This is a genomic window from Aestuariivivens insulae (assembly GCF_022662195.1).
Classification (GTDB): Bacteria; Bacteroidota; Bacteroidia; order Flavobacteriales; family Flavobacteriaceae; genus Aestuariivivens; species Aestuariivivens insulae.
In genome coordinates this window covers 288,358-346,028 of record NZ_JAKMCS010000001.1, presented here as the reverse complement: position 1 = coordinate 346,028, position 57,671 = coordinate 288,358, and the positions used below count along the sequence as shown (strand labels likewise).

Annotated in this window: 56 protein-coding genes and 1 tRNA gene (2 of these 57 only partly in view); 25 read left to right on the top strand and 32 right to left on the bottom strand. The window is 36.4% G+C overall.

The genetic code is table 11. From position 1 onward, the window contains the following. On the top strand, window positions 1-828 hold the end of the coding sequence (locus MR062_RS01320) for a ComEC/Rec2 family competence protein (protein WP_242202249.1). 1,176 nt of this gene lie to the left of the window's left edge; the window shows 828 of its 2,004 coding nt (coding positions 1,177-2,004); its start codon lies beyond the left edge, outside the window; the stop codon is at window positions 826-828. 6 nt (window positions 829-834) lie between these two features. Here MR062_RS01320 and MR062_RS01315 read toward each other — a convergent pair whose 3' ends face one another. From MR062_RS01315 to MR062_RS01295, 5 genes are all read right to left on the bottom strand, one after another. Then, window positions 835-1,386, bottom strand: coding sequence for a thioredoxin family protein (locus MR062_RS01315; RefSeq protein WP_242202248.1), 552 nt, complete (start codon window positions 1,384-1,386; stop codon window positions 835-837). Between the two features lie 5 nt (window positions 1,387-1,391). Next, entirely contained in the window at window positions 1,392-1,853 is a 462-nt protein-coding gene (locus tag MR062_RS01310) for a thioredoxin family protein (RefSeq protein WP_242202247.1), read from the bottom strand. Between the two features lie 112 nt (window positions 1,854-1,965). Further along, window positions 1,966-3,741 (bottom strand): peptide MFS transporter, encoded by a 1,776-nt coding sequence (locus MR062_RS01305; RefSeq protein WP_242202246.1) that lies wholly within the window; start codon window positions 3,739-3,741, stop codon window positions 1,966-1,968. Window positions 3,742-3,815: 74 nt separating this feature from the next. Continuing rightward, window positions 3,816-5,384: a peptide MFS transporter gene (locus MR062_RS01300; protein ID WP_242202245.1), complete on the bottom strand. Its 1,569-nt coding sequence runs from the start codon at window positions 5,382-5,384 to the stop codon at window positions 3,816-3,818. Window positions 5,385-5,499: 115 nt separating this feature from the next. Further along, a complete protein-coding gene (locus MR062_RS01295; RefSeq protein WP_242202244.1) occupies window positions 5,500-7,740 on the bottom strand; it encodes a S9 family peptidase in 2,241 nt (746 codons plus the stop codon). A 350-nt stretch (window positions 7,741-8,090) separates the two neighbouring features. On the opposite strand from MR062_RS01295, the gene MR062_RS01290 reads away from it, so the two are divergent. Next, entirely contained in the window at window positions 8,091-9,416 is a 1,326-nt protein-coding gene (locus MR062_RS01290) for a hydroxymethylglutaryl-CoA reductase, degradative (protein ID WP_242202243.1), read from the top strand. 108 nt (window positions 9,417-9,524) lie between these two features. Beyond that, window positions 9,525-10,793 (top strand): GYDIA family GHMP kinase, encoded by a 1,269-nt coding sequence (locus MR062_RS01280; RefSeq protein WP_317235742.1) that lies wholly within the window; start codon window positions 9,525-9,527, stop codon window positions 10,791-10,793. A 448-nt stretch (window positions 10,794-11,241) separates the two neighbouring features. Here MR062_RS01280 and MR062_RS01275 read toward each other — a convergent pair whose 3' ends face one another. From MR062_RS01275 to MR062_RS01245, 7 genes are all read right to left on the bottom strand, one after another. Next, the gene (locus MR062_RS01275) at window positions 11,242-13,401 is read right to left on the bottom strand and encodes a peptidylprolyl isomerase (protein WP_242202242.1); all 2,160 of its coding nucleotides are present in this window, start codon (window positions 13,399-13,401) and stop codon (window positions 11,242-11,244) included. 155 nt (window positions 13,402-13,556) lie between these two features. Further along, entirely contained in the window at window positions 13,557-14,846 is a 1,290-nt protein-coding gene (locus tag MR062_RS01270) for a hemolysin family protein (protein ID WP_242202241.1), read from the bottom strand. A gap of 4 nt (window positions 14,847-14,850) precedes the next feature. Beyond that, window positions 14,851-15,039: a hypothetical protein gene (locus MR062_RS01265; protein ID WP_242202240.1), complete on the bottom strand. Its 189-nt coding sequence runs from the start codon at window positions 15,037-15,039 to the stop codon at window positions 14,851-14,853. Window positions 15,040-15,126: 87 nt separating this feature from the next. Beyond that, window positions 15,127-15,636, bottom strand: coding sequence for an LPS export ABC transporter periplasmic protein LptC (gene lptC / locus MR062_RS01260; RefSeq protein WP_394800522.1), 510 nt, complete (start codon window positions 15,634-15,636; stop codon window positions 15,127-15,129). A gap of 158 nt (window positions 15,637-15,794) precedes the next feature. Further along, window positions 15,795-17,174, bottom strand: a complete 1,380-nt coding sequence (locus tag MR062_RS01255; protein ID WP_242202238.1) for a tetratricopeptide repeat protein — start codon at window positions 17,172-17,174, stop codon at window positions 15,795-15,797. 12 nt (window positions 17,175-17,186) lie between these two features. Further along, window positions 17,187-18,494 carry a hypothetical protein gene (locus tag MR062_RS01250; RefSeq protein WP_242202237.1) on the bottom strand — a complete coding sequence of 436 codons (1,308 nt, stop codon included), beginning with the start codon at window positions 18,492-18,494 and terminating at the stop codon, window positions 17,187-17,189. After that, on the bottom strand, window positions 18,494-19,222 hold the full coding sequence (locus tag MR062_RS01245; RefSeq protein WP_242202236.1) for a type III pantothenate kinase: 729 nt from the start codon (window positions 19,220-19,222) through the stop codon (window positions 18,494-18,496). The genes MR062_RS01250 and MR062_RS01245 overlap by 1 nt, the downstream gene beginning before the upstream one ends. Before the next feature lie 160 nt (window positions 19,223-19,382). Here MR062_RS01245 and MR062_RS01240 point away from each other — a divergent pair. Continuing rightward, window positions 19,383-19,455: transfer RNA gene (locus tag MR062_RS01240), tRNA-Phe, on the top strand. A 94-nt stretch (window positions 19,456-19,549) separates the two neighbouring features. Here MR062_RS01240 and MR062_RS01235 read toward each other — a convergent pair. The 3 genes from MR062_RS01235 to MR062_RS01225 form a co-directional block, all read right to left on the bottom strand. Beyond that, entirely contained in the window at window positions 19,550-19,909 is a 360-nt protein-coding gene (locus MR062_RS01235; RefSeq protein WP_242202235.1) for a cupin domain-containing protein, read from the bottom strand. A 371-nt stretch (window positions 19,910-20,280) separates the two neighbouring features. Continuing rightward, window positions 20,281-21,069: a helix-turn-helix domain-containing protein gene (locus MR062_RS01230; RefSeq protein ID WP_242202234.1), complete on the bottom strand. Its 789-nt coding sequence runs from the start codon at window positions 21,067-21,069 to the stop codon at window positions 20,281-20,283. Between the two features lie 74 nt (window positions 21,070-21,143). Further along, complete coding sequence (locus MR062_RS01225; protein ID WP_242202233.1) at window positions 21,144-21,650, bottom strand: OsmC family protein; 507 nt, start codon at window positions 21,648-21,650, stop codon at window positions 21,144-21,146. Window positions 21,651-21,860: 210 nt separating this feature from the next. Between MR062_RS01225 and acs the strand changes: the two genes are divergently transcribed. The 6 genes from acs (at window position 21,861) to MR062_RS01195 (ending at window position 27,382) form a co-directional block, all read left to right on the top strand. Further along, window positions 21,861-23,774 carry an acetate--CoA ligase gene (gene acs / locus MR062_RS01220; RefSeq protein WP_242202232.1) on the top strand — a complete coding sequence of 638 codons (1,914 nt, stop codon included), beginning with the start codon at window positions 21,861-21,863 and terminating at the stop codon, window positions 23,772-23,774. A gap of 175 nt (window positions 23,775-23,949) precedes the next feature. Continuing rightward, window positions 23,950-24,285 (top strand): arsenosugar biosynthesis-associated peroxidase-like protein, encoded by a 336-nt coding sequence (locus MR062_RS01215; RefSeq protein WP_242202231.1) that lies wholly within the window; start codon window positions 23,950-23,952, stop codon window positions 24,283-24,285. A gap of 60 nt (window positions 24,286-24,345) precedes the next feature. After that, the gene (gene arsS / locus MR062_RS01210) at window positions 24,346-25,401 is read left to right on the top strand and encodes an arsenosugar biosynthesis radical SAM (seleno)protein ArsS (protein ID WP_242202230.1); all 1,056 of its coding nucleotides are present in this window, start codon (window positions 24,346-24,348) and stop codon (window positions 25,399-25,401) included. A gap of 11 nt (window positions 25,402-25,412) precedes the next feature. Then, window positions 25,413-25,955 carry a rhodanese-like domain-containing protein gene (locus MR062_RS01205; protein ID WP_242202229.1) on the top strand — a complete coding sequence of 181 codons (543 nt, stop codon included), beginning with the start codon at window positions 25,413-25,415 and terminating at the stop codon, window positions 25,953-25,955. Further along, the gene (locus tag MR062_RS01200; protein WP_242202228.1) at window positions 25,948-26,577 is read left to right on the top strand and encodes a TIGR04282 family arsenosugar biosynthesis glycosyltransferase; all 630 of its coding nucleotides are present in this window, start codon (window positions 25,948-25,950) and stop codon (window positions 26,575-26,577) included. Before MR062_RS01205 ends, MR062_RS01200 begins: the two co-directional genes overlap by 8 nt. Continuing rightward, complete coding sequence (locus MR062_RS01195) at window positions 26,570-27,382, top strand: purine-nucleoside phosphorylase (protein ID WP_242202227.1); 813 nt, start codon at window positions 26,570-26,572, stop codon at window positions 27,380-27,382. The genes MR062_RS01200 and MR062_RS01195 overlap by 8 nt, the downstream gene beginning before the upstream one ends. Before the next feature lie 46 nt (window positions 27,383-27,428). On the opposite strand, the gene MR062_RS01190 is transcribed toward MR062_RS01195, so the two are convergent. Next, the gene (locus tag MR062_RS01190; RefSeq protein ID WP_242202226.1) at window positions 27,429-28,070 is read right to left on the bottom strand and encodes a hypothetical protein; all 642 of its coding nucleotides are present in this window, start codon (window positions 28,068-28,070) and stop codon (window positions 27,429-27,431) included. A gap of 274 nt (window positions 28,071-28,344) precedes the next feature. Between MR062_RS01190 and arsM the strand changes: the two genes are divergently transcribed. Genes arsM through MR062_RS01175 form a run of 3 tightly spaced genes read left to right on the top strand, consistent with a single transcriptional unit; the run spans window position 28,345 to window position 30,801 of the window. Continuing rightward, on the top strand, window positions 28,345-29,313 hold the full coding sequence (gene arsM / locus MR062_RS01185; RefSeq protein WP_242202225.1) for an arsenosugar biosynthesis arsenite methyltransferase ArsM: 969 nt from the start codon (window positions 28,345-28,347) through the stop codon (window positions 29,311-29,313). Window positions 29,314-29,335: 22 nt separating this feature from the next. After that, entirely contained in the window at window positions 29,336-30,100 is a 765-nt protein-coding gene (locus MR062_RS01180; RefSeq protein WP_242202224.1) for a DUF547 domain-containing protein, read from the top strand. A 5-nt stretch (window positions 30,101-30,105) separates the two neighbouring features. Then, the gene (locus MR062_RS01175) at window positions 30,106-30,801 is read left to right on the top strand and encodes a TIGR04283 family arsenosugar biosynthesis glycosyltransferase (RefSeq protein ID WP_242202223.1); all 696 of its coding nucleotides are present in this window, start codon (window positions 30,106-30,108) and stop codon (window positions 30,799-30,801) included. 164 nt (window positions 30,802-30,965) lie between these two features. Here the strand turns inward: MR062_RS01175 and MR062_RS01170 are convergent, their stop codons facing one another. The 4 genes from MR062_RS01170 to MR062_RS01155 form a co-directional block, all read right to left on the bottom strand. Continuing rightward, entirely contained in the window at window positions 30,966-31,697 is a 732-nt protein-coding gene (locus MR062_RS01170) for a metallophosphoesterase family protein (RefSeq protein WP_242202222.1), read from the bottom strand. A gap of 228 nt (window positions 31,698-31,925) precedes the next feature. After that, a complete protein-coding gene (locus MR062_RS01165) occupies window positions 31,926-33,182 on the bottom strand; it encodes a POTRA domain-containing protein (RefSeq protein WP_242202221.1) in 1,257 nt (418 codons plus the stop codon). Further along, the gene (locus tag MR062_RS01160; protein WP_242202220.1) at window positions 33,179-34,183 is read right to left on the bottom strand and encodes a glycoside hydrolase family 113; all 1,005 of its coding nucleotides are present in this window, start codon (window positions 34,181-34,183) and stop codon (window positions 33,179-33,181) included. The genes MR062_RS01165 and MR062_RS01160 overlap by 4 nt, the downstream gene beginning before the upstream one ends. A gap of 37 nt (window positions 34,184-34,220) precedes the next feature. Next, window positions 34,221-35,084, bottom strand: a complete 864-nt coding sequence (locus tag MR062_RS01155) for a hypothetical protein (RefSeq protein WP_242202219.1) — start codon at window positions 35,082-35,084, stop codon at window positions 34,221-34,223. 313 nt (window positions 35,085-35,397) lie between these two features. On the opposite strand from MR062_RS01155, the gene MR062_RS01150 reads away from it, so the two are divergent. The 5 genes from MR062_RS01150 to MR062_RS01130 all read left to right on the top strand — a co-directional run bounded on the left by MR062_RS01150 (window position 35,398) and on the right by MR062_RS01130 (window position 41,016). After that, the gene (locus MR062_RS01150) at window positions 35,398-36,726 is read left to right on the top strand and encodes an NAD(P)/FAD-dependent oxidoreductase (RefSeq protein ID WP_242202218.1); all 1,329 of its coding nucleotides are present in this window, start codon (window positions 35,398-35,400) and stop codon (window positions 36,724-36,726) included. 42 nt (window positions 36,727-36,768) lie between these two features. Beyond that, window positions 36,769-38,364, top strand: a complete 1,596-nt coding sequence (locus MR062_RS01145) for a 4Fe-4S binding protein (RefSeq protein ID WP_242202217.1) — start codon at window positions 36,769-36,771, stop codon at window positions 38,362-38,364. 92 nt (window positions 38,365-38,456) lie between these two features. Beyond that, window positions 38,457-38,840 carry a toxin-antitoxin system YwqK family antitoxin gene (locus tag MR062_RS01140; RefSeq protein ID WP_242202216.1) on the top strand — a complete coding sequence of 128 codons (384 nt, stop codon included), beginning with the start codon at window positions 38,457-38,459 and terminating at the stop codon, window positions 38,838-38,840. Then, entirely contained in the window at window positions 38,837-39,529 is a 693-nt protein-coding gene (locus MR062_RS01135) for a glycosyltransferase family 2 protein (RefSeq protein ID WP_242202520.1), read from the top strand. Before MR062_RS01140 ends, MR062_RS01135 begins: the two co-directional genes overlap by 4 nt. Beyond that, window positions 39,526-41,016: a cellulose synthase family protein gene (locus tag MR062_RS01130; RefSeq protein ID WP_242202215.1), complete on the top strand. Its 1,491-nt coding sequence runs from the start codon at window positions 39,526-39,528 to the stop codon at window positions 41,014-41,016. Before MR062_RS01135 ends, MR062_RS01130 begins: the two co-directional genes overlap by 4 nt. A 6-nt stretch (window positions 41,017-41,022) precedes the next feature. Here the strand turns inward: MR062_RS01130 and ggt are convergent, their stop codons facing one another. Then, complete coding sequence (gene ggt / locus MR062_RS01125; protein ID WP_242202214.1) at window positions 41,023-42,711, bottom strand: gamma-glutamyltransferase; 1,689 nt, start codon at window positions 42,709-42,711, stop codon at window positions 41,023-41,025. A gap of 441 nt (window positions 42,712-43,152) precedes the next feature. Here ggt and MR062_RS01120 point away from each other — a divergent pair, with 441 nt between their 5' ends. After that, window positions 43,153-44,526, top strand: a complete 1,374-nt coding sequence (locus MR062_RS01120) for a mannosyltransferase (RefSeq protein ID WP_242202213.1) — start codon at window positions 43,153-43,155, stop codon at window positions 44,524-44,526. 17 nt (window positions 44,527-44,543) lie between these two features. On the opposite strand, the gene MR062_RS01115 is transcribed toward MR062_RS01120, so the two are convergent. The 9 genes from MR062_RS01115 to MR062_RS01075 form a co-directional block, all read right to left on the bottom strand. Further along, window positions 44,544-44,903 carry a hypothetical protein gene (locus MR062_RS01115; protein ID WP_242202212.1) on the bottom strand — a complete coding sequence of 120 codons (360 nt, stop codon included), beginning with the start codon at window positions 44,901-44,903 and terminating at the stop codon, window positions 44,544-44,546. Window positions 44,904-45,035: 132 nt separating this feature from the next. Continuing rightward, window positions 45,036-45,821 carry an RMD1 family protein gene (locus MR062_RS01110; RefSeq protein ID WP_242202211.1) on the bottom strand — a complete coding sequence of 262 codons (786 nt, stop codon included), beginning with the start codon at window positions 45,819-45,821 and terminating at the stop codon, window positions 45,036-45,038. Further along, a complete protein-coding gene (locus MR062_RS01105) occupies window positions 45,822-46,232 on the bottom strand; it encodes a VOC family protein (protein WP_242202210.1) in 411 nt (136 codons plus the stop codon). 20 nt (window positions 46,233-46,252) lie between these two features. Further along, a complete protein-coding gene (locus tag MR062_RS01100; protein ID WP_242202209.1) occupies window positions 46,253-46,474 on the bottom strand; it encodes a hypothetical protein in 222 nt (73 codons plus the stop codon). Between the two features lie 15 nt (window positions 46,475-46,489). Beyond that, a complete protein-coding gene (locus MR062_RS01095; RefSeq protein WP_242202208.1) occupies window positions 46,490-46,816 on the bottom strand; it encodes a hypothetical protein in 327 nt (108 codons plus the stop codon). Window positions 46,817-46,845: 29 nt separating this feature from the next. After that, complete coding sequence (locus MR062_RS01090; RefSeq protein WP_242202207.1) at window positions 46,846-47,820, bottom strand: deoxyhypusine synthase family protein; 975 nt, start codon at window positions 47,818-47,820, stop codon at window positions 46,846-46,848. After that, window positions 47,810-48,757 carry an agmatinase gene (gene speB / locus MR062_RS01085; protein ID WP_242202206.1) on the bottom strand — a complete coding sequence of 316 codons (948 nt, stop codon included), beginning with the start codon at window positions 48,755-48,757 and terminating at the stop codon, window positions 47,810-47,812. The genes MR062_RS01090 and speB overlap by 11 nt, the downstream gene beginning before the upstream one ends. Before the next feature lie 81 nt (window positions 48,758-48,838). Beyond that, window positions 48,839-50,239, bottom strand: coding sequence for a type III PLP-dependent enzyme domain-containing protein (locus MR062_RS01080; protein ID WP_242202205.1), 1,401 nt, complete (start codon window positions 50,237-50,239; stop codon window positions 48,839-48,841). A gap of 333 nt (window positions 50,240-50,572) precedes the next feature. Continuing rightward, the gene (locus MR062_RS01075; RefSeq protein ID WP_242202204.1) at window positions 50,573-51,418 is read right to left on the bottom strand and encodes a pseudouridine synthase; all 846 of its coding nucleotides are present in this window, start codon (window positions 51,416-51,418) and stop codon (window positions 50,573-50,575) included. Between the two features lie 139 nt (window positions 51,419-51,557). Between MR062_RS01075 and MR062_RS01070 the strand changes: the two genes are divergently transcribed. The 6 genes from MR062_RS01070 to MR062_RS01045 all read left to right on the top strand — a co-directional run bounded on the left by MR062_RS01070 (window position 51,558) and on the right by MR062_RS01045 (window position 56,024). Then, window positions 51,558-51,995: a MarR family winged helix-turn-helix transcriptional regulator gene (locus MR062_RS01070; protein WP_242202203.1), complete on the top strand. Its 438-nt coding sequence runs from the start codon at window positions 51,558-51,560 to the stop codon at window positions 51,993-51,995. Window position 51,996: 1 nt separating this feature from the next. Next, entirely contained in the window at window positions 51,997-53,427 is a 1,431-nt protein-coding gene (locus MR062_RS01065; protein ID WP_242202202.1) for a serine hydrolase, read from the top strand. Window positions 53,428-53,566: 139 nt separating this feature from the next. Further along, window positions 53,567-54,172: a Crp/Fnr family transcriptional regulator gene (locus MR062_RS01060; RefSeq protein ID WP_242202201.1), complete on the top strand. Its 606-nt coding sequence runs from the start codon at window positions 53,567-53,569 to the stop codon at window positions 54,170-54,172. A 48-nt stretch (window positions 54,173-54,220) separates the two neighbouring features. Continuing rightward, on the top strand, window positions 54,221-54,670 hold the full coding sequence (locus MR062_RS01055; protein WP_242202200.1) for a DMT family transporter: 450 nt from the start codon (window positions 54,221-54,223) through the stop codon (window positions 54,668-54,670). After that, the gene (locus MR062_RS01050; RefSeq protein WP_242202199.1) at window positions 54,667-55,389 is read left to right on the top strand and encodes a GNAT family N-acetyltransferase; all 723 of its coding nucleotides are present in this window, start codon (window positions 54,667-54,669) and stop codon (window positions 55,387-55,389) included. The genes MR062_RS01055 and MR062_RS01050 overlap by 4 nt, the downstream gene beginning before the upstream one ends. Before the next feature lie 5 nt (window positions 55,390-55,394). Beyond that, the gene (locus MR062_RS01045; protein ID WP_242202198.1) at window positions 55,395-56,024 is read left to right on the top strand and encodes an NAD(P)H-dependent oxidoreductase; all 630 of its coding nucleotides are present in this window, start codon (window positions 55,395-55,397) and stop codon (window positions 56,022-56,024) included. Window positions 56,025-56,234: 210 nt separating this feature from the next. Here MR062_RS01045 and MR062_RS01040 read toward each other — a convergent pair whose 3' ends face one another. Continuing rightward, window positions 56,235-57,137 (bottom strand): geranylgeranylglycerol-phosphate geranylgeranyltransferase, encoded by a 903-nt coding sequence (locus tag MR062_RS01040; protein WP_242202197.1) that lies wholly within the window; start codon window positions 57,135-57,137, stop codon window positions 56,235-56,237. Window positions 57,138-57,238: 101 nt separating this feature from the next. Further along, window positions 57,239-57,671, bottom strand: partial view of a mevalonate kinase family protein gene (locus MR062_RS01035; RefSeq protein ID WP_242202196.1) — the final stretch only. The gene runs 497 nt beyond the window's last position; the window shows 433 of its 930 coding nt (coding positions 498-930); its start codon lies beyond the right edge, outside the window — the gene reads right to left on this strand; it ends in the stop codon at window positions 57,239-57,241.

The following is a 57,671-nucleotide window of genomic DNA, read 5'->3' as shown; positions in this document are numbered from 1 at the left end:
CCAATAAGCCTATTTTATTTTCATCAATTTCCTGGTCTATTTTTTATTTCCAATTTAGTAATCATTCCTGTATTGGGATTAATTCTTGGTTTAGGTATACTTGTTATGATTCTGTCCCTTCTAAACATTTTACCATCTGTATTTGTTAATTTTTATGGAGGCATTATTACCCAGATGAATCGTTTTGTGGATTGGATAGCAAAGCATGAAGAATTTTTATTTACAGACCTCCCTTTTAACTTGCTATACGTTATGGCAGCTTACATTTTCATCATTACCCTTGTGCGCTTTTATATAAAACGGAATTACAACACGCTTAGGCTGGTCTTGATCGCCTTACTCTTCATCCAATTATCAGTTATTGTTACAGACTACTTAAAACCCACTAACAGACTAGTTATATTCCACAAAAGCAGACACACGCTTATTGGTCATGTTGCAAAGAACACCATAGTGGTAGCACACGATTTGAAAGAAAAGCAGCCAACTGAAAATAACATTATAACAAACTATGTGATAGGCAACCACATAAACGCCATTAAAGGAGACACGCTGCGGTCTGTTTACCTACTAAATAAAAAGATACTTTTGGTGGTTGATAGTATTGGCGTATATCATATAAAATCTTTTAAACCTGATTATGTGCTGCTGCGACAATCGCCCAAACTCAACCTCAACCGTTTAATCGATTCCCTTCAACCCCAACAAATTATTGCAGACGGCAGCAACTATAAATCGTATGTTGCCCATTGGAAAACCATTTGCGAAAAAAGAAAGCTCCCATTTCATTATACTAATACTATGGGAGCTTTTATAATCGATTACTAGAAACTATTAACCTTCAAACTCTGGTTTAAATGCTTTATAATAGTTATTAAACTTTTCTTGGGTATCCAAAGCTTTATAGTCGTCTGTTTTAAACATCTTTAAATACAATTCCAATTGCGTTGGTGTTTTGTAGCCCCTTAACGGAAAAATAAGCTGTCCTTTCTCATCCAAAAACACAATTGTGGGATAGGCACTAACTTGCAAATAGCTTGTTAACTGATGTGCCGCATTGCGTCTATTGGCATTTGCGGGATTGTAATTAGGGTTTTCAAAAGTTTTATTATCGAAGGTCACGACTTCGTTGCCTTCACCATTAAATTTTACCGCATAATAATGTTTGTTCACATAGTCCGCAACATCTTTATTATGAAATGTATTCTTATCCAACAGCTTACAAGGCCCACACCAATTGGTATAGACATCCATCATTATCTTTTTAGGTGTTTTCTTTTGAAGTGCCAAAGCCTCGTCCAACGTCAACCAATTAATTTCCTGGGCCACTGAACTTAAGGTCAAACACCCAAAAACAACTATTGAAAGTATAATATTTTTAACCATGTTTTTTACTTAATAAAATTTTTAGCTACGGTCAACCATTCCTGGGCACCGCCCCTAACATATCCTGTTTTTCCCAAGCTATTTAAGTTCATTTTGCCATCGGGCTTTTTTTCAGGGTTCACAAAAAACACCGTTGGATAGCCCCTAACATTGAATATTTGCTGCAACTGATAATTTTGTGCTTGGGTTGTTTGATCTAATGGTGTTCTTCTTGGAAAATCCAATTCCATTAATACCACATTATCTTTAGCCCATGTTTTGAAATCCTGGGTTTGAAATACTTCCTTTTGAAGCCGTTTGCACCATCCACACCAATCGGATCCCGTAAAAAACATCATCACTGGTTTATTCTCTTTTATGGCTAATTCTGAAGCTTTGGTCATATCGGTATGCCAGACCAGTTCCTGGGCAACACTTATGGTTGATATAAAAACGGTTAACAATGCGGTAAATAAAATTCGTTTCATGTATTTATCTTTTTCATTACAAATGTAATGCTTAGTTTCAAAATCCATTCCTAACTTACAAAAAAAGCCCCTAAACAGGGGCTTTTTGAGTTGATTTTAACGTTTTATTCGATTATCGCACACCGTGCATGAGTTTTTTGATTACTGGATATAAGATTGCAGACAACACCGCAAGAGCTAACGATACCCCCGTTAGTATCCAGAAGAAATAACTTATTCCATGTTCTTGGGCAATAGACTCCGAAGACTCTGCAAACATCCCTGCCAGTTTCATTCCTATAGCTATAGCTAAGTACCATATACCAAACATAGTTGCTATCATACGTGCAGGAACTAACTTACTCACATAAGACAATCCTACTGGGGAAATACAAAGCTCTCCCATAGTATGGAACAAATAAACTAATATTAACCATACCATGCTCACTTGGGCTGTTTTCGCCCCTGGTTCAATACCTCCAGCTCCAAACGCAACACAAGCCATTCCCAATCCTAAAAGGCCCATGCCAATGGCCCACTTCATATTGGCATTTGGATTATACTTGCTTTCCCACCATTTAGAAAATAGCGGAGCCAAGGTAATTATAAACAATGAGTTTAATACCGAGAACCATGATGCAGGCACTTCTGTTTGATCTTTCTGAAATTCAGTAGACAACATCCATATCGCTATTCCCCAAACAATAAGAAAACTCAAGGTCAAGAAAATATTAGATAACGAATACTTCGCAAAAGTCTTTTTAAATAGCATTGCCAACACCCATGAAATCACTCCTAATGGAATAATGGTCATTAGAGAATTTACTATTTTAAATGTTAATCCTGCATTACCTTCCAATGTTCGTTGTGTATAGTCTCTTGCAAATACTGTTAACGAACTTGGTGATTGTTCAAAGATTGCCCAAAAGAACATTGTTACAAACGCAAAGAAAATAATTGCTATCATTTTCTCCCGGGTTGTTTTCACATATCTAGGAATTCTAATAACCAATAAAAGGACAAATAGAGCTAGCGCAAATAAAATGGTTACTGTAGATCCTGACAGGCCAAACATTTCAAAATTAAACAGATTATATTCTCCCTCCGATATTTTAGATATAGGATCATTTAAAATCCAAGCTAAGCCCAGAGTTGCTGCAATTACAATCATTATTCTTTGCACTTGCGTAAAAGGGTTTCTTCTTTCTTCTGAAGTCTCATAGTCTGGAGAAGTATCCATTACTATATCAACCACATCTTCATTTTCTTTTTTAGGCTTGAGTGCAATACTTCCAAAAATCCCTTGGGCAAACCAAAACTGCAATAGACCAAACAGCATAAAAATCCCTGCTATTCCAAATCCCCAAGACCATCCTACTTTTTCACCTAAATAACCGCATAATAAAATACCAAGAAACGCTCCTGCATTTACTCCCATGTAGAAAATAGTATAAGCACCATCTTTTTTTTCTGGTTTCTCTTTGTACATTTCAGAAATAATAGAGGTCATATTAGGCTTGAAAAACCCACTACCAAATACCAACAGCGTTAAGCCTAAATAGATAAAGAATGTTGTTTCAAGAGCCATACACGCATGCCCCAGTGTCATTAATAAAGCTCCAACAACAACAGCCTTTCTAATCCCTATTATATTATCTGCAAAGTATCCGCCTAACATGGTAGATAGATAAACCAATGACGTATAGGTTCCAAAAATGGCATAAGCCCATTCCTTAGGCCAACCCCACCCTCCTTCTTCCATTATGGAAGCTGTAAAGAATAGGATAAGTAAGGCACGCATGCCATAGTAAGAAAAACGCTCCCACATTTCGGTAAAAAACAAAACAAACAGCCCTGCTGGATGTCCTAAAACTTTATCTTTAAATAAACTTTCAATGTCTGTATTCATATAATTGTCGATTTAATTATGTCTTCTCAACTTCTATTTTAAAATGATTAATCTATGCCTTAGAAACATTCTTCTTAGTGTATTCCTTTCATTTGCCTCTTTAATAGTGGCACCAAACATAGAAGTACGAGCGCACATCCTAATACAACATAAACTCCCCATTGCAGGTAAACATCAACATATGGACTAATTTGTTCGGCCATAGTGGCATCTTCCTTTAAATCGCCAACACTTATCAACTTCCCTATTTCGGTTGCTACTTTATTTCCTACGGAATAAGACAAAAACCAAACGCCCATAGTAAATCCTACAATATGTTGTGGTGATAATTTAGTGATCATGGATAGACCTACTGGAGACAAGCATAACTCACCCAGCGTATGGAATAAATACATAAATATAATGACCCAAACTATTATTTTTTGTCCTGACTCCATCGCGAATTTGGCACCCAAAACAATAATCAAAAAGCCAACAGCCAAAAGCAGCAAAGAATAAACAAACTTTAAAGGCGTACTTGGTTCCTTTTTAAGTTTATTAAGCTTAATCCAAAGCCAGGAATAGGCTGGTGCAAAAATAATAATGAAAAATGCATTTAGGGCTTGAAATTGGGATGCTGGTATCTCGGAATTCCCCATAGATCGGTCCACAAAACGATCGGTAATTAAAGTAAGTGATCCTCCTGCCTGTTCAAACAGGGCCCAGAACATGGCATGGAATATAAAAAGTATTAAAACTACTAAAAGTCGAGACCCATTTTCATATTGTGTGCTTAGGTATATAAGATAGGCCAATGCGGCTATGGTAATTCCTGTTAACCCGTATTTAAATACCATATCATAATTAAACAATAAGGCCCATAAAGGCACAGCAATAAAACTTAACAGTATGATTATGTTATTAAGGCTAATCCCTGCAAAAACAGATTCTTGATCATGCTTTTTATCAGGGACATGACCTTCGTCTCCAAAGTGTTTTAAGTTAAACCAAAAAACAATGAGCCCTACAATCATCCCTATACCTGCTAGACCAAATCCCCAGTGCCATCCAACTTCTTCACCTAAATAACCACAGGTTAGTGCCGAAAGAAAAGCACCTACATTAATACCCATATAAAAAATGTTAAAGGCAGAATCCTTTCGTGGGTCGTCTTGTTCATAAAACTTTCCTAAAAAACTTGATATATTGGGTTTAAAATACCCTGTTCCTACTACAATAAAGGATAAGGCTATAAAAAAGAAGGTCTCATTAGTTTCGGCAATCAAGCCTTGGGCTGCCAGAACAATATGCCCAATACTAATAAGAATACCTCCCAACAGGATCGCTTTTCTAAACCCTAAAAATTTATCGGCCATCATGCCACCAATAATAGGGCCTAAATAGATAGATGCTGTATAAGAACCATAAATAGCAAGGGATTTAACATCGGCTTCACCACTGGAAATTTGTTGAAAAACAACCTTTACCATGTATAGAGTAAGCAAGGCCCGCATACCATAATAAGAAAAACGCTCCCACATTTCGGCAAAGAAGCAAACAAAAAGGGCTCTGGGGTGTGTTTTCCAATTTGCCTTTATAACTAGTGGTATCCAAATGAGGCAAAAAACCCATCCTACAATAAGTAATCCTAATACAAAATCCATATGTGTCCTATTAAAGTGTTTTTATTTATTGCTATTGTCTTTATTCTTTATGATAAAAATGATTAACTCTTTTCCTTCAATTAAAGCTGTATTGAGCTACCTCATTTCCAAACCATTATCCTTGTATCTTTAATTTTTCCTTTTTCTCTTTTTCTTCCTCTTTCTGTTGCTCCCTTTTATCTCCTAAAGTTTCATGGATAAAACGGGTCATTTTTTTATACAAATGCAATCTGGTATTGCCACCATAAATACCGTGGTTATCGTCTGGGTATACGGCCCAATCGAATGGTTTATCGGCTTGTATTAAGGCTTCTGCCAAACGCATGGTATTTTGTAAATGCACATTATCGTCTGCCGATCCATGAACCAACAAAAAATCACCTTTTAGCTTATCAATATGGCTTAATGGCGAATTATCGTCATAACCGCTTGGGTTCTCTTGAGGCGTAGTCATATAACGTTCGGTATAGATCGTGTCGTAAAATCGCCAACTGGTAACCGGGGCCACCGCAATGGCCATTTTAAACACATCATTGCCTTTAAATAAACAATTACTGCTCATAAAACCACCAAAGCTCCACCCCCAAATACCTATCCTAGAGGCATCAATATATGGTAGTTCACCTAACTTTTTGGCCGCTGCTATTTGATCTTCAACTTCGTATTTACCCAATTCGTTTTGGGTTATCTTTTTAAACGCCGCTCCTTTAAACCCTGTGCCACGCCCATCTACACAAGCAATAACATAGCCTTCTTGTGCTAAATGCTGAAACCAATAATCGTTAGCTCCATTCCACTGGTTTGCCACTTCTTGTGACCCTGGACCAGAGTATTGATACATTAACAACGGATATTCCTTGGTGTCATCAAAATTGGCCGGTTTAATCATCCACATGTTTAAATCGTTACCGTTAACATGAATGGTACTAAATTCTTTTTTCGATGTTTTATAATCTGAAAGTTTTAACGACAGCAAATCGTTATCTACAATGCTCTTTATTAAATTTCCCGATGCTGCGCTGTTAAGTGAATATTCTGGGGGTGTAGTAGCACTGGAAAAGGAATTGATAAAATAGGAGAAATCTGCACTAAAGGATGCGCTATTGGTACCTTCACTTTTAGTCAATCGTTTTTTATCCCGACCATTTAATTGTATGGCATAGACATCCCTATTAATTGAACCATTTTCTACAGACTGATAAAAAATGATATTGTTTGCCTCATCATAACCATAATAATCGGTGACTTCCCAGTTTCCTTTGGTTACCTGATTAATAAGTTTTCCATTTTGGTCGTAATGATAAATATGGTTGTAACCATCCTTTTCACTAGTCCAAATAAAACTATTATCCTTTAAAAAAGTAAGGTTATCGGTTATATCCACATAAGCCTTATCAGTTTCACTTAAAATAAGTTTAGCGTTATTCTTTTTTGCATCAATAAACCATAAATCCAATTCGCTTTGGTGCCTGTTCATGTACTGCGCACTTAAAATATCTGGGCGGCTTGTCCATTTTATACGCGGAATGTAAAAATCGGCATAAGGTTTATCTAACTTTACTTCTTCAGTATGCTTAGTTTCCACATCATAAATATGAAGTGACACCATAGAATTTGCTTCTCCTGCTTTAGGGTATTTAAAAGTATCTTCTGTGGGGTACAAGCCTGTTCCATAAATATCCATTGAAAACTCGGGAACATTGGTCTCATCAAACCTAATAAAGGCAATCTTATCGCCACTGGCATTCCATTCAAAGGCACGTACAAAGGCAAACTCTTCTTCATAGACCCAATCGGTCATACCATTAATAATTTTATTCTTTTCCCCATCGAATGTTATTTGAATGGTTTCTTCCGATAGCAAATCTTTAACGTACAGGTTATTATTTAAACCATAAGCCACTTTAGTACCGTCTGGTGAAAAGGTGGGTTCCTGAATCCTTTCTTCTGAAACCTTTGTAACCGATTTGGTGGCTATGTTATAAACAAAATAATCCCCAAGTGTTGAACGCCTGTAAATCGCTTCTTGGTTTGTGGCCAATAATACTTTCGATTCGTCTTCGCTAAATGTATAATCCGTAAAATACTGTAGCTGCTCAATAGCTCTTGAACTAACCAAGGTTTTTTCCTTACTTAAAGTTTTATAATCATAAATATCAACCGATGTGCTGCGTGTCGCCCTATCAAAATTCAATACCGAATATTGTTGTCCATTTTTCATGGAATGCAGGACATCCATACCTTCTGTTCTAAACGTTCCATTCCATATATCCTTAATATCTATGGTTTTATTTTGAGCCGATAAAATTGTAGTTAGGAAAAAGCAGATGATTAGGGAAAATCTAAAATATTTCATGCGTTTATATACTTTTCTTCAAAGGTCGCGCTTCGACTGGCTCAGCGCAGGCATGTAACATCCAAATTATCATTTTGTTGTATTATTAAAAAATTAATAATGGATGTTTCATCCGTAAGTTACTGGTCTTTATCATCTTTAAATATCATAGCTGCAATATCTTTTTGCACAGAGCAAATTACAAATCATGGATAATTTAAAGAAAAAAATATCTATTTCTTAAAACGAGGTCAAGTTTACTAAAAATTATGCAAAAACCGTAATTATTAACACATAAATAATGGGCTGGACAGTGAGATATCCAAAATTCGTATCAAGAGTAGTATCTTTGTGCTGAAATCGACTAACACATGAGCAAATCTATTTCTGGTTTTTCAAAATTATCCAAGGCAAAAAAAATTGATTGGATTGTTGATACCTATTTCTCAAATTCTGAAGAAGCTAAAACCATTATTAAGCAATATTGGAATACCGATGAAAAAATCCAACAATTGCATGATGAATTTATTGAAAACACCATTACCAACTATTATTTACCCTTAGGCGTCGCTCCAAACTTCCTTATTAACGGCAAGTTACACACCATCCCTATGGCTATTGAAGAAAGTTCGGTAGTAGCCGCCGCAAGTAAAGCAGCTAAATTTTGGTTGGACCGAGGTGGTTTTAAAACCGAAGTTATTTCCACTACTAAAATAGGTCAGGTACACTTTATGTACCGTGGCGATTTCAATAAACTTAAAACCTTTTTTGAACAGGTAAAACCAAAGCTTTTTAGTGACACTGCCTCCATAACCAAAAACATGGAAAGTCGTGGTGGCGGTATTACAGCTATTGAGTTACGCGATAAGACCAATGACATTTCAGGATACTACCAATTGCATGTTTCTTTTGAGACTTTGGATGCTATGGGTGCAAATTTCATCAATTCCTGTTTAGAACAATTTGCCAAAACTTTTAAGAATGAGGCCCAGACATTCAACTTATTTTCAGAAGAAGAAAAACAAATTGAAATTGTGATGAGCATTTTATCCAACTATGTTCCAGATTGTTTGGTTCGGGCAGAAGTGAGCTGTAATGTTGAAGATTTAAGCGAAAGCCAAACGATTTCGGGAGAAGCCTTTGCACATAAATTTGTACAGGCCGTTAACATTGCCGAGATAGAACCGTATCGTGCCGTAACCCACAACAAGGGCATTATGAATGGCATAGACGCAGTGGTCTTAGCCACTGGAAATGACTTTAGGGCCATTGAAGCCGGTGTACATGCCTATGCCTCACGAAAAGGGCGCTACAGTAGTTTAACTCATGCTTCTGTTGAAGATGGCAAATTTAAATTTTGGATTGAAATTCCATTAGCGCTAGGGACTGTTGGGGGACTTACCAAACTTCATCCTTTGGTAAAATTAGCCTTAGAACTACTACACCATCCATCAGCTAAAGAGTTAATGCAAATTGTTGCCGTCGCAGGATTGGCACAGAATTTTGCTGCCTTACGTTCACTTACCACTACTGGCATACAACAAGGGCACATGAAAATGCACTTAATGAATATCTTAAATCAATTTGGTGCCAATGATGATGAAAAACAAGTGCTAACAGAACATTTCAAGTCACATACCGTATCGCATAATGCGGTTTCGGAAGCTTTGAATAAATTAAGATCAACTGGTGCCTGAGGCTCTCGAAGGCACCACGAAAGAATAAGAACATAACTCAAAATTAAGGCTTTTAGGACACTTCGAGTTACACTGTGGCCATATCGCCTTTAAAAAAACAAATACAAAATGCCTAAAGGCTATGTTTACATATTAGAATGTTCAGATGGCAGTTTTTATACTGGAAGCACCACCCATTTAGACAAACGATTAGAAGAGCATCAGAGCGGTCAAGGAGCTAATCACACTAAGAAAAGATTACCTATACGATTAGTTTATGCCGAAGAGTTCCAAAGAATAGATGATGCTTTTTACAGGGAAAAGCAAATACAAGGCTGGAACAGGGAGAAAAAAAAGGCTTTGATTAAAGGCAACTTTAATAAACTTCCTGAGCTATCAATGGCCTTTCGTGACAAGGAGGCTTCGAACATTTCTAAAATATCAATCCCTAACAACATGGTGCCTTCGAGGGCCTCAGGCACCGAAACAACCTACTATTCCAACGGCAAACTACTACTTACCGGAGAATATGTTGTTTTAGATGGTGCCAAGGCTCTCGCGCTTGCAACCACACTAGGACAATCGTTAACTGTTGAAGAGACAGGAAGTGGTAAAATTATTTGGAAGAGCTTAGATGAAAATGGCAATATTTGGTTTGAAGACACCTTTGAAATTGTTGATAATGGGATTTCTAGCGCCACCCTCATTGACAATAGTATTTCTAACAGGTTAATTGAAATATTACAAGCCACCAAAACCATTAATCCAAATTTTATTAATGACAACCATGGTTTTAATGTGACCACCAAATTATCATTCCCAAGAAATTGGGGTTTAGGCACATCATCTACCTTAATCAATAATGTAGCGCAATGGGCCAATATTGATGCTTACAAACTCTTAAAACTTACCTTTGGAGGCAGTGGTTACGACATTGCCTGTGCACAATACAACACACCAATAACTTACCAACTAAAAAACGCCCAACCCGAAGTTTTAGAAGTCGGTTTTAACCCGTTATTTAAAGATCATTTATACTTTGTATATCTCAATAAGAAACAAAATAGCCGAGAGGGTATTGCGCTTTACAAAAGCAATGCATCTGTTTCGAAACAGGATATCGAAAGCATTACAAGAATTACACATGAGATGGTTAGTTGTGATTCATTAAAAACATTTGAAGTCTTAATGCAAGAACATGAAAGAATCATTTCTAAAGCGACCAAACAAACCCCTATTAAAGAACGCTTGTTTCATGATTTTAAGGGCAGCATTAAAAGTTTAGGGGCTTGGGGAGGCGATTTTATTTTAGTAGCTTCCCAAGAGAACCCTAGAGGCTATTTTGAACGTAAAGGCTATACAACAATTATTAATTATTCTGAATTAATTAAAATCTGAAATTCCATTTAACTACATCCTAAATAATCTTAGTTATAATTAAAACCACCTCGTCTTCGGTTTCATATCAGAAACCGGAGCCACTCTTCCTTATAAAGGAGGAGAATTAAAATAATTCAGTAAACACAATTCCTTCCCTTTAAAAGGGAAGGTGGCTTTAAACTCAAATAGGAGTTTAAAGCCGAAAGGGTAATATTAATTCCTGATTTAGTTTATTAAGTAAACCGTTGTTTATTTACAGGTTGCCTAGTCGTTTTACTCCTCGCAACGACCGCCATCCAACCAATGGATTCCGCTAACACATTGAAAACCTTAGCACTTATGTGAAATGGTAAACATTATAGCATTTAACCTTATCAAACACATATTGTTATAGACTAATATTATTAAATAAAAAATGCTCCAACAATATGGAGCATTTTTCAAACTTATTATTATATAACTATTCTTATTGTACTTGCGTCTCTGCTCTATCATCTTCAATTTCGGCAGCAGCTTTTAATGCATTGTATACTTTTGAAGCCACAGCTCCAGTTTTACGTTGTTCCACTCTATTGGCAGCAGCTTGGTAATTATCTAATTCTACCGCCGGAGTAACTTTTGTTACCTGTACCATATACACACCTCTTTCACCTTCAATCAAGTCTGAAGTTTCTCCTTCTTCCAATCCAAAAGCAGCACCTACAACCATTGGCTCTCTACCAGCTCCTGAAATGGTTGGTGACTTCATGGTAATGGCTGAAGCCGATCTTACGGAAGTATTCTCGGCAGCCGCTAGATCTTCTAAAGTGGTAGCTGTTATGCGCTCTTTAATTAGTTGTGCTTTTTTCGCCTTACGTATTTTAGGCAATACAGTTGCCGAAGCATCCTCAACAGACATAAGCCCCTTATCATGCTTCGCCACCAATTGAACTATTGCATAGCCAGAAGGAATGGTAAATCGACTAATTGCTCCTACTTCTGTTTCTTCATTAAAAGCCCAACGTACAATTTGCCTTTGGCTTCCAATTCCTGTAATATTTTCGTCCAATACTTTAATTCCATTAATAGGACGAACGTTATATTTACTTTCGGTCGCTACTTCCTGAAAATCTTTTTTATCTACATCGACTTCAAACTTAGAAGCATCCCTAAACACTTTATTTATTGTTGCTTCTGAAGGCTCAATCTTTCTAGAAATTGTACCTACTTTTACAGCACGCTTTTTATCTTTTTGACCTTCAATTTCAATAATATGGAATCCAAAAATTGTTTTTACCACACCTAGGTCACCTACTTCACCTTCAAACTCAAAGTCGTTAAACTCTGGAACCATGGTGTTGTATGGATGCCAATCGTAACGTCCCTCGTTTGCTGCGCTCCCTTGATCTGAAGAGAACTCTTTTACAAATTCCGGAAATTTAGAACGGTCTCTCTTAAGAATGGCCAATAAGCTATCGGCAGTCGTTTTAGCTTCTGCTTCTGTTTGTGTTACTTCTGGAGTCGCACTTCTAGCTCCTAAAAACGGAATTAATATGTGTCTTACTTTAGCTGAGTCTGGTATATTCTTTTCTGCAATAACCTTAGTTAACTTAAAGTTTCCATCGTGCTTATACGGTCCAAAGACCTCACCTACATTTAAATTGTAAATACTATCGGCAAATTCGGTAGGCAAACTGTTTTTAAACACAAATCGGTCATCAAACTTCACATTAGAGTTTGCAATCAAATTAATATAATCGGCATTATTCTTAACTTTTGAAAATGCTATTATAGTGTCTTTTCTTCCTGTTTCGTCAACCAAACGTCCATTCAAATAAACTCTAAGTTCTGCTTTAATAGCTTCCTCGTCTTCCAAAGTAGCTTCTTCCTTGAATTCCACATAACGAATATCTCTAGTCTCTTCTACCTCAAACTGATTTTTATGATCCTTGATGTATGCTGAAATGTCAGATTTTGAAACACTAATCGTACTATCTGGAATAGACGTATAAGGCACTTGTACGTATTTAATATCTACTTTGTTGCCTTCTAATTTATGGTCTAATTCACCTTCGGCCAAAGTTCCTGTTAAACCAGCCTTTACTAAATTATAATAGTTTTGTTGCAAGGCTCCAGAAGCAACATTTTTCTCGTAGTTTGTCCAATCGGCATATGTAATAGGCTGTCCGTTAAAAAACCCTGGTTGTGGTGCTAATTCCTTAAGGTTAGCGACAAACTCATTCAACTTATTTTCATCAAACAGACCAGCTTCATTTAAGAACTGTGGGTTGGTTGCCAACGACGTTTTTATTAGGTCGCGCATCTTATCTTGCTCTACAGAGATTCCCAATTCTTCAAACTGGGATTCCATTACCGCTTTTCTAACCTCTTGTTCCCAAACACGATTAGCCACTTGGGTATTTGTTGCACTAGGACCAGCTTGCCTTTGGGCAACCTCTACCTTTTGCAAAAAATCTTCACGACTAATATCTATCCCATTAACACTGCCCACATAACTTTGTTTAGCGCCACTACTATCGGTCATGTTTAAAATATCCGGAACCGATATTACAAAAGCTAATAGACCTAAAGCTATTAACGCAATTAGTATAAACTTTTGTTGTCTAATCTTATTTAAAACTGCCATCTTGAAATTTTATTTTTTAAACCAGTAACACTGGAATTTTCTTGTTAACTATTGGTATATGCCCATTTGGCAAAAAATATCGTGCGCGAAAATACCATTTTCTATTTAATAATAAAAGAAGATAGCTGCAATTATTGACCAAACTTTAAGCCTAGCTAATCTTCTTCCAATAGCTTGAGTTCTACCAAATCGATTTTGGTATTTGAAACCTCTAAAATAGTAAACTGAAATGTATTGATGGTAACTACCTCGTTCTGCTCTGGAATTTCTTCGGTATGGTTTACAATTAACCCTCCTAAAGTTTCATAATTTTCATTTTCTGGAAGATTTAACTTATAGGTCTCATTAATTTGATCGACCTCCATTCGCGCAGAAAATTTGAATGTATCGTCATCAATACGTTCTTCTATTAAAACGGCCGTATCGTGCTCGTCCTCTATCTCTCCAAACAACTCTTCTACGATATCTTCTACCGTCATAATACCCGATGTCCCACCGTATTCGTCAAGTACCACAGCTATACTCTTACGCTTTTTGGTAAGTACGCCCAACACATCTTTGATAAGCACCGTTTCTGGCACAAACTCCACAGGTAACATCACCGATTTTATGGTTTTAGGCTTTTTAAACAGTTCGAAAGAATGTACATAGCCTAAAATTTCATCTATGGTATCTTTATAAACCAATATTTTAGTGCAGCCCGTTTCGGTGAAAAGCGCATTTAACGACTTTATCGTTTCATTAATTTCTACAGCAATAATTTCGGTACGGGGCACCATAACTTCTCGCGCCTTTACCTCTGAAAATTCCAATGCATTTTGAAAAATTTGAATTTCGGAATCTACTTCATCATGTTCTTCAACCGATTCCATTTGTTCGCTTATATAATTACCCAACTCCACTTTTGTAAATGCCAGTTGAATTTGATCGCCTTCGGTTTTAAAAAAGGTTCTTAAAACGGTATCGGAAATCCATATCACAAAATCTGAAATATAAGTAAACATCACATAGAATATATAAGCTGGAACTGCCAATGCCTTAATTAAAGTATTAGCATAAACTTGAAAGAATACCTTAGGTAAAAATTCGGCCGTAATTAATATTACTATGGTAGAAATAATGGTTTGGGACAGCAAACTTAATTCGGTAAACATATAGTTTAAAAAACCTGATTGCGTTGGCAACATTGTTTGAAACCAAGCCACCAACATATCGCCCATAAAAAGCCCATAAACCACCAATGCAATATTATTACCTATTAGCATAGTTGCAATAAACTTAGATGGTTTGGTTGTGAGTTTACCCAATATGGTTGCCAATAGTCCTTCTTGCTTTTTTTCAATCTCGATATGTATCTTGTTCGAAGACACATAGGCTATCTCCATCCCTGAGAAAAAAGCCGATAACAATAAGGAAATAATTATGACAACAAGTTCTGCACCCATTTAACTATTGATCTTTATTATGCATTTTTCTAGCAAATCTGCGCCTAAAGAAAAACATAAAAATAGCTAAAGCCCCCAATAGAATTGACGGATAATACAATTCGCTTGTATTCACATATCTTGAAATGGCATCATATATAAATAGTGCTGCGAAAACCAGATAGGCATATTGAAAAATCTTTGAATATTTCATAGACAAATGAATCTAAAACAGTTAAAAAAAATAATACGTTGTAAAGATACTTAAAATAAGAAAGTAGAAATCTGTAATGCACTAAAATTAGTCTTCAACAGTAATATTCCCTGTTGGCTCAAGGACATTGGCCTTTTTAAAATCTGTATCAGAATCGAAAATATTGCCATGTATAATGTCGGTTTCCGTTTTAAAAGTCACTGGTTTATTGGTAAATATCCAATCTTTATCGGAATCGAAATACAGTTGTTCAGCAAATAAAGTATCCTTTTTATGGGTTGTTATACGCACATTACCACGCAAATCGATTAGGTTCGTTTTTCCATAGTTAATGGCATAGTCTGCAACAACAACACTTTTATTGTTGTTTTCATCAAATATATCAAGTGTTATGCCCTCTGGAAATTCATAATAATCGAATTCTCTATTGGAATAATCCAGCATTTTCGGACTTATAAGAACAGCTTTTATTCTACCCGAATCGGTATGTTTTAAATTGATATTTTCTGCAACCCCTATAGGCTCATTCTCCGACACTCCAATATTCTGCACATCATTAAAGTTATCTTTACATGACATAAGCATTGATAGAAGCACACCTAATACAAGAAATCGTTTATATGAATTACACCTCCTTACTACAGATAGACAGGTAGGTCTCTTAAAAAGCAGAATAAAATTATAACATGAAAAAAACATAGCCACCACATTTATGGTGACTATGTTTAGTAATTGATATGTTTTTTTTTGATGCATTACACTTTAGGTACTGTTACCGAAGCTCCAATCCAACAGCTTATTTTAATCACTTTGCCGGAGCAAGCACATTCAAATATCTCAGATTTATTTGGTGCTTTAGCCTTATAGTTAGCTACAGATTGTGCTGCTGCCTTTTTTAAGGTTGGATCTACCCTAGCTGCTTTGGCCGCTTCGTCTGCTGCCAACCAATATACGGCTCTTTTATTAAAATTGGTATCTCCACAATCTTTAGCACTAGCTGCATACATTGCTGCAATTGACAAATGTGGACGTCCATTAGCTGGGTTAAGCTTAAGCGCATCTCTAAAGTAACCTCTAGCCTGTCCATACCTTCCTTTTTTCTTAAGGATTAAACCAATTCTATTAGCCAGTTTAGATTTCTTAAAAGTATCTGTTTCCAAATCGTAAGACTCTTTAAGGTATTTTTCCGCTTCAGATGTCTTTCCATTCTTCAACAATATAGTAGCAACAAAGTATTTTGTATCTGCAGAAGGAGCTGTTTCATCATATGCCTTTACCAATTTTTCATACAACGGATCCTCTGTACATTCCTTATGGAACATTCTGCTAACAGCACGTTTTAACCATACCGCATCAGCTTTATTTTCCTCAAAGTCTTTTTGGTATAGCGGGATTAAGTTTTCACAGTTTGCTCTTTCACCTAGCTTTTGGTCTATACCTGAAGATATCTTATCATAAGCTCCTAATACTTGCTCATAATATTTCTTATATTTTTTCTCCTTACTGGTTAAGGCGGTTCCAGCATCTTCTTTTTCAATAAGTTTATTTAACTTCCCTGAATAGTTTTTAACCTCATCTTCTACCTTTTCAACAACATCATCATATTTATTGAATAAATCGGCCGCTGGTTTTTTCTTAGCATCATACAAATCAACCATTAAAGAAAAATAGGTATATAAACTTTGTGGATGTGTAAATGTTGCCTTATCTAATTTATAAGCTGCATCAAAACATTCATACAGTTCCAGATCGGTTTTATTTAATTCTTTCCGATTGTCATACATCAATTGGCATGCTTGTGCTGCATATTTTCCTTTAGGTGTTTTGCTTGCAAAGTGTGTACCTCGCTCTTCCCATAGCTTCAACAAATCATTAATGTAAGCTACCTTATCTGCTCCAGATGATTTCTCGATTTTATCCTCCAGTATTTTTTCCCCATCTATATATATGGCCGTATTAAACTTTGGACATTTATTTCGTACTGCCATCCATGGTTCATAAGCCGCATCAAAATTTTTAGCTTTTACATATTCATGGAATATGGAAAGCTTGGTCATACATTCTTCGTCTTGCTGTGCAAAACTTATGTTCAATGCAAAAAGCAATAGTGCTAGTAAAGTAATTTTCGTCTTCATGATATTCAACTGTTAGTTATATTTTCGTTTCATAAACCATCTATCGTTCAAAGATAAGCTTAATCTGAAATTAATAAAATTCTCTTGTACAAGATTGTTATTAGTTGTGCCACGTTTACCTATTTCGAACCCTAAATTAGCGTTAGACAAGCCTCCCAATTCTCCTACAGGTAAACCTACCCCAAAAGATATGCCAAACTCTTTTATTGACTCATCATTTAAAAGTAATCCTGTTTTTTCAAATCGCATCCCCGCTCTATAAACCACTCTTTTTAAATAGTTATTAAACGCATTATATTGTGGAATATAGAACCCTCCTACAGATAATGTTGATGCATTTTCGTAGGCCGTCCCATTAGTGTATAATGGATTGGAAAAACTGCTGGTGTTTTGCGACGTATACTCGGTTCCTATAAACCATTTTCTAGGTTGCCCTATCCCCGCTCCAAAGGACACCTTGGTTGGCAAGGTTAATTCTGTTTCCAATAAGCCTAAGGCCTCCAAATCTGTATCTATCTGGTTTACCACCAACTCATCTCCATTCGAATTTGTCCTAATTGTAGCAATAGAACGTTCATTCTGCGAGGTTAAATTACTTTTTGGTGTAATGGTAAGACTGGAAATAAGCTCTAACTTTTTAGTGAACATAGTCTTATAAGTAAGCCCAAAGTTAAAGTTTATACCACTTAGGTCCGACCTATTATTTTCACGAGTTTGATATTGCAACGGTACATTTTGCCCATCGTATTGAAATTCAACAATACTATTTTGGGTATTTCCAAAATTATAATGTGCATCAACACCTATGCTTAAGCCTTTACTTACTTGATAAGCAAATCCCAGAAAAGCTTTATTTAGTCCGCCTTCTCCCCTAAATCTATTTTCTAAATCACCATTTGCATTAAGCGCTTCCAATTTATAGCCTACTGCTGTATAAGGCATCAATCCAAATCCTAATCCAAATTTACCAACAGGAACAGATAATGCCAAATAATCGAATGTTGTAGACGAGGTTTTACCTTTACTGGTATCACTTTTTAAATTTATACTGGAATAACTCCCTCCTACCGTAAATTTAACGGGCCTACTTTCGTTTCCCCAAATTTCTAAATTATTACCTGCATAAGAAGCTGGATTCCTAAGGTTAACATGAATACTATCTGTATATACACTTAAACCACCCATACTCCTATTCTCTACGGTACCTTTAAATTTTAAGCTACCAATACCATAAAAAGAATAAGGTGACGCTGTACCTTCTTGGGAATAACTTTGAATTGCGAAAACGGCAATAAAAACTACTACAAGTTTTTTTATCATCAATTTGAATTATATTGTAAAATATAGTTTAGTCCCTCTAAAAGAAAATTAGAGTTGGCAAATATGCTACTTTTTAATTGTTTAGACAAGAATTTAGCATCTCCTCCTGTTAAAATTACTGTTAAATCTAAATATTTTTGCTTATAGGTGTTAATCACACCATCAATTTCGTTTATAAGCCCGTTAACAACTCCCGAGTGAATTGAAGAACTGGTAGAGTGCCCAATAAGGTTTTCTGGTAATTCTGTGTCTAACAGCGGTAAACTGGCCGTAAAATGATTAAGAGCAAGATAGCGCATTCTAATACCAGGTGAAATGGCTCCTCCCAAATACTCCTTTTTTGTTGTAACAAAATCGAAAGTAACACAGGTCCCCGCATCTATAACAAGCACATTAGTTTGAGGAAAATTATAAACAGAGGCACTTATTAATGCCACCCTATCCACTCCCAAAGTTTTGGGCGTTTTATAGCAATTTTTAAACGGCAGCTTAGTTTTGTGGTTAACTTCAAGGAGCACAAACCTCTGTTTTAATATTTCTTTATATCCCTCATCCAATTTAGACACCGAAGAGACAATGGCGTTTTCAATAGCAGGATATTTTTTTGTTATGGCATTGATTATATCCATAAAAAGACGTTGCTCAACAACTTCCTTCAACAGTAATTCATCTTGGCTGAAAACAGCAAGCTTTACAAAAGAATTCCCTACATCTATTATTAAGTTCATGCCAAAAGGTTAAATTTAACGACCGCATAAAACTACAAAACGAGCAGAATTTAAATCTTAAATATCTCATAATTATTATTAAAGGAATTAAAATATTCTTTTTTTAAATTTTTCTTTTGGCAAATCACAAAAATGAATATATTTGCATCCGCTTTGGCGAGGTACCTTAGCTCAGTTGGTAGAGCAAAGGACTGAAAATCCTTGTGTCCCTGGTTCGATTCCTGGAGGTACCACAAAAAAATCCCGAAACATTTTGTTTACGGGATTTTTTGTTTTTTGGGGTGCTAATTCGTATATTTTGCGCCGCCAGTTGCACAGATTTTTGCCTTATTCATCTTCCCGTATTAAAATAACTTCTTCGGGTATAGACAAAAACAACACACAACCCGTGCTAGTAGCGACACTATGCTTGCCTGTTGGCGGGGTATATAAATAGTCTCCTTCGTTAAGGGTTTCACCAAACACCTCACAACTACCATCCAAAACTAGAATTTCTTCTCCCGCTGGATGGATGTGATAAGGATAGGATGCTCCTTTTTGGAATTTTAATAAAATGGATTTTGAACGATTTGTAGCCTTGTCAAAATACAAGGATTTAACAGAGATTCCTTCATAATGAATTCCATTTTCAATTAATGGTTCCCAGCTTTTGTTTTTGCTTTTCGTAATAAAATCTTTAATGTTCATTTTAATGTAATTTATTTATTAATAATTCGTTATCAACGTCTTGCCTTTGTTCTTTTCCTACCATTTTCTCCAATAATTCCAACGATGCCAAATAGCTCACCAAATTTCCGTTAGAAGAAATAATCTTTCCATCAGCCACAACAGTATTTATGCTATCATCCTGAACCTGTAATAATTATTTTGAAGTTCATCACTTCCACCACAATAGGTCACAATTTGTTTTCCATCGGCCACTCCAGTTTCCCCAAGCAAGAAAAGACAAGTGTAATAGCCCTATTATTATTGATTTCATAATTAAAAAATTAATGAAACAAAGTTGAGAATTAGTAACTCCCTAAAAAATGGAAAATCTTGAGTATTTGATGTACAATTTAGTTTTTCAAGCTATTTTGAAATTCAGTGGGTGACATTTTTGTATGATTCTTAAAAAACTTGGAAAAGTAGTAAGGGTCCCTGAAACCCAAATCAAAAGCCACTACTTTGATGCTTTTCTCCTCATACTGTAATTTGCGTTGGGCTTCAGAAACAACCAATCCATAAATAACATTTTGTGCTGTCTTTCCTGCATGTTGTTTTGCCAACTCATTCAATCTCAATTCTGTGGTTTGCAATCGAAGCGCTATATCTTTAAGAGTGTAGTTATTTTCAAAATTGTTGCGTACAAACTCGAGAAACCGTAAAAAAAGCGCTTCCGGTTTCCAAATCTCTCCACCATTTTCAATCTTTGAACGATTCACTTCAAACAGCAGTAATTCAATACGGGAGTGTATGGATTCCAGATATTGAAATGGTTTGTTGCTAAGCTCTTCCTCAATTTTTTGGAGATGTCGTTCTATTTCTAAAGGATTGTTAATAGAAATGATTTCGTTGTAATCAAAATGACAAAAAAGACTGTTTTGAAAGATGAGCTCAATATCTTTTTCGGTTTTGCAGATATAATCAAGCGTAAAACTGAGCAAATAGCCTTTCCCGTCGTGAACATTTTTAAAGCCATGATATTGCCCTGAAGTGATGGTAAGTACTTGATGTTGTGATAGTGTTAGGTGTTTATTATCTACCATAATAGAAACATGCCCTTCACTACACCACAAAAAGAGGTATTTTTTAATCCTCTTGGGAGTAAAGTCAGAAATGTTTTCTATTTCTTTAATCTCTACCATATTATAAAATTCGCTTTTATTTATATGAATCTACAAGAAAATGCTAACATCTGCACTTATAAAAAGTTTCACTTTTATGCCACATCAATTGTTGCCACCACAGCTGTCGCAGACACCAAAGTTTGGTAAACCACACAATACCTCTCGGTTAATTTTAGCAGCGTTTCTATCCTTTCTTTACTTTCGGAAGTGTTCAGTTGAAAATTTAAACGTACATTTTTAAAACCAACTTTCGTGTCTTTATCAACACCAAGGGTTCCTCGAAAATCCAAATCGCCTTCTGCCTTTACAATACCTCCTTCAAAGTCGAACTCTATAGCTGTAGCAACAGCACTAAGGGTAACGCCAGCACAGGCTACCAACGCTTCAAGCAGTAAATCCCCCGAACATGCCTGCAGTCCTGTTCCTCCCGTAGCAGGATGAAGCCCTGCCTCCACTATAGCTTTCCCGGTATCTACTTTACATGAAATCCCCTCCCCAATTTGACCACTGGCTTCCAAAGTTATTAATGCTGAACCAGAATCGTTACGGTATTTTTCTTTTAAAGGGGCCTGTATCTTTTTTAGTTCGTTGGCTTTCATTAGTGTTCACGGTTTAAATTATTGCAAATCTAAGATAGGAAAAGAGCGCGAATTTTTCATTATTCATACCGCTTTCCTGTAAACGTTATTTATTTCACAATTTCTACCATAATTTTGATTCCCTTAGACCTTTCAAAGGTTATTTTAATAAAATTTTAGTAAAATTGTACTTTTCTTAATCTAAACTAAATAAGTCAAAAACAATAACTAATGAGTAATTATCACATAAAACATTTAGAGGAGTACTATCAAGTTTACAGAAAATCGGTAAGAGAACCAGAAAATTTTTGGGAAGAAGTAGCCGAAGAACATTTTATGTGGCATAAAAAATGGGACAAGGTCTTAAATTGGGATTTCTCAAAGCCAGAAATTAAATGGTTTGAAGGTGCCCAATTAAACATTACGGAAAACTGTATAGACAGGCACCTCCCTACTCGAGGCAATAAAACCGCCATTTTATTTGAACCAAACGCCCCTAATGAACCGGCCGAACATATTACATACAACCAATTGCACGAACGGGTTAACAAGTTTGCCAATGTGTTAAAAAGCCAAGGCGTACAGAAAGGCGATAGGATATGCATTTATTTACCTATGATTCCTGAGCTGGCCGTAGCTGTTTTAGCCTGTGCACGTATAGGCGCCATACATTCTGTTGTCTTTGCCGGGTTCTCATCAACCGCATTATCGACAAGAATTAATGATTGTGACTGCAAGATGGTCATTACCAGTGACGGTTCTTACAGAGGTGCAAAAACCATAAACCTAAAAGGGATTGTTGATGAAGCTTTAGAAAGCTGCCCTAATGTAAAAACGGTATTGGTAGCCAAACGCATCCATTCAGATATCGACATGAAAGCAGGTAGGGACCAATGGCTACAGCCTCTATTAGATGAAGCGTCTGCCGATTGCAAGGCTGAAATCATGAATGCCGAAGACCCCTTATTCATTTTATATACTTCTGGATCTACAGGAAAGCCTAAAGGGATGGTCCATACCACAGCAGGTTACATGGTATATACCGCATATACGTTCAAAAACATTTTTCAGTATAGAGAAGACGATGTGTACTGGTGCACAGCGGATATAGGTTGGATTACCGGACACAGTTACATCGTCTATGGCCCATTGGCCAACGGCGCTACTTCCGTTATGTTTGAAGGTGTTCCTAGCTATCCCGATTTTGGACGGTTCTGGGAAATTGTAGAAAAACATAAAGTCAATCAGTTTTACACAGCACCAACAGCTATACGTGCTTTAGCAAAACAGGGCACTGAATTGGTTGACAAGTACGACCTATCATCAATAAAAGTATTAGGCTCTGTAGGCGAACCTATTAATGAAGAAGCTTGGCACTGGTACAACGATAATGTTGGCAAAAAGCAAAGCCCAATAGTAGACACCTGGTGGCAAACCGAAACTGGAGGTATCATGGTTAGTCCAATACCATTTGTAACACCAACAAAACCAACTTATGCCACTTTGCCTTTTATTGGCATACAACCCGCATTAATGGATGAAAATGGCGATGAGCTTAAAGGCAACCAAGTAAACGGTAGATTATGCATTAAGTTCCCATGGCCGAGTATAGCCAGAACCATTTGGGGCGATCACCAACGTTATAAAGACACTTATTTTTCGGCATTTGAAAATAAATATTTCACTGGAGACGGTGCCCTAAGGGACGAAGTAGGCTACTATAGAATTACCGGTCGTGTCGATGATGTTATTATAGTTTCTGGTCACAATTTAGGTACAGCTCCTATCGAAGATGCCATTAACGAGCACCCAGCAGTAGCCGAATCGGCCATCGTTGGCTTCCCTCACGATGTAAAAGGCAATGCACTCTATGGTTATGTTATTTTAAAGGATGTTGGAGAAACCAGGGACCAAAACAACCTAAGAAAAGAGATCAACCAAATTATCACCGAACATATAGGCCCTATTGCCAAACTGGACAAAATTCAATTTACCGAAGGCTTGCCAAAAACACGTTCAGGAAAAATCATGAGACGTATTTTACGTAAAATTGCCCATAACGACACCAGCAATTTAGGCGATACAAGCACTTTGCTTAATCCAGAAATTGTAGAAAGCATTATTGAAGGTGCTAAAGAGCTATAAAATTTAATCTTACTTTTAAATGAAAGTTTACCCTATTCAGATTTTGGATAGGGTATTTTTTTGCATGCCAAACAGTTACGACATGTTCCTTTTCTAAAGAAATTTTATGTTAAGAACTGGCTTTTTTTTCGACTACAAGCATTAGATTCATATCTTTATTGAAAAACAAAATCTAATGCAAAAGACATACTACGACCCTGCTGATTTAAGGAAATTTGGAAACATTACGGAATGGGATGAAGAACTTGGCAACAAGTTTTTTGAATATTACAACAAAGTATTTGAAGAAGGCGCCCTCACCGCTCGCGAAAAAGCTTTAATCGCACTAGCTGTATCCCATACCGAACAATGCCCTTACTGCATCGATGCTTATACTAAAGACACCCTGCAGCGTGGTGTTACCAAAGAAGAAATGATGGAAGCCATTCACGTTGGTGCGGCCATTAAAAGTGGCGCCACCTTAGTACATGGGGTACAAATGATGAATAAGGTTAATAAGCTGGACATGTAAGTTTCAAAATTTTAAACGTCTTATTAATGATTACTTACATCTCAAATTAATATTCAAAAATTGATTACAACTTCTTTACATAAACGACACAGCGAATTGGCCAATAGCAAAAGGCAGTTGGAAATTTTATCCAACAGTATATTCCAAAATGGTGAATTACCCACCTTTAAATCTAAAATTTCTGAAACAGGGCAGTTTCCACTTAAAGCCAAAAAGCTTGAAATCCTCCAAATTAATGTGGGGTATATGTGCAACCAGGTTTGCGAACATTGCCATGTAGATGCAGGCCCAGACCGAAAGGAAATCATGACAAGGGACACCATGCAACAATGCCTAGAGGTGATAAAAAATACTGGAGCACATACTTTGGATTTAACTGGTGGTGCCCCAGAAATGAATCCCGATTTCCGTTGGTTTGTAGAAGAAGCAGCCAAAGCAGGCATCAAAGATTTTATCGTGCGTTCCAACCTAACCATAATGTTAGCCAATAAAAAGTATCATGACCTACCTGAATTTTTCAAAAGACACAACATTCACGTGATAAGCTCCATGCCACATTGGACCAAAGGCAAAACCGATAAACAACGAGGCAATGGTGTTTTTGACACCTCTATTGAAGCGTTAAAAATGCTAAACAACATAGGCTATGGCAAACCAGAAAGCATTTTAAGATTAGATTTGGTCTATAATCCGTCTGGTGCTTTTTTACCAGCAGACCAAAGTGCAATGGAAAAAGATTTTAAAAAAGCTCTCTTAGACGATTTTGGCATTCATTTTCATAACTTGTTTGCCATCACCAACCTACCCATAAGTAGGTTTTTAGATTATTTGATTGCCTCAGAAAATTACGAAGATTATATGTACCAATTGGTAGACGCCTTTAATCCTGTTGCTGTACAAAATGTAATGTGCACCAATACGCTATCGGTAAGCTGGGATGGTTACCTATTCGATTGTGATTTTAATCAAATGCTTGGATTACCTATAAACAGTAAAGCAAAACATATTTCAGAATACAACGAAACACTTCTTGAAGGCAGAACCATTGCGATTTCCCAACATTGTTATGGCTGTACAGCAGGTGCAGGAAGTAGTTGTCAAGGCTCTGTAGCTTAATTAGTATTTTTATGCAAATGAACCTTAATCGTTTTCATATTATATTGCTTTTCAACACAACAAGATATCTCATTATACTTGGGGTACTATTAACACCTTTTAAATTCTACCCCCAAGAGACACTTTCAGAATTATTACAGACGTTTAACGATAGGAGCATACCATATATTACCGTTCAAGAATTAGCCATGCCTAAAACAAAAGCAGTAATACTTGATGCTAGGGAAGCTAAAGAATTTCAAGTGAGCCATATAAAGGATGCCATTCATGTAGGTTATGATTTATTTAACCTTGATTCCTTACAACTAAAACTACCCGATAAAAAATCAAACATTGTGGTATATTGCTCATTGGGAATTCGGTCTGAAGATATTGCAGAACAACTTAAAAAAGTGGGCTACACAAACGTTGAAAACCTATATGGTGGTATTTTTGAATGGAAAAACAATAATTTCCCAGTTTATAATACAAAAGAAAAAGAAACCGATAGCATACACATCTTTTCACAAGAATGGAGTAAATGGCTAACCAAAGGTACAAAAGTTTATGACTAAAGATTTACTTATCGTCTTTGTAAAAAACCTAAAATTAGGCAAGGTAAAGACCCGACTTGCAAAAACCATTGGCGACCAAGCTGCCTTTGAAGTTTATGCCGAGTTGGTTAAACTAACTGAACGAGCAACCCAAACCCTAGCAATAGACAAGCGTATTTATTTTTCTGACGCCATTATTAAAACCCAATGGAAAAATGAGTTTAAAGCCATTCAACAAGGAAAAGATTTAGGCGAGCGTATGCTAAATGCCTTTAAAAAAGGGTTTGAAGAGGGTTATGAGCGCATTGTATTAATTGGCTCCGATTTGCCCGATATAAGTGAAACCCACATAAAGAACGCCTTTGCTGCATTACAGGAAGTCAATGTTACTTTTGGCCCAGCAGAAGATGGTGGTTATTATTTGGTTGGACTTTCAGAATTACACCCCAACGTTTTTATTGACAAACCTTGGAGCACATCCCATTTATTAGACGACACCCTTTTGGAGTTAAAGCGAAATAACATAGCTTACAAACTACTTGAACCCCTAAATGACATAGACACTTTTGAAGATTTAAAGGCTTCAAAATTTTATAAATCAAACTTAAAATTACAAGAAAAAATAAAACAACTACATGATTAAGCACATCGAAGAAACTGCAGATTACCTCAAAGAAAAAGGCTTTGAAAATCCAGAGGTCGGCATTATTTTAGGTACAGGTTTAGGCCAGCTTATTAATGAAATAAGCATTATTAAAGAAATAAGTTATAATCATATCCCCAACTTTCCCACTGCAACGGTAGAGTTCCATAAAGGCAAGCTCATTTTTGGTGAATTAGTAGGCAAAAAAGTGGTGGTCATGCAGGGACGCTTTCATCTGTATGAAGGCTATACACTGCAAGACATTACCTTTCCGGTTCGCATTATGGAAAATTTAGGCATCAAAACCTTATTGGTATCCAATGCTGCTGGGGCCATAAACCTAAATTACAAAAAAGGGGAGCTCATGCTTATTGAAGACCATATCAACCTTCAGGGCAGTTCTCCCTTAGCGTTTAAAAGCGTAGACCTACTGGGCGAACGCTTTGCTGACATGAGCGCTCCTTACGACACACAGATTAATAAAACATTCAAAACTATCGCCAAAACCCATAACATAATATTACACGAAGGGGTTTATGCAAGTGTGGTTGGTCCGCAATTGGAAACCAGAGCCGAGTATCGTATGCTAAAATTAATTGGTGCCGATGCAGTTGGCATGAGTACCGTTCCAGAAATTATTGTGGCCAATCACTTAAATTTAAAAGCAGCAGCGGTATCAGTTTTAACAGATGAGTGTGATCCAGACAACCTTGCACCCATAGATATAGCTGAAATTATTGCCATGGCCGCTAAAGCCGAGCCCAATATGGTAATTTTGTTTAAAGAACTAATTAAGACATTATAACCAGGTTTTTATCAATTTTGGAACAAAGAAAAACAGCTTTTAAAAGTTAGTAACACACACATTTTTCTAGTTTAAAAATAACTCCCAAGCTATGTTGCCAATGTCTCGTAAGATACGATTCAAAAGTATGCTTATATGCTGTTTCAATATTAACACCTATATTTTTTGAAATCCAATATTTAACACCTAAAACACCATTTAATGTACCTGCGCCCACCAAATCATCAATCCCATTGGCATTTGAATTATAAGGACCTTCTTCAATCCAAGTGTAACCTAAACCTATACCAATAAAAGGTTCGAATTTCTCTGAATGAAAAATATTTTTAAGATTTTTATTTAGCATGGCATCAAGCCCAAGGTAATTAAGGCGATCTACTTCTGCCCTAGATTGTCCCGGCAATTCGCCCCATTTCGATATCTTATTAAAAGTAGCCCTCACACTTAAAAAAACAGCTTCATTGATATATCTTGCAACTTTAACCGTTGGAATACCAAAATTCCAATGGTCTGTTGCATTAAAAAACTCTTCAAAATATGCGCCTTGTGGCGAATCCTTCCCAACTGGATAAACATCTACAGCATTGATACCTGCTTCAAATACCCAAGAACTATCATTTTTGATATTTTGAGCAAATACAGAACTTCCTATTAAAATTGAACATAAACTCACAAAAACCTTTCTCATACTTTTTCGGTTAAATATTAATAAATTTGGGGGTAATCAAAATTTTAAATTGTTGGTTTTCTTAACGAACCGCAATAAATCTTATTGTTTTTTATTTAATCTATCCGATGAATGGCATTAAAAAACCAACTTTACCTTTTATCTACGGATCTTCTTCCTAAAAAGATTTTTTCAAATATAAGTTTGATAACTTTCTAGAAAATATAACTTTTAAACATGTTATTTTTATTATTTTAAAACGACCTAGTGAGAACAAAAAAATAATGGAAACTATATGAACTACCTAGAAACGACGCATAACCTATACAAAGAAGCCGCTTTAACCCCAGATATAGGCTTATGCTGCACCACCAACCCCATTTGGGAATTGCCCGGATTAAAAATCCCTAAAATCATGCAAGAGATGAACTATGGTTGTGGCTCTACAGTCCATCCCCGCGATTTATCCAACAATCCTAAAATTCTTTACGTAGGTGTAGGTGGCGGTATGGAACTGCTACAGTTTTCCTATTTCTCACGCCAAAAAAACGGTGTTATTGGTGTTGATATTGTTGATGAAATGCTAGAGGCCTCCCGAAAAAACTTTAAAGAATCCGAAATTTTAAATCCTTGGTTTAAAAGTGAATTTGTTGACCTTAGAAAAGGAGATGCCCTTAGCCTTCCTGTTGAAGACAATAGCATTGATGTTGCTGCTCAAAACTGCCTGTTTAACATTTTTAAGGCCGACGATTTAAAACAGGCCATTGCCGAAATGTATCGCGTCTTAAAACCTTATGGCCGATTGGTAATGAGCGACCCTACCTGCGAACAACCTATGAACGACGCCTTACGCAACGACGACCGTTTGCGCGCTCTGTGCCTAAGTGGTAGCTTACCCATAAAAGACTATGTAAAGATGCTAACCGATGCCGGTTTTGGCACCATTGAAATTAGAGCAAGAAAGCCATATCGCATCTTAGATCCTAAAAACTATCCTACCAACGAATTGATTTATATAGAATCCATTGAAGTGGCGGCCATTAAAGATCCTATGCCTGAAGATGGCCCCTGTGTATTTACAGGTAAAGCCGCCATCTATTTTGGCGAAAACGACTATTTTGATGATAAAAAAGGACATGTCCTTTTAAAAAATCAGCCATTGGCGATATGTGATAAAACAGCTAATGTGCTGGCCTCTTTAAACAGAGACGATATTTTTATTAGCGAATCTACGTTTCATTACGATGGCGGCGGGTGTTGCTAGCTTAAAATAAACAACACAACAAATGAAAATTTCAAACATACTTATCATTATTTTACCTTTAATGGGCAACCCTATTTTTCAGGGTTCACTGGATAAAGAGATAGTGCTTCCAAGAAACGCAACTATTAATCAATACAACCAAACCAAACCTAGCCATGAGCTTTGGGACAAACTTCTAAAAGAGCATGTTTCAAATAGTGGTCATGTTGACTATAAAGGTTTCCTTTCGAATAAAAAAGCACTTAAAGGCTACATCAGCTATCTAAACGACAACCTCCCCAAAACCTCTTGGACAAAGCAAGAAAAACTCGCTTTTTGGATTAATGCCTATAATGCCATGACCATTGATTTAATCCTTCGGCATTACCCCGTAAAAAGTATTAAGGACATTAAAGACCCTTGGAAACAAAAACTTTGGAAACTGGGAGATAAACGATACAATTTAGATGAGATAGAACATCAAATACTAAGAAAAATGGAAGAGCCACGCATTCATTTTGCCATTGTTTGCGCGTCGTATTCCTGTCCTAAATTACAGAACGAAGCCTTTACCGCTTCAACATTAGACGCACAATTAACCAATGCCACCAAAGAATTTTTAAGTGATCCCGAAAGAAATTCTATTTCAGAAAACCATTTGGAACTTTCAAAAATCTTTCAATGGTTTGCCAACGATTTTAAACAAACTGGAAGTTTAATTGATTTTTTAAACCAATATTCAGAAATTAGCATTTCAGAAAAAGCCAAAATAAAATATAAAGATTATAATTGGGCGTTAAATGAATAAATATCATGCAGCATCACATTTCAATTATAATTCCTGTTTTAAATGAAAAAACACATATTGGCAAATTACTAGAGTATTTACAGGAGGTTTCTTCAAAAAAAAACATCGCAGAAATAATTGTTGTTGATGGCGGCAGTACCGATGGTTCCATTCATATTATTTCAAAATTTAAGAACATCACACTTATCCATTCGGACCAAGGAAGAGCCAAACAAATGAATGTAGGTGCAAAAAAGGCCACAGGTTCGATTCTTTATTTTTTACATGCCGATTCCTTTCCTCCCAAACAATTTGACGCACTAATTATTAATGAAACACAACAGGGTAACGAAGCAGGATGCTTTAGAATGCAATTCGATAGCGACCACTGGTGGCTAAAACTAGCCGGCTGGTTTACCAAATTTAATTGGAAAGCCTGCAGAGGGGGCGACCAAAGCCTGTTTATAACAAAAACGCTTTTCGATACCATTGGCGGATACGACGAACGCTATACCATTTATGAAGACAATATTTTAATCAACGAACTATACGCAAGAAAACAGTTTGTGGTAATCAACAAAAAACTGAAATCTTCGGCCAGAATGTACAGAAAACACGGTGTTTGGAAATTACAGTACTACTACTGGAGCATTTACATTAAACGCTGGCTAGGCGCAGATGCCGACACCCTTTACTATTACTACAAAAAAAAGGTTTGCTAGGTTATACCATTTCTCATTTAAAATAACCGTAATAAAACGCACTTTTTTCCTTTCTATTTCAGAATAAAATAAAACCGTAGCTAAGGCTATGCTAAAATTTTCTTCTTCATATAAAGAAAAAAATCATCATTTTCTTTAACGGTATTTTTAAACAAGAACTGGTATTATCCTTTGTTCCTGCCCTTTTCATTGGGGTATAAACTGGGCAAATCATCACTCTGGACAAAAGCTTTGGTATTCACATCCATAGCCGTTAATTTTCCGGTAAAAGCAGCCCCCGTATCAATATTCCAAACATTTGCCGCATGCATGGGTTCCGTCACATCATAATTAATGGTAGGCGTATGGCCAATATAAATTTCGGCATAGTGCTTTAATCGGTTTGGGTATAATTCTGAATCTTTTTCCATACGCTTATCCATTGTTAAGACCATTTCCCAAAGGGTTCTATCAAAATAGAAAACCGCTTGGAACACCTCCTTTTCCACGCCATGCATCGAAGTGAATCCAGCATGCAAAAATAAACGGTTAGCGTTATCGATATGATACAATTTCATGCTTTCAAAAAACGCTAAATGTACCTTCTTTTGATCTTCAGAAAACGGCTCATAACTCTCCATAGTCTCTTTGCCACCATGCATATACCAGACAGGTGATACAGTTCCATCTCGCAGCCAGTCTTCACACCAAACATCATGGTTGCCCTTTATAAAAACGCAAGTTATCTTTTGTGATAGTTCCATTAAGAACTGAACTACTTGGGCCGATTCACTCCAACCATCCACATAATCACCCATAAAAATTAAGGCATCCCCATCTTTAATTTCTAACTTATTCAACAATTGAATTAAAGCTTTCAATCCCCCATGAATATCACCAATGGCAAAAGTTCGCATATGTCTTTTCTTTTTTGCAAATCTAAAAAAGCCCCATCAAATTTCAATAATCTAACAGATATAAAAACCCTTCCGTCCTTCGGACACCTTCCCTTTTTAAGGGAAGGAGTTGCGTTTACGAATTTATTTTAATTCTCCTCCTTTACAAGGAGGAGTGGCTTCGGTTTCATACCAGAAACCGAAGACGAGGTGGTATTAATTGTTTAGTGATGCTCCTATAAAAACTTGCTAAAAATACTGACCAATACCAAAAACCAATCCTTGGGTTGCTCCTTTAGTGACCCCATAACCATAATCGATTCTAAAAATAGCATTATATATCTTTTTATGGATTAACCGAAACCCTATACCAGGATACACTTTTATGTTATCCGATTTACTAAAATCACCAAAATCACCACCCGGATTTCGCCAGGTCCCTGCATCCACAAATGCATTGCTCTGTAAAACAAACCAATGCTTTTCAATTAAAGTATAACGAAACTCGGTATTTAACACAATAACACCCGTTCCCCTATCTATGGTATTGCCCACCCCTCTTATGTTTACGTTATTATCCACCGAAAAAGGCGCAAAAGGTGTTTCGGCATTAGACGATAGTCCCAATCGTACCCTATTGGCCCAATTCCCCCTTTGCCCTAAACGTTTGAAAAGAAAAAAATCGTTCCACCCAATAAAGAAGTCAGGCAACATATCGCTTGTAGAAGTGACATACTGAAAATTAAACTGACTTTTAAATCCGGATACATACTGGTAGTAATAGTCTAAATTATTGTATTCGTAAATCAATTTGGCCAACCATTTGTGTACATTCAATTCCTGGGGCACATTAGGATTTGTTGCTCCAAATTGGTATTGGTAGTCCTCAACAAAATAATTGACGCCCAGCTCAACTCTATTGCTAAAATTAAATTCGTACAGCCCTAGAAGTTCAGCCGATTTATTGTTGTACTTATAATCTGCCGTGGTATCATCAAAAAACACAGGCTCTAAAGTGGTTAGGCTCTGCAAATTAACCGCAAGCCCTAATGTATTGGTAAACAAGTAAGGCGCTCTTAGGTTTAACGCATAGCTACTATAATTATCTTTTTGGTAAAAGCCTCCAAAAATAATACTCCTTCCCAAAGTATTAAATTCATAAAGCCCTAAACGAAAAGCAAATTCATCATTATTCGTTGTATATATATTTAATGAAGGGATAAGCGTAAAGTTCTCTTCAATATGATAAAACACATTATAAGTATTATCTTCTGAATGGAATACTTGGTAATACGCATGTGAAACCGATGGTAAACGTTTCAGCCTAATAATATCCTGTTCAATAACCGAAGAGTCCAAAACCGCTCCCGCTTTTATTGAAGAAATCTTTTTTACAAAAGCCGTTTTTAATTTTTCATTACCTTGAATTTTTAAATCGGCAACGGTATTGCTCTGTGAAAACGAATGCCATGAAAGTCCTATAAACAACAGTAAAATACACCTCATTTTTTATAATACTGTTTTATAATCTGTTCGACAGGTTTATTTTGGGGGGTAAACATCGTATTGTTTTCGCCTCCTACATGGTTATGGTTAACAAACCATTTCCAAACAAAGCCTCCGACAAACCACTCTTCTTCCCAAAACATTTCAAATAATGCCTTGGTGGTATTGTTCTGCGCCTCGAGATTTACCAATCCTTTTTGCCTATCGCTTTCCCAAGGTACTTTCCCCGAATAATCTACACTCCTATAACCAAACTCAGTAAACAATACAGATTTATTATATTCCCTCGAAAGGTTTTGGATACTTGGTTTATGTTTCTCCCACCCTACCAAGCACTCCTCTACCGTTGGGGTTTTACTATGGCTTACTGGAAAATAAGCATCAATACCAATAAAATCCAGTTTATCCCAAAATGGCGTATGCTCAAACTCATTCCAATTGGCCGCATAAGTCAACTTACCTTTATAAATCTTTCTGACCTCAAGAATTAAATCATTCCAATAATCAGGTCTATTTTCAACAAAAGATTCTAGCTCTGTCCCTATACAAAACAATTCAACTTGCAGCTCTTGAGCCAATGCCGCATATTCCAAAATGAATTTAGCATACGATGTTTCAAGGGTTTTCCAATCGGCTTCAGTTTGCATTTTAATATGCCCGGTAAATTCACCATGCCACACCCAAATTTGGGGCTTTATCATCAATTGAATGTTTGCTTCCCTAAAAGTTTCAACATACTGCCTAACACCTTCCTTTCGCTCGCCAAACCATTGGCGTTCGCTATTAAAAGACAGTTCAGGATGTTCAAGATTCCTTATAAAACCAAAAGGCATTATGGCTGCATAATTAGCATGAACATTAATTACGGGATGGATATGCGATACATCTATAGCGTCATTCGATGCCACAAAACTCACACCATTAATTTTTTGGGAGGGTTGACCAGTGCAAGATTGGTTTAGAACGCATATAAAAACAATTAGGCCTTTAAGTATTTTCATTAAAACAACATTGAAACACCTAATTTACTATTTATCATTAAAATAAAGCACGTAACCCTATATTAAATGATTGTCCTAAGCCAGTATCATTCCCTCTAATAAAATTACTATACAATATTTCCAGGTTTAACACGCGTGTTAATTGGTACTTTGTTCCAGCTCCAATAGCCGTATAATCTTGTTTAAAATCGCCATAACGCTGTTGGTGTTGTAAAAACCCTAAGACCGTAAACTCTTGGTTAGGAAAATAACTCAAAAACACTCCTGGCACCAAAACAAAAGTCTTATTAGCGAAACTGTTTTCATCTCCAAAGTTATATTCGGTATTTAACTCGGTAAACAATTGCCAACCGCCATCTGGAAATGTATAATCGTAAAAAAATCGGTTTTGGAACGTATAAGCGGTCTGATCTAAATACACGCCATTCTCGGTCTCATTATCAATTAAAGGAATATGAAATGCGGTTTGTATCGTAAAATTACCTACATCTTTTACGGGGTTAAACTTTATGGCTGGAGCAAACGATGTCAAGCCACTTCTTGCTGTTTGCGGATTGCCGTCAAATTGAAACACATCCAAAGAACCACGCCCTGCAATGGTATTGGATCTTACTTCTACCAATAGGCCTACATTTAACCTATTGCTATTGGAAACGCCCGTAAAAATATCAATGCTCGAGGTGAAAAATGTTTTTCTTGGTATATCAGTTTTGCTATCACCATTAGTCGCCATGGTTTCGGTATAAAGATTATTAAACCATTTAACATCCCATTGCCCTTTACTTAATAACTTAGATGGTGTATAGGTTTGTATATTGCTCTTTGGTTCATCTTGATCGTCCTGGGAAAAGCCATTAAATGTTATTAAAGCAAAAGCTAAAATGAATATGTTTTTTTTCATTCGTTTAAATATTAGTTAATTATTTGATTCTATTTTTTAATTATAATGTTTAATAATTGCCTTTTCAATAGTCTTACACCACTTCAATCGGACACAGTAACCAACTATATAAGCCTTGCATTTAAACATTACATTCATAAAACCTTCCTCTTGTTTATGTTTCATATTGGCCTTAACCATTACAAAGTAACCTAACCTAGGTCGTACTAAATGTTAGCTAACTTACATTTCAAGATTAAAACAATTAAAATTTACCCATCAAGTTAAGTTTTTATCTCTAACTTCGACATAATACAACATAATCAAAAAAATTATGGAAGACATTGTTATTATTGGAAATGGTATATCTGGTGTTACAGCAGCCCGACACATAAGAAAACTTTCCGACCTGTCTGCCGGCAATACAGGTAAAAAAATCACCCTCATTTCTGCTGAAACCGATTATTTTTTCTCCCGTACAGCAATTATGTATGTATACATGGGACACATGACATTTGAACACACACAACCCTATGAAAACTGGTTTTGGCAAAAAAACAATATCAACCTAAAAAATGGTTATGTAACAACAGTTGACACAAAAAACAAAATGCTTTATTTGGCTGATGGAGACACCATGAAATACGATAAACTAATTATCGCTACAGGCAGTAAACCTAATAAATTTGGATGGCCAGGGCAGGATTTAAAAGGCGTTATGGGCATGTACCATAAACAGGATTTAGAAAACCTGGAAACACATGCTCCCAATAATAAGGCTTGTAAAAGAGCTGTAATTGTTGGAGGGGGATTAATTGGTATTGAGCTAGCTGAAATGTTAAACAGCAGAAACATTCCCGTTACATTTTTAGTTAGGGAAGATAGTTTCTGGAACAATATACTCCCCGAAGGCGAAAGCGCCATGATTAATAGACACATTATAAACCATCATATTGATTTACGTTTAGGCGTTAACTTAAAGGAGATAAAAGCCGATGTTAATGGACAGGTAAAGTCTGTAGTAATCCAAGAAACAGGAGAAGAGATACCCTGTGATGTTGTTGGCTTAACGGCTGGGGTGTCCCCGAATATCGATTTTCTTAAAGACACAGGAATTAATTTAGGTCGTGGTGTAAAAGTGAATCGGTTTTTAGAAACCAACATCCCAGATATCTATGCGATTGGCGATTGTGCCGAACAAGAAGAACCCAATGAAAACCGTCGCCCCATAGAAGCCGTTTGGTACACTGGTAGAATGATGGGCGAAACCATTGCCCAAACCATTTGTGGTAACCGTATTGCCTACAACCCGGGACATTGGTTTAATAGCGCTAAATTTTTCGACATAGAATACCAAACGTATGGCTGGGTATTCCCAACCCCCAAAGCGGATCACGCCCACTTTCATTGGAAACATCCCGATGACACCAAATGCATCACCATAGAATACGACACCATTACCAACATTTTCAAAGGTATTAACACCTTTGGCATTCGTTTACGACATGAAGTTTTTGATAGATGGCTAACCGAAGAAAGAAGTGTTGACTATGTCATACAAAACCTGGCCGAAGCTAATTTCGAACCAGAGTTTTACAAAACCTATGAAACTGAAATTTTAGAAGTATTTACAACTTATACCCCAGACCTCACAGGTTTTTAAAACCTGTGAGGTCTCTTAAGACTCATAAAACAACATCACAATATGGAATCCATTCAACAGAATATGTCACTAACCGGAGACACTTCCAATCACCTAAACCCTTTACAAAAAATAGGCACGGCCATTGGTTTGTTTGGGCTAGCTATACTTACTTTTTCATTGATTAATACATTTAATAATAAAATGCTGTGGCTCACCATAGCTTTAGCTTCTATCACTACAGGTGTTTTCATCTTCTCCAAAGGGCTGTATGCAAATCAAATAGAAGGCATAAAAAATAACGGTGTCTGGTTTAAAAGTATATCCAAACGTGGGTTTTGGGCATGGGTAACGGGAATAGTACTAACAGGTTTTTATATCGTCCTCTATTTCTATCCGCAGTATTTAGGATTAGGGTTAAATGGTACTAAAAGCACAGGGCTAATTGCATTATTCGATCCGTTAAGCCATTTGTTAAGTGGCAGGCCAGCTAGCCAATGGTTTGTTTATGGCACGCTTTATACCGTAGCCATTTTAATTTTTGGTTATAAGTTTTTATTAAAATACCGTCATAATCGCTACCAGCAATTACGAACGGTTTCTGTTATGTTTTTTCAATTGGGATTTGCTTTTTTAATCCCAGAGTTTATGGCACGATTAAACGAAAGCCCTAATTACAACCTGCCTTATTATGACCTTAAAAGCATATGGCCTCTAAATTATTACCTCTTTGATAGCTGGTCCATAAATGGGTTTTTGTCTTCAGGAACACTTGGACTGTCCCTTTTAATATTTGGGGTATTATCCATATTTGTTATATCACCCATATTAACCTATAAATATGGAAAACGATGGTACTGCTCTTGGGTTTGTGGCTGTGGGGCTTTAGCCGAAACTGCAGGAGATGCCTTTAGACAGTTATCTTCCAAAAAGCTATCGGCATGGAAAATTGAACGTTGGTTAATTCATACTGTTTTGGTTTTTTCGGTAATCATGACTACGGCTTTGGTGTACACCTACTTAGGTAGTGACCACTCAAAGTTTTGGTTAACACGTAGTGTATTTCTTTTAAGCGTTGGTCTCTTTTTAACTGTATTGTTCACAAGCGTTATGATTTTTAAACGTAACGAATTAGGTAAAGATGCCCGCTATGGTGCCATAGGCTATTTTGTTATTATTGCAGCGTTATTTATAATGCACTACACAGGAACAACAGACCATGTATTTTTAATAAAGTCCAGCAGTTTACGTGCTGCTTACGGCCTGTATATTGGCTCTATTTTTTCTGGTGTGGTTGGCACTGGATTTTATCCCATTTTAGGAAATCGTGTTTGGTGCCGATTTGGTTGCCCTATGGCAGCCATTTTAGGCTTTCAACAACGTATGTTCTCTAAATTTAGAATTACAACCAACGGTGGCCAATGTATTTCTTGTGGTAACTGCTCTACCTATTGCGAAATGGGCATAGACGTACGTGCTTACGCCCAAAAGGGTGAAAATATTGTACGTTCCAGTTGCGTTGGTTGCGGGATATGTGCTGCCGTTTGCCCCAGAGGGGTTTTAAAATTAGAAAACGACAGTATGGAAGGACGCATCAATACTAATGAAATCCTACTTGGCAACGATGTGGATTTAATGAATTTGGTGAACAGGAAATGATAAAAACCTTCTTAATTCATATAGTCTTCCTAGCAAGTTTTCCCATTGCTGCCCAAAAATTTTATCAAAAAAATTATTACCCCAATGGTAATATGAAAACTGAAGGCTGGATAGAAAACAATCAAAAACAAGATTATTGGAAATTTTATTACAGCAATGGAACGCTCAAAAAAGAAGGCCATTTTTTAAATAATGAGCCTGTAAAATATTGGCATTTCTACCGTAATGATGGCACCAAAAAATCTGAAGGCCATTTTATCAACGGTAAAAAAAATGCATGGTGGCTCTTTTATGATAATAGAGGAATACTAAACTACAAGTGCCAATTAAAAAATAATATAAAGCATGGCTATTGTTTAATATATAAAAACGAAAAATTAGTTTTGGCCCAAAAATATGTTACAGGCAAAAAAACAAAAGAATGGAACAGCTTAAAAGCCTTCAAAAAAGAAAATAACTTATTAGACCTTCAATAATGCGCATCAATGTTATTATACCTGCTTACAACGAGGCCGATTCGATAGCTCATGTCATTAACGATATCCCTAATGAAGTGGATGACATTATTGTGGTAAGCAACAATTCAACCGACAACACCGAAATGAACGCCGAAAAAGCAGGCGCTACCGTATTGACCGAAGACAGAAAAGGCTATGGCTATGCTTGCTTAAAGGGCATGGAATATATTTCAACCAAAACTAATAAACCCGATATTATTGTATTCCTTGATGGTGATTACAGTGATTACCCTGAAGGATTGTCCAAAATAGTAGCCCCTATTATTGAAAAAGACATCGATTTTGTAATAGGCGCCAGAGTTAAACGACTACGTGAACAAGGTTCTATGACTGTTCCTCAAATATTCGGTAATTGGCTTGCTACCACCCTAATGAAACTATTCTTTGGAGCAAAATTCACCGACCTTGGGCCATTTAGGGCCATTAAATACCAAAAACTACTTACATTAAACATGGAAGACAAGACTTATGGTTGGACTGTTGAGATGCAATTAAAGGCACTTAAACAAAACCTTTCATATGTTGAAATACCAGTAAATTACAGGAACAGAATTGGTCTCTCTAAAGTTTCGGGCACAGTAAAAGGTGCTATATTTGCAGGCCTAAAAATATTAGGTTGGATTTTTAAATACAGCTTTAAAACATGATACTAGAAACAACGGTAATTATTATATATTCCATTGCGCTTTTGCTTATATTCCTTTATGCCTTGGCGCAACTCAACTTGTTGTTTAATTACCTCTCTTCTAAAAAAACAGAAGACACCTGCGAAAAGTACAATCTTTCCAATCTGGATGAAACACCATACGTTACCATTCAATTACCGGTTTATAATGAAATGTACGTTATGGAGCGGCTTTTGGATAACATTTCTAAAATTGATTATCCAAAAGACAAACTTGAGATTCAGGTTCTCGACGATTCTACTGATGAAACGATTGAAAGTACCAAAGCCCATATAGAAAAGTTGCAGGCCACAGGTTTAGACATTCAACATATTACCCGAACCAATAGGGAAGGCTTTAAGGCAGGTGCTTTAAAGGAAGGCCTAGAAATTGCAAAAGGTGAGTTTATTGCGATTTTTGATTCTGATTTTTTACCTAAAAAAGACTGGTTAAAACGAACCATTCCTTATTTTAAGGATGATAAAATTGGCGTAGTACAAACCCGTTGGGGACACATTAACAGAAACTACTCCTTACTTACCAGAATCCAAGCCTTTGCCTTGGACGCCCATTTCACTTTGGAACAAGTAGGGCGAAACAGTAAAGGCCATTTTATAAATTTTAACGGTACGGCTGGCGTATGGAGAAAGTCCTGTATTATTGATGCAGGCAACTGGGAAGGCGACACCCTAACCGAAGATTTGGACTTAAGCTATCGGGCCCAACTTAAAAACTGGAAATTTAAATACCTCGAAGATGTACAAACTCCGGCAGAATTACCGATAGTTATTAGTGCTGCCCGTTCCCAACAGTTTAGATGGAATAAAGGTGGGGCAGAAAACTTCAGAAAAATGCTTTGGCGGGTGATAAAAAACCAAAACATTCCAGTAAAAACAAAAGTACATGGCTTACTTCACTTACTTAATAGTACCATGTTCTTAAATATACTCATTGTAGGTGTTTTAAGTATCCCAATGTTATATATAAAGAACGAATACGAACACCTAAAGTCTTATTTTTATGTAATGAGCTTTTTTGTATTAAGTACCATCATATTTTTTATTTGTTACTGGTTTATGTACAAAAATATTTATGGCAGTGGCATAAAAAACTTTATACGATATATAGGTCTGTTCTTTTTGTTTTTCTCTATAGCTATGGGCTTTTCACTTCATAATTCCATAGCGGTATTAGAAGGGCATTTAGGTAAGAAAAGTGAATTTGTGCGCACCCCAAAATTCAATATCAACAAGTTTAAAGACAACTGGAAAAGCAACAAATACATAAAAAAAAGCATATCGGCACACGTGGTTTTTGAAGGACTACTTATGCTTTACTTTGGTTTTGGCATGTATAGTGCCTTTATTGTAGGCAACCAAGGTGGTGATTTTGGTCTTTTCCCATTTCACCTGATGTTATTTTTAGGCTTTGGCTATGTGTTTTTTAAATCGATAACTTCAAAAGTTTAATTGCACTTAATACCCAGCGACCTGACCGTCTTTTCTGCTTTCTGAAGCGCCTCTATACACCTTGTTTTCGGCATCCCATAGAATGGCCTGATAACCACCATAGCCTCCTAATCCGAATCCAACCTTATGCCTTTTTAACATAAGCCCCCTAACCGTCTTGTATGGAATACCGGACTCTACATGAATCTCTCCCCTTCCATCTACACCCTCTCCCGTTGGAGAAGAGGAGCCACTATGGTCCCAACGTGGTGCGTCGCCCGCCTCTTGGAGGTTCATCCCAAAATCGACTAGGTTCATAACAATTTGTGTATGCCCTTGTGGCTGAAAATCGCCACCCATAACCCCAAAGCTCATAAAAGGTTCACCATCTTTAGTTATGAAAGCTGGTATAATGGTATGGAATGGCCTTTTACCCGGTTGATACGTGTTATTATATCCTGGTTTTAAATTGAACAATTCACCACGATTTTGAAGCATAAAACCCAGTTTTGGTGGTGCCATTCCCGATCCCATACCTCGATAATTACTTTGGATGAAAGAAACCATATTACCGTATTTATCGGCCGTAGTTAAATAAATGGTTTCACCAGCACTTATCTCGCCTGCTTTATAAACTGAAGCCCGTTCTGTTATAAGTTGTCTTCGCTCTGCAGCATAGTCATCGGAAATCAATTTTTCAACAGGCACATTGGCAAAATCCATATCGGCATAATACTTGGCACGGTCTTCAAAAGCCAATTTTTTAGCTTCGGTAAACAAATGTAAATGCTCTGCACTGCCAAATTCAATTTTTGAAAAATCGTAACCTTCCAGTATTTGTAACATCTGTAAGGCGACAATCCCCTGTCCATTAGGTGGTAATTCCCAAACATCGTAACCGCGATAATTCACCGATACGGGCTCAACCCATTCAGAATGATGCTCTACTAAATCTTCCATAGATAAAAAACCGCCTTGACTCTGGATAAAGTCTGTTATGGTTTTAGCGATATCCCCCTTATAAAACACATCTCGCCCTTCGGTGGCTATTCTTCTATAGGTATTGGCCAAATATTTATTTTGAAACAGTTGCCCTTCCTGGGGTATTTTGCCATCCCTTAAATAATTATCTTCAATATTAGGGAATCCTTTTTCCAAAAACCTTGGAATGCTTAAGTTAAAATAAAAGGCGATGAGCTGGGTAACTGGAAAACCCTGTTCTGCATAGTTAATCGCTGGCTCCAAAATAGTTGTCATAGGTAAGGTGCCAAATTTTTCGTGTAACTCAAACCAACCATCTACAACACCGGGCACACTAACAGGTAATGGTCCATAGGGCGGGATTTCACTAAGACCTTTTTCAGTAAAATAATCTAAAGTTAAACGCTTTGGAGAACGACCACTGGCATTAAGGCCGTATAACTTTTTGGTTTTGGCATCCCAAAGGATTACAAATAAATCGCCCCCAATACCACAGCCCGTCGGCTCCATTAAACCTAAAGCAGCGTTTGCTGCAATAGCAGCGTCTATAGCGTTACCGCCTTGTTTTAAAATATCCAAGCCTACTTGGCTGGCCAGGGGATGACTTGTAGCCACCATACCATTTTGGGCTATAACTTCAGAACGGGTCGCGAAAAGCGCTCCTGTTATACGATCCTGAGCAGGGCCAAAAACAACAGTTAAGAAACTTAAACAAGCTAATACATATTTTTGCATAAACGAAAATTTAATTGATTACAAGTCACTTAACGAATTTAACGGTTTTATTTAAGACTGTCAAGTAAGTATTTGTTTGATCTTACAACAAACGAATAGCCCTAACAAAGATTACTTGTACTTTTTCTTTGTTATGTATTATTTTATAATACCCTTCCGACTTTAAACTCTTAATTGAGTTTAAAGCCACCTTCCCTTTTAAAGGGAAGGAATTGTGCTTACCTACTTTATTTAACTCTCCTTCTTTGTAAGGAAGAGTGGCTTCGGTTTCTGAAGGCCGAAACTAAGTTGAAGTCTGGAAACCGAAGACGAGCAGGTATTAAAGTTGTCTAAGCTGTTTTTATCATGAACTTAGAATTTTTTCATTTGTTTTAGATGAATACTAAAATAAAATTTCATGTACTTTTGATATATATGTGTGCATACCTTACTTTTAGTAGAATGAACAAAATAGCCATACTGCTATCTCTTGCCAGTATACTGATATACTATGCTTTTGCATACCATATAACCAGAACAGATTATGCCGTGTTAGTTTTGTTATATACTGTACTGTTCATTTTATTTTATAAACTGGTAGACATCCTAAAAAACAATACCAAGGCTTTAACCTATTTTGCTTTTGGGTTTCGGGCCATTTTTATATTGGCCATCCCTAACCTATCTCAGGATTTTTACCGTTTTATTTGGGATGGCAGAATGGTTCTTGAAGGATACAACCCGTATTTATATACTGTGGAATCTTTTATAAACAAAGGGGTATTTCCTGTAGCGCAGGCCCAAGAATTGTTTAATGGCATGGGCATTTTAAATGCCAGTCATTTTTCCAATTACCCGCCCTTAAACCAATTATGCTTTACTATTGCTGCTTTTTTTTTCGGTAAAAGTATTTTGGGATCGGTAGTGGTGATGCGCCTACTTATTATTGCTGCTGATTTTGGAACCCTTCATTTTGGAAAAAAGTTGCTAGAAAGATTAAGCCTACCCAGTTACCACATTTTTTGGTTTATTTTGAATCCGTTTATCATTATAGAGTTAACGGGGAATTTACATTTTGAAGGGGTGATGATTTTCTTTTTAGTATGGAGCCTTTACTTGTTGTACTCGAGCAAATGGCAATGGGCCGCCGTGGTATTGGCTTTGTCCATTTCGGTTAAATTGATTCCCTTGATCTTTTTGCCTCTATTCTTTCAATGGTTTACAAAACGTAGCAAACCAAATGACAAAATGTGGGCTTCGACTGCGCTAAACCTGACAAGTTTAATTTTATTTTATGCAATTGTGGGCATTGTTACCCTTTTGCTTTTTGCGCCTTTTTACTCCCCAAAATTTATTACCAACTATACCGAAACGGTGGCGCTATGGTTTACTAATTTTGAATTCAATGCCAGCTTATATTATATTGCCAGGGCTATTGGCTATACGTTTAGGGGGTACAATGAAATTGCAATTATAGGACAGTATATCCCCTTTGTTGTTCTGTCTTTTGTTTTTATCCTCACTTTTTTCAGAAGGATCAAAACCCTTATCCAATTGATTACAGCGATGTTATTAGCCTTGTCGTTTTATTATTTTACGGCCACAACAGTACACCCTTGGTACATTGCCACGCTTTTAATCTTATCGGTATTTACTAAATACAAATTTCCGTTGGTTTGGAGTTTTGTCATTATACTAAGTTACCTGGCTTATCTCAATATCAATAAGGCCGATAAACAGGAGAACTTATGGATTATCGCTTTGGAATACCTTATAGTCTATGGTGTTTTTATTTGGGACGTTTTTATAAAAAAGGCTCCCAGAATGGAAGCCTAGATTTTCATAAAATTGAGTTATAGTTTTTCCAACTTAACTATTGTGTTTACCTCCTCTTCGTCCTCATTTCCATCATCATCAATAGTTACAATCATTTCTACCGTATAAGTAATCTTGAACTTTTTGTTTAAAAGTGTATCAGAATCTAAATCGAATGCCTCTAATACCTCTTTTTTAACTTCTTGAAACGTTATGGTATACTCTTCGTCGTTTCGAGTGGCAATAAAATTATAGCCATAATCTTCGTGTCCATCATAAATAGCATGGATAACCATTGTATCTTCTTGGGCATTTACAACTGTTACCCCTGTAAAACTTGTTACTATTAAAAACATAATAACAAGAGCTTTTAACATAACTATACGCTGTGCTTTCATTTAAAAAAAATTTAAATTGTATTGGAATTATACATCGGAAATCATTACTACCACAAGTCCGATTGGCTTTCAACAGCTTAATCCCTTAAGTCGTTAGTAGCATTAGTTTTAAACAGAATCCTTTCTTGCCTATCAAATTAAATTAATAAGTTTTGCTATAAATAAATCAATCACTTCAATAACGATAAGGATTATAATAATCCATTCGAGCTTACTACTCTCCTTATGATCCATAATATCCTTAAAAAGCTCTAAATTCTCTTTTATAATCTCTATACGATCATGGATTAACCGATATCGGTCTTTTAAATCGAATGCTTTTTTTAAGTCTAGGTTAAGCTTGTTAAGTTGTTCATTTTCCCAGGTAATTTCGGGCGAATCGAAAATATATAGGTTCTCTGAAATCCTATTTTTTATATTCAATACTTTACCTATAAACCGTTTTAACTTGTTCCCGGAAATGTCCAGTTTTCCCTTTTGCTCTAGATATAGCGTATGCTTATTGGTTTCAACAAGCAGTTCTTCAGTAATTTCAGAGTACCTGTTCAAGGCTACCGACTGTGACGCATTAAGCATCACCAATCGAATCATTTCTTCATCAAAACTAGGGAGTACTACACTGTTAAATTCTACTTTTAAGGTATTGGGCTCTACAACAACAGCTACCGAATCTGATAACTTTTGTTTGAAATAATTAACACAGAATGGCTGTATGTGCTGCAAGGCCATTTCAATTTCAAGTTTAGGCATGTTAAAAAAGCTCACCATGCCATACTGAAAGATGTAAATAAATTTTTGTGGTGAACTTGTATAGTAAAGTTCATCGCTATCATGAAACAACAACTGCCACGGCAATCCTTGCTTGCTAGATTTTATGTTGATAGCACTAGCTACTTGGTAAGCAACTACAGAATACATTTAAGTATTAAATACGTCGTTTGAATCTTTAAAACTCTTAAATTCCAACATATACCCATTAGGGTCCTTCACAAAAAAAGAATGGTGCTCTCCTGCTTTATGCTTTAAAAAAGTAGATTGGGTTACCAAGTCTAATTGTAGCTCCTTTAGTTTGGCATAACTATTCTGCCAAGTGGTATGGTCTAAAATAATTCCAAAATGGAAGGATGGCAATATCTTACCTTCAAACACATAATTAGGGCTATTAAAGTTAAACTTACCTGCCTTTATGAATGTTATTTGATGGCCATAAAAATTTACATCGACCCAATTTAATGTGCTTCTTCCAAATGAAGCTCCAATGTTATTATAAAAACTTTTTGTCTCCTTGACACTCTGGCAAGGTAAAGACATGTGAAACGATGTTTGCATAGACCATAAATTAAAGTAAACTATATGGGTTTTAAACTTTGTACCCTATAAATAACATCATCGCCATCTTCGTCCTCTACAAAGGTTATTCTAAACTCTTTGTCAATTAAACTATTATCGCTTTTTAAATTGAACTGCTTTAAAACACGCGGGTGAACTTCCTCAAAAGCTAGCTCTTCACCATTTTCAAACCAAAATATATAATAACCGTTTTTGTACGACTTAAAAACAGCTGTTCTCATAGCATTTGTAATATATTAATCGTTTTCATTATCTGAATCCCCGTTAGCAATTTCCGGTTCTTGAACAGCTTCTGGATCGTCATTATTAAAATCTTCATAATCATCCTCATCATAATTCTCCATGGTTATGGCCAGTTTTTTACTAACCTTTACCAGATATTTTGTATCTGTGGTCGTCACTTCAACAGCTTCAATAATTTCGTTATGCTGATTTCTAAATGATATAATTTGATCATCATCGTAACCATCGGGATACTTTTCAACCAATAAGGCCAATATTTCTGGTGTTAATTTTTTAAAATCTACAATGACACGCTTTAAATTATCATTCCTGTTTTTCATTTTTTTAATAAAAGTTTGGTTAGTTTGGTTTACTGGTTCAAAAGATAGGCAAAAATTAAAGGCGCAACAATAGTAGCATCACTTTCTATAATAAATTTTGGTGTATCGATATCGAGTTTCCCCCAAGTTATCTTTTCATTAGGCACTGCACCCGAGTAAGAGCCATAGCTTGTTGTAGAATCACTTATCTGGCAAAAGTAGCTCCAAAACGGGGTGTCTGTACGCTCCATATCCTGGTAAAGCATAGGCACCACACAAATTGGGAAATCACCTGCAATACCACCTCCTATTTGGAAAAACCCAATACCATTCTTAGAATTCTCTGTATACCAATCGGCTAAAAAAGTCATGTATTCTATACCCGACTTTATGGTGCTGGCTTTCAATTCGCCTTTTAACACATAACTGGCAAAAATATTCCCCATGGTACTGTCTTCCCAACCTGGGCATACAATAGGCAAATTCTTTTCGGCTGCAGCGTACATCCACGAATCTTTCAAATCAATTTCGTAGTACTGTTCTAAAACGCCAGATAGCAACATCTTATACATGAATTCATGTGGTAAATAGCGCTCGCCCTTAGCATCGGCTTCTTTCCAAATTTTAAAAATATGTTCTTGCAAACGCCTAAAAGCTTCTTCTTCTGGAATACAGGTATCTGTAACTCTATTTAACCCTTTTTCCAACAAATCCCATTCTTCTTTTGGCGTTAAATCGCGATAGTTGGGCACTCTTTTGTAATGCGAATGTGCCACAAGATTCATAATATCTTCTTCAAGGTTAGCCCCGGTACAGGATATAATTTGCACTTTATCCTGTCGTATTATTTCTGCCAAGCTTTTCCCCAACTCTGCCGTACTCATAGCTCCTGCTAAGGAAATAAGCATTTTGGCTCCATTATCTAATTGTGCCTCGTAACCTTTGGCTGCATCTACCAAAGCGGCGGCATTAAAATGCAAATAATGTTTTTCTATAAATTGTGATATTGGACCTTTAGTACGCATCGTCGTCATTAAATTTAGTTACATTTCCTTTTTGTTTAGACACATCGTAAGTGTTATCATAATCATCATCGATAGCTTCGTCCATAAATTTATAACTTAACATCTTATAATACAATTTCGCAGCTAAAAAGTCTGATGATTTTTCTTTTGAATTAGGACAAAGTTCAACGATATCGAAACCTACTACATTTTTCTCAGCAAAAACCTGCTTTAAAAAATCTAAGGTCTCATACCAAAACAAACCACCTGGTTCTGGCGTTCCTGTACTTGGCATAATGGAAGGGTCTAAAGCATCTAAATCTAAAGTAATAAACACATTATTGGTCATTTGATCGATAGCCGAATCCATCCAGGTATCGTCTACAGCCATCTCATGGGCAAAATAGGTTTTATCGGTATCCATAACCGTTTTTTCAATACTATCCATAGAACGGATCCCCACTTGAATTAAGTTCGTGGTTTGACTTGCTTCGTATACTGCGCAAGCGTGATTACAGGTAGAGCCTTCGTAACTTTTACGTAAATCGGCATGAGCGTCGATATGCAACACGGTCAAACTTGGAAACATTTCGTTAAAGGCTCTTATGGTTCCTATAGATATGGAATGTTCGCCACCAAAAATGGTTACAAACTTATTTTTCTTTATATACTGTTTTGTCACTTTATGTACGGCATCTACCATTGCTTCTGGCGAACCGTTTTCGGTAACGGCATCGGCTAAATATACGCCTTGTTGGTACACTTCGGTATCGGTTTCTATATCATACAGCTCCATATTTTCTGAAGCTTCCAAAAAAGCCTGAGGCCCTTTATCGGCACCTTTTTGCCAGGTACTCGTACCATCGTAAGGTACAGGGATCAATACAATTTTTGCTTGTTCCAATTTTGCGAATTCCTCAGGAATTCCTGCATAGGTATTATTAATATTGGTTGTCATTCTTCAAAAATTTTACAACGCCCTATTGGGTCTATATTTTAACTATTTGGCTGATATTGGCCATTGCTTGCCAAATGCCCTTTATAGGCTGTCATAACCTAAGATTTTAAGTAAGTCTTCACTTTTTTGTTGTTCACTAAATAATTCTGTTGTGATGTTTCCGTTTGCATCACGATCTATTAAAACATGTTTTGGTGACGGAATTAAGCAGTGCTGTAATCCACCAAAGCCACCTATAGTTTCTTGATAGGCTCCTGTATTAAAAAACCCAATATACAAAGGTTTTTCCTTGTTGTATTTTGGCAAGTAAATCGCATTCATGTGCTGTTCACTATTGTAATAATCGTCACTATCGCAGGTTAAACCTCCCAATAAGACGCGCTCGTAGGTATCATTCCAACGGTTAATGGGCAACATAATAAACCGTTTGTTTATCGCCCAGGTATCGGGTAATGTGGTAATGAAAGATGAATTGATCATATTCCATTTTTCACGGTCGTTTTGTTGCTTTTGGTAAAGCACCTCGTAAATAGCACCACCACTTTCTCCTACGGTAAAGCTACCAAATTCCGTAAATACATGGGGAACTTCAACCCCTTCTTCATCGCAAGCCAATTTTATTTGATTGATAATTTCATCAACCATATATTCATAATCAAAATCGAAAGCCAACGAGCTTTTTGTAGGAAAACCGCCCCCAATGTTTAAGCTGTCCAGCGACGGACAAATCTTTTTTAAACTGGTATACACTTTCAAACATTTTGAAAGTTCGTTCCAATAGTAAGCATTGTCCCTAATACCAGTATTAATAAAAAAGTGCAACATTTTAAGCCTTACCTTTTTATTGCCCTTAATTTGGTTTTTATAGAAAGGGACAATGTTTTTATAGCCAATCCCCAAACGTGAGGTGTAAAACTCAAATTTTGGTTCTTCTTCTGATGCGATACGGATACCAATATTAAATTTCCCTTCAATTTCTGCTGAAAGCAAATCTATTTCTTCGTAATTATCGATAATGGGAATACAGTTTTTATGCCCATTATTTATCAACCTAGCAATGTTGGTCACATATTGCGAACGCTTAAACCCATTACTTAGCACATAGGTTTCGTCGGTTATCTTACCTTCTTTTTTTAGGTTTTCCACGATATCTATATCGAAGGCCGAAGAGGTTTCAATATGGATGTCATTCTTTAAGGCCTCATGCAACACATGCTTAAAGTGAGAGCTCTTGGTACAGTAGCAATAACTATACTTCCCACGGTACTTATTGTTCTTTAAGGCTTTGGCAAACCACCCTTTGGCTCTTTGTATATTGGCCGATATTTGTGGTAAATAGGTAAACTTAAGCGGCGCTCCATAGGTTTCTACCAATGTCATTAAATCGATACCATGAAACTGTAGCGTTTTATCTTCAAGTTCAAATTCCTCTTGAGGGAAATCAAAAGTTTGATTGATTAAATCAATATATTTCGTATTCATTTATTTTATAAAAAAGTTAACTGAAAAAATAAGCGTATTAACGATTCGCTGATTGAATGAAAAATAAATGGTATCAAATACGGATTTGATTTTGTGTAGTAGGCACAAAATCGTAATGATGCTGGCTAGCACCTATTGCAGTCACGGAAGTTAGCTTTAAAATTCGGTCACTTAATCTGTAAGCTGCTTTTGAATATGACTTCCTAATTTTCAAAAGCCCGAACATAAAAACAGGTTTCAATTTGTTCAGCTAAATACAGTACAAATGAAATACAAAAAATTTAATTAAATCTGTTTTTCTTTAATTTTTTTTAAAATTATTTTAATACTGATTTACAGCATCTTAAGATTATTCAGTTCCTGTTGGGTCAAATGTTTCCAATGCCCTCTTGGAATATCCTTTTTGGTAAGATGTGCTATAGCCACACAGTCAATACTTAAAATATCGTAGTTAAAATGTTCGAAAATGGTACGTATGATGGTATTGCCCGTGTTTTTTATTTTTAGACCTATCTCTTTTTTACTAGCACCATCGATATAACTAATCTCTTCTACAGCAATTAATTTCCCATCTATCTTAAAACCATTTTGGATTTTTTTGAAGTCTTCCAGCTTTAGGTTTTTATCCAATTCGATGTGAAACAATCGTGGTACACCGTACTTTGAATTGGTAAATTTGTTAGCAATCACTTCATCATTGGTGAACAATAACAGGCCTTTGGAATTTCTACCTAAGCGGCCAATAGGCTTGATCCGGGATGATGTGGCATTGGCCACCAAGTCCATAACAGTTCTTCCCTTACCTTCACTTGTAGTCGTAGCAAAACCTTTAGGTTTATTAAGTAACACATATGCTTTTTGCTCTGGGTTAACCCTCGCACCATCGTAGCGCACCTCATCGGTGGGTTTTACTTTATAACCCATTTCGGTAACTACTGTACCGTTTACAGTAACAAGTCCCGTTGCGATATGTACATCGGCTTCCCTTCGTGAGCAAATACCAGAATTGGCAATGTACTTATTTAAGCGAATTTCATTGGGATTCGATGGCTGCTCTCCACTAGACTGTACTGCTTTCTTTATAGGCGCATTGCCTCTAGCATAACTTGTTTTACGCGTGGTATTATGCCCTCTTCCCGATGGTTTCCCTTTTCCCTTTCTGCCTTGATGCCTATTCATGTTGATTAATTTTTATGCAAAGATAGATTTAAATTTACTATTGGTGATTTTTGATTGATGATTTTTAAAACTGAATAGTTCCTTCATTCTGCAGATACAGTAAAAGATCTAAAATTATTATTTGATATATCAAATAATTATGACATTCGATACACCAACATCTACTATTCTTTATACTATTGAAGAAACCATAAAGGCCTATCGCAAATTATGTGCTAAAAATATAGCGGAAGTCATACCAGACATCACTGTCGACCAGGGCCTAATTCTCATCATTTTACATAAAAACAATAGCCTTACCCAGATGGAATTGGCCAATTTGGTTTTTAAAGATTATGCTTCTATCACACGGATATTGAAATTAATGGAAGATAAAGGTTATATCTCCAAAAAAATTGATACTAAAGACAAAAGACGTTCGTCGGTAACCATAACAGCAAAAGGGGAAAAGGCTATTGCCCAATTAACCCCTATTATAGTACTTAACCGAAAAACTGCTTTACAGGGGATTACCGAACCAGAACTCATCCAATTATTCGATACCTTAAAAAAAATAACACAAAACTGCACCAATTAAAATGAACAAGATTACCTACTTATTAGCTATTGTACTTATCTGCTCTTGTACAAGTAAAGAAACCATACACATACATTCTGATAGCAAGGTCATAAAAATTGCAAATTACCTAGATTCCTTAGAGGGTTTTAGTGGCACTGTCTTAATAGCCAAAAACGATAGTGTTCTATTTAAAAAAGCATACGGGTTTGCCCATTTGGGCCATAAGGTCAAAAATAATACAGACACTAAATTTTCTTATGCCTCTATTGGCAAATCATTTACGGCTGTTGCCATATTCCAATTAATTCAAGCAGGTAAATTAGCATTAGACGACCCTATCGGGAAATTTCTTCCAAATTATCCTAACAAGGTAGCTAGAGATTCCATAACCATTAAATTGCTTCTATCCCATAGGAGTGGATTGCCTAATTACTTTCAGTCAGAAAAATTTATAAACACCCCAAAAAACCAATTTCGAACCCTCGAAAACTTAGCTCCACTTTATGAAAATAGACCATTGGAATTCCAGCCTAATGAACAATTTGCCTACCGAAATACAAACTATGTTATTCTAGGCAGAATTATAGAAGCCATTTCACGACTACCTTATGAACAGCTTATTAACGAAAATGTATTTTCTATAGCCAAAATGAAAAACACTGGGAATTTTGATATGGACCATCCTATTGAAAATGCTGCTGAGAATTATACCCTATCGGATATATACCCAAACAAACTTCAAAAGACCATGTTTATGAGTGCCGTTAAAGGCAATCCCGCTGGTGGTGGCTACTCCACACTAGATGATCTGTACAAGTTTGCCACTGCTTTCAAACACAACCTATTATTAAATACAGAGTACACAACCCTTTTGAAAACAGAGCCAGAAAATAGCTGGTATGGCTACGGTATGCAGTTTGCAGGTGCGAAAGGGTCTGGTATCTACGGCCATAGTGGCGGGCATTTTGGTGTTGGTGCCGAATGGCGGATTTTTGAAAAACAAAACTATACCGTTATTCTACTAACCAATAAGGACCTCGACCAAGGTTTTTTGGACGCTCGTTTTTTTATAGAACAAACCCTTGCCGGATCTACCCCAAAATTAGACCGTTATTTCTTTACCAAAAAAGTGACCACGGCATGCTTAGACAAAGGTATAGACTATGCTAAAAGCATGATCTCAACATCTAAAACAGATTTATCTGAAATGGATCTTAACGCCAAAGGTTACGACATGTTAAAACGAGGATTTTACCAAAAAGCCATTGCCCTCTTTCAACTTGAAACCTTTGCTTTTCCCGAATCTTATGATGCTTACGACTCCCTTGGTGAAGCGTATATGAATAATGGTGACACCCTTAAAGCCATTGAAATGTACAGAAAAAGCCTGGAACTAAATCCTGAAAACGATAATGCAAGCGACAGAATAAAAGTATTGTTGGAGCATTAAACAACATTGAAATTAGTATTCAACATAACCAATTTTCCTGTACACATTTAATCACATTACATTTTGAATTTATAAAAACATTCATGTACATTCGTTTGGACTATTCATGTATACCAGAAATATAGACATGTCAAACGCCATGAACCTAACAGAAAGCCACAGCTTATTTATAAAACGTGTTTTTAATAGTTACTATCCTATTAAAGAAAATACCATTTCCCAATTAATAGCCATCGCTAAAATCAAAAAGATAGACAAAGGGGATTTATTGCTTGACATAGGACAAACATCAAAAAACATCTATATTTTATACCAAGGTATTATTATTTCCTACTTTTTGTCCCAAAATGGCAGTCAGTATCACAAAAACATCTTTTTGGAAGGTCACTTTGTGGGATCAACCGTTTCGGCTTTAAAAAACGAACCTTCCCATTTTGCCCTTGAAGCTATTGAAAACACTATATTAATTAGCTTTAAGTACGCCAGCTTCAGGGAGCTGTTAAACAGTAATCCTGATTTAAAAAATTTCTATATCGCGTATCTGGAAAAGAATTGGGTAATCGACAAAGAAAAGCGTGAAATTGAAATTGTGATGAAAGAAGCCGTGGAAAGATATCTGGATTTCATCCATTCCCACCCCAATATAGAGCGTAGAGTTCCCCTTCACTATATTGCCTCCCATTTAGGCATTACACCTACCCAGTTGAGTAGAATTCGAAAAAAAATTAAGGAAAAACGCCCGTAATCAACATATGTAAAGAAAAAGCTCTTTTATTCTGTTCAATTTTGCCATATGAAGTTATTCTCACTGTACACATTGGCATTCACTGGAGGGATCTTCCTAGCCATTCAAGCGGGGTTTAACACGCAATTGGGGTTCTTTACTAAGCAACCCATTCTAGCTGTGGTATCTTCCTCTATGACCAGTGCTATTTTGGGCAGTATTTTCATTCTGTTTTTAGGCAAAGGAACCATTTCCATGGACGCCATACAACAAGTCCCGCTCCACTTATGGTTTCTGGGCGGGGCCTTTAGCATGGTTGGTATCTCCTTTTATTTTTATACCATCCCTAAACTGGGCATTTCTAAAATGATTACCCTTGGTTTATGCGGTCAGCTCATATTTGCCGTAATAGCAGGAAAATATGGATGGCTTAACCTTCCTGTTGAGCCCATTACCATCAAACGACTTATTGGCATCTGCTGTATGATTGCCAGCATTATATTAATCAATTCAAAATGAACAACGAAAAATTAAACACCTACAATCTCACCACCTTATGGTTAAACGCAGTTTCCTATTCTGAAAAGACCTGGGATAATGATTATTTTGAGTGTGCCCATATCGAAAACACACAATGGCCCAACAGACTTTGGGCAAAAAACACGTTATCGGCTCAAGACCTTGAAAACGCTATAACACGCTTAGATTTAAGTCATAAAGGATTAACCCTTTCACATTTTTGCACACCAGACCAAAAAAACACGCTACAACACAACGCCAAGCTTAAGCTAAAATCTGTGCAATACGGGATGAGCTTAGCACTTAAAAACAAGTTTAAGACACAAAAAAATCTTGTATTTAGAAGCATAGATCACGAAGACAGGGCCAATCTGTGGAGCGATGCTTTTTCCAAAGCCTTTGGTTACAATATTAGTGTAGAAACAATCATGAAAACCAAAGAGAAGATTCCTTACTATTTAGTGTACTCTAAGCTGGACGTTGTGGGAACCGTTATCTTATACCCAACCCAGCACGTTGCCGGAATTCATAGCTTAGGAGTTATCCCTACCAAAAGAAAGCAGGGATTCGCTTCAGAAATAATGCATCACGTTTTAAACAAGGCCATTGACCAAAATTTGTCTTTGGCCACACTTCAAGCCTCAGTAATGGCAAAACCCATGTATTTAAAAATGGGCTTTTCAATAGACTTTATCATGGAAAATTATCAAATACAATAACACCTATGGAATTCATAAAACATCAAAACTGGCGATACGCCACCAAACAATTCAATCCAAATAGAAAAGTATCAAACGACAATATAAAGCTTTTAAAGCAAGCCATTCAATTATCGGTCTCTTCATACGGATTACAACCTTACAAAGTCCTTATCATAGAAGATGATACCACAAAGCAACAATTACGGGCGGCATCGTGGGACCAAAGCCAAATAACCAATGCCTCCCATTTATTTGTATTTTGTAATTACACCCAAGTTCAACCCAATCTTGTAGATGAGTATGTCGCGCTTTCTGCAAAAGCAAGAGCTGTAAACGTTGAAGATTTAATGGGCTATGGCAATTTTATGAAAACCAAACTTGCAGAAAAATCTGTTGCAGAACAATTCCAGTGGACCAAACACCAAACCTATATTGCGCTTGCCAATTTATTGGCCGCTTGTGCAGAGCTTAAAATAGACGCTTGCCCTATGGAAGGTTTCGAGGCGGATAAATACAACGCCATTCTAGGGCTAAGCGATAGAGGACTAAACGCTTCCATTGTAGCACCTATAGGCTATAGAAGTGATACAGACCATGCCCAGCATTTTAAAAAGATTAGGAAACCACTAAAAACCTTATTTGAAACCATGTAAATACTTTCATATTTTTTGAGTTTACAAATGTTTTCGGTTATTTTCATTTGACTTCTGATATAAACCATTAAGACAAAAATATCATATAATTGATAGTTAGCAAATGAAGGAACTCATTACCCAAAAAGCATGGACGGCATCTGAAATGACTGGAAAGTCAATGTTTAGTCTGTAAAATGGAAGTTTTATTAAAAGCAATTTATCCAAACCTTAAATCCTATTCAGCACCACATCCACATTAATAAGCACAATGCTAAACACTCCAACCACAATAATAAATTTGAGCATGTTATGGAGGATGAGATAATGGGTTTTGGTTTGGGATTTCCACAGTAAGACCAAAAACAAAAAGAGTATAAACAAACTCAAATAAAAAAACAGGTACATATACCCTACCTCGAATTTGTACAACAGCAAATAAGTCGGCACTAATGCCAACATAATTAATATGCTAAGCATGAGCTTAGATACCTTTTCACCATAAACGACCGGTATGGTTTTGTAGCCCAATGCCAGATCGCCTTTAATGTTTTCCAAGTCTTTGGTAAGTTCCCGCATGGAAATCATTAAAAACAAAAAGATGGCATGTACAAAAATGACGGTTTCGAAGTTTTTGTAATACATAAAGATAGCAAAGAAGGGGGCTATGGTCAATACCGCTGAGGTTAAGTTCCCAATAAAAGGCAACTTTTTCAGTTTATGCGAATAAAACCAAATGCAAAATATATAGACCGAAAAGAATACCACGGCACGAAACGACACATAACTGGCCATAATGGCCGCTAGAAAATTCAACACAAAATAAAACGACAGTTTTGTGTTTTGGCCAACCAATCGATCCAATTTAGACTTTATCGGTTTATTGATCAAGTCTTTTTCCGAATCGTAAAAACTGTTAATGATGTAACCGCCTGCAATGGTTGCTGCCGAAGCGAGCACCAGCATCAACAGATTAAGATCGAAAACCACTGTTTTTAAGGGTTTATCGGGTGCTAAAATGTAAATAGACGTTAAATATTGGGCTATGACTACGATTAGGATATTATAGCCTCTAACCACAGAAAACATACTGAAAAACTTAAGTAGGATATGTTTTTGTTTTCTGGATAACATTTGAAAAATGATGGAAATTCTTTTTATTAAGATTCCCGCCTCCGCGGGAATGACAATTTCAACGGAAACTCGATTCGATTACTCGAATTCGAGAGTTTTACCTAAAAATTGTAAACAACCTCCAGCTTATAGCCAGCAAGGGCCTGTTTTGCTTTTTCAATATCTTGGGCAAAGCCTAAAATATAGCCACCACCACCAGAACCACAAAGCTTCAAGTAATAATCGTTGGTCTCAAGGCCTTTTTTCCAAAGGTCATGAAACTGTCCTGGGATCATGGGCTTAAAATGGTTTAAGACCACTTTAGACAACTTCTTCGTGTTATGGAACAACGATTTGATATCACCTTTTAGGAAATCCTCCACACAGGCATCGGTATGCTTTATAAATTGGTCCTTAAGCATATTACGGAACCCTTCCTGCTTCATGTTTTCCATAAAGATACTTACCATAGGTGCTGTTTCCCCAACACTTCCGGAATCCAATAAAAATACGGCGCCTTTCCCTTCACTTTGTTGTGCAGGAATACCCGTGGCT

What these genes read in the sequence shown, in the direction of transcription:
- MR062_RS01315 (WP_242202248.1), bottom strand. Translation starts at nt 1,386, where the DNA reads ATGGTTAAAAATATTATACTTTCAATAGTTGTTTTTGGGTGTTTGACC.
- MR062_RS01310 (WP_242202247.1), bottom strand. Translation starts at nt 1,853, where the DNA reads ATGAAACGAATTTTATTTACCGCATTGTTAACCGTTTTTATATCAACC.
- MR062_RS01305 (WP_242202246.1), bottom strand. Translation starts at nt 3,741, where the DNA reads ATGAATACAGACATTGAAAGTTTATTTAAAGATAAAGTTTTAGGACAT.
- MR062_RS01300 (WP_242202245.1), bottom strand. Translation starts at nt 5,384, where the DNA reads ATGGATTTTGTATTAGGATTACTTATTGTAGGATGGGTTTTTTGCCTC.
- MR062_RS01295 (WP_242202244.1), bottom strand. Translation starts at nt 7,740, where the DNA reads ATGAAATATTTTAGATTTTCCCTAATCATCTGCTTTTTCCTAACTACA.
- MR062_RS01290 (WP_242202243.1), top strand. Translation starts at nt 8,091, where the DNA reads ATGAGCAAATCTATTTCTGGTTTTTCAAAATTATCCAAGGCAAAAAAA.
- MR062_RS01280 (WP_317235742.1), top strand. Translation starts at nt 9,525, where the DNA reads ATGCCTAAAGGCTATGTTTACATATTAGAATGTTCAGATGGCAGTTTT.
- MR062_RS01275 (WP_242202242.1), bottom strand. Translation starts at nt 13,401, where the DNA reads ATGGCAGTTTTAAATAAGATTAGACAACAAAAGTTTATACTAATTGCG.
- MR062_RS01270 (WP_242202241.1), bottom strand. Translation starts at nt 14,846, where the DNA reads ATGGGTGCAGAACTTGTTGTCATAATTATTTCCTTATTGTTATCGGCT.
- MR062_RS01265 (WP_242202240.1), bottom strand. Translation starts at nt 15,039, where the DNA reads ATGAAATATTCAAAGATTTTTCAATATGCCTATCTGGTTTTCGCAGCA.
- MR062_RS01255 (WP_242202238.1), bottom strand. Translation starts at nt 17,174, where the DNA reads ATGAAGACGAAAATTACTTTACTAGCACTATTGCTTTTTGCATTGAAC.
- MR062_RS01250 (WP_242202237.1), bottom strand. Translation starts at nt 18,494, where the DNA reads ATGATAAAAAAACTTGTAGTAGTTTTTATTGCCGTTTTCGCAATTCAA.
- MR062_RS01245 (WP_242202236.1), bottom strand. Translation starts at nt 19,222, where the DNA reads ATGAACTTAATAATAGATGTAGGGAATTCTTTTGTAAAGCTTGCTGTT.
- MR062_RS01235 (WP_242202235.1), bottom strand. Translation starts at nt 19,909, where the DNA reads ATGAACATTAAAGATTTTATTACGAAAAGCAAAAACAAAAGCTGGGAA.
- MR062_RS01230 (WP_242202234.1), bottom strand. Translation starts at nt 21,069, where the DNA reads ATGGTAGAGATTAAAGAAATAGAAAACATTTCTGACTTTACTCCCAAG.
- MR062_RS01225 (WP_242202233.1), bottom strand. Translation starts at nt 21,650, where the DNA reads ATGAAAGCCAACGAACTAAAAAAGATACAGGCCCCTTTAAAAGAAAAA.
- acs (WP_242202232.1), top strand. Translation starts at nt 21,861, where the DNA reads ATGAGTAATTATCACATAAAACATTTAGAGGAGTACTATCAAGTTTAC.
- MR062_RS01215 (WP_242202231.1), top strand. Translation starts at nt 23,950, where the DNA reads ATGCAAAAGACATACTACGACCCTGCTGATTTAAGGAAATTTGGAAAC.
- MR062_RS01205 (WP_242202229.1), top strand. Translation starts at nt 25,413, where the DNA reads ATGCAAATGAACCTTAATCGTTTTCATATTATATTGCTTTTCAACACA.
- MR062_RS01200 (WP_242202228.1), top strand. Translation starts at nt 25,948, where the DNA reads ATGACTAAAGATTTACTTATCGTCTTTGTAAAAAACCTAAAATTAGGC.
- MR062_RS01195 (WP_242202227.1), top strand. Translation starts at nt 26,570, where the DNA reads ATGATTAAGCACATCGAAGAAACTGCAGATTACCTCAAAGAAAAAGGC.
- MR062_RS01190 (WP_242202226.1), bottom strand. Translation starts at nt 28,070, where the DNA reads ATGAGAAAGGTTTTTGTGAGTTTATGTTCAATTTTAATAGGAAGTTCT.
- arsM (WP_242202225.1), top strand. Translation starts at nt 28,345, where the DNA reads ATGAACTACCTAGAAACGACGCATAACCTATACAAAGAAGCCGCTTTA.
- MR062_RS01180 (WP_242202224.1), top strand. Translation starts at nt 29,336, where the DNA reads ATGAAAATTTCAAACATACTTATCATTATTTTACCTTTAATGGGCAAC.
- MR062_RS01175 (WP_242202223.1), top strand. Translation starts at nt 30,106, where the DNA reads ATGCAGCATCACATTTCAATTATAATTCCTGTTTTAAATGAAAAAACA.
- MR062_RS01170 (WP_242202222.1), bottom strand. Translation starts at nt 31,697, where the DNA reads ATGCGAACTTTTGCCATTGGTGATATTCATGGGGGATTGAAAGCTTTA.
- MR062_RS01165 (WP_242202221.1), bottom strand. Translation starts at nt 33,182, where the DNA reads ATGAGGTGTATTTTACTGTTGTTTATAGGACTTTCATGGCATTCGTTT.
- MR062_RS01160 (WP_242202220.1), bottom strand. Translation starts at nt 34,183, where the DNA reads ATGAAAATACTTAAAGGCCTAATTGTTTTTATATGCGTTCTAAACCAA.
- MR062_RS01155 (WP_242202219.1), bottom strand. Translation starts at nt 35,084, where the DNA reads ATGAAAAAAAACATATTCATTTTAGCTTTTGCTTTAATAACATTTAAT.
- MR062_RS01150 (WP_242202218.1), top strand. Translation starts at nt 35,398, where the DNA reads ATGGAAGACATTGTTATTATTGGAAATGGTATATCTGGTGTTACAGCA.
- MR062_RS01145 (WP_242202217.1), top strand. Translation starts at nt 36,769, where the DNA reads ATGGAATCCATTCAACAGAATATGTCACTAACCGGAGACACTTCCAAT.
- MR062_RS01140 (WP_242202216.1), top strand. Translation starts at nt 38,457, where the DNA reads ATGAAAACTGAAGGCTGGATAGAAAACAATCAAAAACAAGATTATTGG.
- MR062_RS01130 (WP_242202215.1), top strand. Translation starts at nt 39,526, where the DNA reads ATGATACTAGAAACAACGGTAATTATTATATATTCCATTGCGCTTTTG.
- ggt (WP_242202214.1), bottom strand. Translation starts at nt 42,711, where the DNA reads ATGCAAAAATATGTATTAGCTTGTTTAAGTTTCTTAACTGTTGTTTTT.
- MR062_RS01120 (WP_242202213.1), top strand. Translation starts at nt 43,153, where the DNA reads ATGAACAAAATAGCCATACTGCTATCTCTTGCCAGTATACTGATATAC.
- MR062_RS01115 (WP_242202212.1), bottom strand. Translation starts at nt 44,903, where the DNA reads ATGAAAGCACAGCGTATAGTTATGTTAAAAGCTCTTGTTATTATGTTT.
- MR062_RS01110 (WP_242202211.1), bottom strand. Translation starts at nt 45,821, where the DNA reads ATGTATTCTGTAGTTGCTTACCAAGTAGCTAGTGCTATCAACATAAAA.
- MR062_RS01105 (WP_242202210.1), bottom strand. Translation starts at nt 46,232, where the DNA reads ATGCAAACATCGTTTCACATGTCTTTACCTTGCCAGAGTGTCAAGGAG.
- MR062_RS01100 (WP_242202209.1), bottom strand. Translation starts at nt 46,474, where the DNA reads ATGAGAACAGCTGTTTTTAAGTCGTACAAAAACGGTTATTATATATTT.
- MR062_RS01095 (WP_242202208.1), bottom strand. Translation starts at nt 46,816, where the DNA reads ATGAAAAACAGGAATGATAATTTAAAGCGTGTCATTGTAGATTTTAAA.
- MR062_RS01090 (WP_242202207.1), bottom strand. Translation starts at nt 47,820, where the DNA reads ATGCGTACTAAAGGTCCAATATCACAATTTATAGAAAAACATTATTTG.
- speB (WP_242202206.1), bottom strand. Translation starts at nt 48,757, where the DNA reads ATGACAACCAATATTAATAATACCTATGCAGGAATTCCTGAGGAATTC.
- MR062_RS01080 (WP_242202205.1), bottom strand. Translation starts at nt 50,239, where the DNA reads ATGAATACGAAATATATTGATTTAATCAATCAAACTTTTGATTTCCCT.
- MR062_RS01075 (WP_242202204.1), bottom strand. Translation starts at nt 51,418, where the DNA reads ATGAATAGGCATCAAGGCAGAAAGGGAAAAGGGAAACCATCGGGAAGA.
- MR062_RS01070 (WP_242202203.1), top strand. Translation starts at nt 51,558, where the DNA reads ATGACATTCGATACACCAACATCTACTATTCTTTATACTATTGAAGAA.
- MR062_RS01065 (WP_242202202.1), top strand. Translation starts at nt 51,997, where the DNA reads ATGAACAAGATTACCTACTTATTAGCTATTGTACTTATCTGCTCTTGT.
- MR062_RS01060 (WP_242202201.1), top strand. Translation starts at nt 53,567, where the DNA reads ATGAACCTAACAGAAAGCCACAGCTTATTTATAAAACGTGTTTTTAAT.
- MR062_RS01055 (WP_242202200.1), top strand. Translation starts at nt 54,221, where the DNA reads ATGAAGTTATTCTCACTGTACACATTGGCATTCACTGGAGGGATCTTC.
- MR062_RS01050 (WP_242202199.1), top strand. Translation starts at nt 54,667, where the DNA reads ATGAACAACGAAAAATTAAACACCTACAATCTCACCACCTTATGGTTA.
- MR062_RS01045 (WP_242202198.1), top strand. Translation starts at nt 55,395, where the DNA reads ATGGAATTCATAAAACATCAAAACTGGCGATACGCCACCAAACAATTC.
- MR062_RS01040 (WP_242202197.1), bottom strand. Translation starts at nt 57,137, where the DNA reads ATGTTATCCAGAAAACAAAAACATATCCTACTTAAGTTTTTCAGTATG.